The organism is Undibacterium sp. Ji49W, from assembly GCF_049340205.1.
In the GTDB taxonomy this organism is placed as follows: domain Bacteria; phylum Pseudomonadota; class Gammaproteobacteria; order Burkholderiales; family Burkholderiaceae_D; genus Undibacterium.
On the sequence record NZ_JBMPOW010000010.1, the window covers coordinates 196,217 to 245,338 of the forward strand.

Below are 49,122 nucleotides of genomic sequence, written 5' to 3' on the forward strand. Positions count from 1 at the left end.
GAAGGTGAAGGCGAAGGCGAAGGTGAAGGTGATGGCGGTGGAGGTGATGGCGGTGGGGGTGACGGCGGCGGTGATGGCGGTGGAGGTGATGGCGGTGGGGGTGACGGCGGCGGCGGCGGTGATGGCGGTGGAGGTGATGGCGGCGATGGCGGCTAGACCATGCCCTAAGACAAATTAACCAAATGTCGTTTTTTCGACGCATTGAAGAAAGCATAGTCAATTTTCAATGCGTCGGGATTCGTTTTTTTTCAAAATCAACCATGAGCAAGGAATGAGCGCCAACAAAAACACAGCAGAACAAGAGCACATTGACCGACATTCCACTTTAATTTCAACATTAAAAAATGACCCTGTCTGGAGAAATTTAAGCGAAGAGATACACCTCAAAGCGATCTTGCTTGGGAATAGCTTGACGTATGATTTTCGGGAAATGCTGACGCAAGCTGACAATGTAGAAAATGCCGGCATCCTTATGTGGAAACTCATCAAGCCATATAAGCCGGAAGTTTTGGTCGGACCTGGCTTGGGAGCAACCCCTCTGCTTTACGGTATCGCGGCGGCGGCATTGAAAGATGGTGAGAATCTTTCAATCATGATGGTGAGAGATAAACGTAAAGAACATAACCGCAGACGCTGGGTTGAAGGCGCAAAATTCAGGGAAAACGCACGTGCGATTATCATTGACGATTTTCTGGGTAAAGGCTCGGCGATTGCATTGGTTGAAGAAGCCCTGCGAGCAGATGGTCGGAAATTGCAAATTTGTGCCGTTGCCATCTTTTATGATCTTTGGGAGCCATTAGGATCAAGACAAATATCATTAGGTAGATACCCGGTTGTTTCGCTCTTCAAACGACATGACATAGGTCTTTCACGCGATTGTCATGATGCTGCCCCACCTTTAATGAAAGGTGAATATCCAGACTTCATAGATAAACCACAATGGTGGAGATTTAATCTTAATGGTCATACCGATCACCCACTGAAGTGCTCACCGGTGATAGCCGACAATGCAGTCTTTGTTGGTGATGATCATTCCAGAATTTGGCGATTTGATGGTGAAACAGGAGAGACCGATTGGCAATACCAAAGCCTGGGGACGCCATTGAAAGGAATAGTACAGCGCCTTCAATTTGCAGATAACAGCATTAGCTTTGGCTGCTATGACGGTACGGTCACGCGGCTTGACTGCAAAACTGGCGATGTGGTCTGGCGCTGGCGCCAGGACTCGCACGTACATGCCACCCCGGAAGTGGATCTGGCTAATCAAAGAATCTTCGTTAATACTGAACAAGAAAACTATGGCGCTGCATTTGGGCATTTAATTGCTCTTGATTGGCGTAACGGTCAACTGCTTTGGCAACACACACATAAATACTGGCCCCCGGCCAGCCCTGTTTATTCTGCCCTTCACAATCTAGTGATGGCGACATGCAATGATAAGACCTTGACATGCGTTGACGCAAACAATGGCGAAATCAAATGGCAAAAGAAAACCAGAGGCATGGTTAGAGGCAAGCCAGGGATAAACTCGACATCAGTATTTGTCGCCTCCGAAACCGGTTATTTGCAAAGCTACGACCTCGTAACAGGTGACGAAAAATGGTCACGCCGGCATGGTGCCCCAAACAGGCATCAATTTTTACATACCGATGAAGAATTTGTGTACGTTCTCGATGGCCAATACCACCTGAGCGCATTCAACACGACAAACGGTGAATTGTGCTGGATATCAAAACTGCGGGCCAAAGGCGTCACAGCCCCCGTACCGTTCGGTCAACATTTTATAGTTTTGTCAGAAAATGGAGCGATAGCAGTCATTGACTCCAGAAAAAAAATAAAATTATGGGAATCTTATGCCGGTGGACACTACCAACAACCGCCTGCAGTTGGATACATCAATGACCAGCCATTTATGGCGCTTGCCAGTAACGCATCTGGACTGAAGGCCTTCAAGATACATTCTTATTATGATCAATCACACGACTGAAACAGAATTGACGACAGCATCAGAGAACAATAAAGTCACTGACGGAAAAAATTTATGGATACTGGTAAGCCAGGTAAAATCTAATCGTGTCGTCTATTTCACTGACGATGTAAATTACCAGCCCTGCATGGAGGGAAACTGGTATTTCGTTACCCAGTATCGGGGTTCCCTTCCTGCGGGCATGACACTCGCCAACTGTTGGAGCTGGAGATTTAACGGTCACGTTTTCAAGCATGCAGGGGATAAAATTGCAAAACCCCTGCACGAACGTCTAATGGAGAGCAATCGAAACGCCCTGCTCGCTCTGCTAAAAGAAAAAATCAATCTAGTGCGAAAAAACTACGCTCCGCAAACAACAATGGGCAGTTTATTGCGTACACAAAAATTAACGGAAGCCAATGCATTTATCGACGACCCTAACGCTGAATCTGCACTTGAACTTTTAAAAGGCGTCGCATTGGCGCGCGATATCAGTATCCATCAAGCTGCAGAATTAATAAAAAGCAAGGCAAATGAGACCGAGCAAGTCTTGACAGTAACTGAACAAATTAGGGAAAAGTGGAGACATTCAATTAAAACGGCAAAGACAGAAGCAGAACTAATTTCAATCAGAGAAATTTTGATCTCTGATGTATATCCCGATTTATCCACACGCTTCAAGTTCCCGGCGACAACCTTCGCTCCCGAAGATTGGGATACCCCCCTGCAAAAAATTCACAAGGCGCATGAGATTGCACGACTAAAAACACAACTGGCAGAAGTTTTGAATAAAAAAAGGCGTTCTAATGGAGCCCAATTTCTTGCCAATGAAGTACTGGCTCGCCATAAGACAGATCTGGCGAAGAAATATTTAATGTCGAATCGCGAAAACGACAATGAAGATTTTTCTTTACTGGAAAATTATGCCAAAGTACATAATTTAACGGTTACAGACACTGCAAAAATGCTTGTGGTTCAGGCACAAAATTTTGAAAAAACACTGATTCAGACAGAAATGGTGAAGGATCGTATTGAAGCACGCATCAATAGCATAAAAACCATGAGAAATATACAAAAACTCTCCATCGAAATTACACTGCTAAAAAATGATTAACAGCCGGTTGCGTAGAGATTGTTTTTCGGATACTACCGCGAACCAGCAGCGTAAAAACGCTGATGTCATCAAACTGGAAATAAACTGAGTGAAAGCATCAAAAAATAACCTCTTGCACCACTATATGCTGATGAGAGAAGCGATTCGCACCAGCGAAGCTGAAGCCATCTTAAATTTCGATACATTCGAGTTATTTATCCGGAAAGCAAATAATAACTGGATACTTTATCCAAAATTTCTTGCCACAATCAATGGAACTCGCCAATACACCAGCAACATCAGTACAGACATCAACATGTTTGCTGGATGGCTGCCATATAAAAACAAACATTGGCCCATCGCATCTAACAAGCTAGAGTTCAAACGCTTTGCAAGCACAGTTAATCTACCAGTGCCTGAGTATGCGGTTACACAACAATCATCGTTAGAACATGTACTGATTAAACGCCTGAACTCTTCTTTTGGTGCGCAAATTCTTGGCCCATTTCATTCTGCCACTGAACGCCAACTGCATTTGGAAAATGGCGAATATTTTGAAAAATTCATAGAAGGTGATTTGCTAAAAATCTGGTACTGGAATGGGCAAGCCGTCTGCATGGAAAGAGATAGCATGCCCACAGTGGTAGGTGACGGCGTTGCAACAATTGGAGAATTAATTATTCGGCGTGGCAGCCAGGTAAAATGGTTATCCGTAGCTGAAAAGAACAAACTTTTAAAGAATAGCGAAACCTTGCTCACCTATTTCAAAGTTAACGCCAAAACTGTACTAAAAAAAGGTAAGACACAAATGGTCGAATTTCGCTACGGTTCAGACATAATGCACCCAAACGAAAGGAAAATTATTGATATCCAGTCGACGCCACCAAAAGAAATATTAACCGTCATTGAAGATACCGGCATACGTCTGCAGGCAGCAATCCCACAAGCCATACGAACCAACACTTTGTTTACGGTTGATGCGATCGTTGACAAGGACAATCAGGTATGGCTGCTTGAAATGAACTGCAACCCTGCAGTCCATCCTTATGTCTATCCAGTAATGGCAGGTAGCATAGTGATCTGACTATCCACAGGCCGACTTAAATGTAACAGATCAACGAACATGATTGAAGCCTTGGCCACCAGATCAGGCGGCATTGGAAATGACGAGCTTGATTTGTTGGCCCGCGGCCAGATCAAGCTTTAGCGTCGGGAAATTTTGTTGGTATCGCTCAAGCAAATATTGCGCGATGTGCTCATGAATTTTGATACCAGTAATAGTTTCATGGTGTTGCAAACCACAAGAGTGATTTATCTCGCTAAGGATATAAGAGCCATCTTCTTTTTCAAAAAAATCGATATAAGCAATATCACCACCAAATGAGATATTGGTCCATTGAGCCAACTCTATCAGTTTGCCTGGAACATCCAGATATCGTTTGGCATTGGGATTCATGCAAACTGTCGCCTTCCAGTCAGGTGCATGTTTGGTGTCGTAAGTCGTCGCTTCGACCAGCATCTTCCTCCCCAGGACGATAGTCCTTACTATTTTTTTAAACTTAATTTCGTTCTGCAGCAAGACTTCTTGCCCAGGAATGCTGGCGATCATTTCCAAATCGTGTTCAAGAGTTTCTTCGCTTATCCTGAAAACGAACCTCCCCATATCGCGAGAGTAAATCGGCTTGGCGACCAAGGGACCATATGCTTTTAAATAGCCTTGCAAGGCAGCGTTATTTCCCTTTTTAAATGCAACTGATAACTCAGGCACAGGGATTTTATTGGAACCAGCATAGATATTGCCCAACAATTTTTGGCCACTGATATTGATATAACGAGAATCATTGAGAACCTTGAATCCTCTGCGTTCAAAATTTCTCGCAATATTTACGGCACGCAAAGTGCCCGTTCGCATAAAAATGATATCTCGCTGTGGTGAAAGCGTATCGATAATTTTCGCATCAAAATCAATCCAGGATATAAGACGGCATTCCTCCCCCAATGCCTCAACTGCCTTCTTGATTTGATTGTGATAAAAGCCCTTGGTGAATTGCACGATCATGACGATCATTGTTTACTCCATCTGAATTTAGAATTGGTCTTTCAAGCAATCTCAATGCCATTCACTGGTCAAAGAGCAGGCGTTTTGAATGTCATTTCCATAGCGTCAATCATACCAGCACTGCTTGTTTTACTCAGCCTGAATCCAGGAAATTTTCGTCCGCCTCAAAAAGCATTTTCTTAAAAAAGAAAAAAGGAAAGAAGCAGAAATTGCACCACATATTGTGCATGACTGGTTTTAGTAAATTCCAGGAATTGCTACTTTTAAAACACGAAAAAATCGTTGAGAATATAAGCTTCTTACAATAACCTGAAGGGATAAATATGCAAAGCTTACGAACAGTCTTGGTCAGCTCACTAGCCATTTTCGCCTCAGCATGCGGTAACCTGCAAAGCCTGAAAGTGGCAGCGCCGCCAAGTGATTTGAGCGGCAAACCGATACGCGTCGTCGCGTCAGTGCCAGCCGTCAATGAAATCAACCCGCGTGCCAATCCCATAGGTAAGGATGGTATCTACATAGTACAAACCAAAGGCGGAAGTCTGGTTGCAGGCTTACTTTTTGGCCCTCTGGGTGTAGCGATGAACAGCGCCAATATTGAGTCAAAAAATGCTGAATTAGCCAAATCGGCACAGGCATCCGAACTTCTGCAATTAAAACCTGCCCAGGAATTGGCAGCAGTGTGGGCGAACAATCCTGTAGAAAGTAACAGCGCCGGTAAAGACGAAATGAGCGTCAGCCCATATATCATTCTATATAGCGATGACGAAAAAAAAGAAGTTTTCAGTCTGGCAGGTTTAAAACTGACGGCAGGCAATAAATTGCAAGCGTCCGGCAAGCCATGGACTGGGCATTATATTTACGCTTTGCCTAACAATATTCCGGCTGCATATTTGAGTGGCACCATTGCCCCAGAGGCTCTGGCCTCTTACCGAAGCGAACTCCAAAAAGCCTATCGAGAGTTGCATGAAGAAATGAAGCGCGACTTCAGTGGCAATCAACGCACATACCAACTTGCTAGCGTGCAGTCACCTGTTTTAAAAGCCAGCACAATAGGATTTGCCGGCTTCACCTCTGGCGACATCTTGCAGGAAGCGAATGGCAAGCTGATCGCCAAGGTCAATATAGAAAACTATGGCCCGGCGATGGACCGCAGCATACCTTATTTTGTCTGGATATTTCCAAACGCGAATCAGTATAGTTTTAACCTGGGACCTGAAGCACGTAAGTAAATGGTGTCAACAAGATGCAAGCATGTGCCAGCTTTCCCGGCAAATGCTTCCTGGTATCAAACCAGTCAAGTCTGCATTCTGTTTTTACTACCAGGGGAACGGCGGCTTAATTTCATATGACAGGCCCGCTAGCTGTAAAGCATCCTTCACCAAAGTTGCCTGTGATGCTTTGCCTGTAAAAACAACAAAGTTAGTGTGTGCCTGAAATAATTTTCGGGCTTTAAGAAAATTCACACCGGCCAATTCAGCGACTGTTTTGATATGTTGATCATTCTTGTAATAGCCTAATGTGACACTTACCTCGTACGTGGTTTCATCACGCAAAATTTCAGGCAAGTAAGTTGTCACAAGCGACCAATCACATTTAGTACAAAATAGTCCTTGAGTGCTGCCTTCACGCCGGACTTCGATCAGTCCACCGCATTTTTCGCAAACGAAAATCTCTGAAGAATTCATACCTCTGATTGGCAAAACTACCTAAGTCTCTTCACGCTATCTATTACCTCACGTCTCCGTTTGCCTGTCCCACGTTCCAGTCAAGGAGGAATACTTATTTTCCTCCGACGAAAAATTTGAACTGCTATGTGGGCGCGCATATGCGTCCAAACCGAATGGATAATTAATCATTTCATCTTCGGCCCGATCAAGCCGTTTACGCAGATCCCACATTACGAGTTTCGAAGTTATTTTCACAACCCAATCTGAATGCATTGAGAAGCATTTTGAGGAAATGATCTTGATTTCCCACGAAATTAGCTGAGCCAGATACCACATCGTTCTCAATTGCTACCAAACTGCGATTTCACCTGTTCTTTGCTCAACAACTCATTGACTTCGTCAGCAGTTTCAAAAAGAAATTCAGGATTAAATTCTGCTGTAAGTCCGTCAAATTTAATTGAAAGCTCTTGCCATAAAGATGAGAAAAAATCCTCTCTAATAATGACCTTTATTTCTGTTGCATCTCTACGAAATTGTCCAAGCTGTGAATTAAAAAGGCGCAATACCGTCAAACTTTCAAGCGTAGTCCATTGCTCACGCATAAAATTTAATGCATCCACTCTTAATTCAAAGTTTAAAGCACCTAAACTGAAAATCGCCCAGCCCTAACTATCACGAATAGGCAACACGGCTATTTCTTCATCCGTAAAAATTTTAGCGCCGCAATTCGAGCATATCTTATCGTCTTCAGAATATGTTCCGCAGGTATCGCAAATTATTTTCATATTTTTCAGAGAGAGGCAAGCAACAGAATCATCACTAAGAAGACCCACCAAAGCTCTTTTTCTGGGAAGGGGAAGCATACAGGGAAACCAAAGTACATAAACGTGGTTTACTCGTACTTTTTTTGTCGTGTAAGCAGCCGCCTATATTCTCAGCAGCAACAAATGCTAATTCTTTGAATTCCTCGTATGAAACGAGAATTTTTTGCCCCTAATATTTTTTCGAATACCTCTTATCTACTTTTAAACTCTGGCGACAATTACAGAGTTCTCAACATCACGATAAAGTTGGGCTCTTACATAGAGTCCAGCAATCAACTCCAATTCATCGACATCCATGTTATCTTCCGAACGCAATATTTCGGATGGAAGCTTTCCTTTAGTAAGAGCATCTTTGCGAAATAACTCCAAATTATTCCTAAGAATTTCTCCAGACATCAAACCTCCAATTCCCCCTTTGAAGGTAACAAGGTAATCGCCGCTGCTGTGTCGTCTAACTTTGAAGTCTGGGTGATTAGTTACAACCGTCAGCAATATATCTCTGCATTCCTCATCACTGAGACTCGCAGCACCTTGCCACACTACGCAACTTCCATTCTCAAACAAAGTGAAATGTTTTCCAGGTAAGTAGTCGCAAAGACGTTTCATTGTCCAATCAAATGTCGAGACGATGTTCGGTCGCCAACTCGGTACAGGAAAATTATTCATTATCGATTTCTCAAATCAATCTTCGGTCCATACTGCATGTCGAGCCAATGGTGCCCCACACTTCGGGCAGTTGCAACGAGAGAGCATTGCTGCCCTTTGGGTAGCGGCCAATTCATTAGAAGTTCCAAAATATAAAGTTGGCTCCGATGGGTTAGCAATTTTACCCTTCCAGTTACATTTTACACAATCAATTTGCTCAATCTGAACACGCTGCCATTCTTCTTTCAAATTAAACAATGGAACTGGCAACCAAGCCTTTAGCCCTTTTGGCCGGTACAAGCCGAGACAAAATTCATTCGAGTATTTCGAGACAAAAGAGACCAACTCTAGAATCAGATTCTTAGTATTTGGACTGAAAACCGCCACTCCTCGATAGGTCTCTTTTTCTATAATATCACCCCATTCATCCATGCTTGGAACAAAAACCAACTGCTCATCAATCATCAACTCACGAGATTCATCTTTCAAATTACTCATAGCAACCTCATCTACCCGGTGGGTTATGTGGCTTCAGGAGATTGGTACCGTGTTTCAACAAATACTCACTCTCTCCTGCACCCGGCAATGTTTGTTCGAGCAGAAGTGATTTTGGGACATACCCGCTGAAAATAGTGCCGCCTCGACTGAAATAAGCAGCTTGAGCTGGATCAGTCGTAACTGAAATGAGCGTTTTATCCAACCCAAATGATTGTTTTAGCTCTGTACCGAAAGCACCATGAGCTTGAACGTATTGATCTTCAGTTCCCCAAATGTTAACCCAATTTTGGTGCGTTTCCTTTGAAGATGAATAAGCACCTTTTAAACTACCAGTTTCCATATATGCTTGCTGGCCAGCATCACTAAGGACGTGCCCCGTTTCATCAAAGACACGGTTCTCCAAGACTCTATTTGTACCGCGGTACACAAGGACTTGTTCCGTATTTGTCGCCGTATACGACGCCAATTGCTCGGCATCACGCACCGCACTTATTTTACCAGCATTACTCCAGGCGCTGACTCCTCCTGCAACAACCATTGCAGCATCAGTCCCATACAGACCGAAGCGTTGGGCATCATTGCTCGCGGACCAAGTATGCAATTGCCATGGTTGGGAATCGCGGAAGGTTTGATAGGTGTCATTCGATACCAGTCCAAATTGGTTGCCAATAGCAAGGTATCCTTCGGCAGCCAGTTTGGTTGCCATGATAGGCAGGTTAACAAGGCCAGGACCTATATTCAATATACTCTTCGTGACTCCCTTACCCGCTTCCACCGGATCGTTCCAGGCTGCCTTGGACACGCGCACAATAGCTTCACCAACCGGATCACGCACGGGGGTGTTATCTACTGGAACCCATTCAGTTCCTGAATAATTACCCATCGCATCGTAGATTGGGCGCGACTCCATCGCCGGAGCGCTATTCCCTCCGCCAGTATGGTAGGTAATCGGCCCGATTGCTTCTGAATTCCGACCGCCCATTCTCATGTACAGGTCACCAGCTTCTTCCTGGCTCATGGTGCGGGACTGGCGCGCCTCTTCTGCCCTTGTTGCAAAAAGTGTTTGATATTGCGCATCTCTTGCCAGGTAATTGCTCTTTTGCTGATCTGTCATCCCAACCTGCTTGAGTACATCCAGACCGGGGCTCTCAATAACGCGATTGATAGACAGGTCATGGGCACTACTGAGGTTGTTGTAATTGGCATATTGGATCAGTTCATCTGCACTTGGTGTATAGCCATAATTGCGTTTGAACAAGGCGGTCAATGTGTCACCTGATTTGGTGACATCGCGGCCATCAAAGCTGCCAGCCTTGTAGGACGCTTTTTCTGAGCGCATCAGGTCATCTTTGGTCGTGGCAACATTACTTTCACTGCTGGCCACACTGATATCTGGCAAATTGCTCAGGACATCATCCACACTGGCACCGCTATAGGTGTCGATGTCTGTATCATTCACCGTAACAGAACTGGTATTGGTGTTGTCGCTGGTCGCATTGCCACCGGTACTGGTACTGGTGTTGGTACTAGACTCGTTATCAGTGTTTTGAACATCGGTCGTTATGGTTGTCCCTGACCCTTGATAATGGTCTTGTACCAGGCCGCCAGCGGCGTTGCCAAAGGCGTCGACTGCTGACTGGGCGATGTCGATTGGTTTTCCGTTGATGACGCTAGATACCACGCTTGCCGCTGTGCCAGCAACGGTGCCTGTCGCCAACTTGCCGACAACACTATCACCAAAGACGTCTTTGACGTTATCTGTAACTATTGAGCTTACCCCCGCTGACACGGCGGAGGTAATTACCGACTTGAAGTCAAATTTGTCTTGCAAGCCAGTTGCAACGGCCACGCCCTGGGTAATGACATTGCCCGCCGCTGCCCGGCCGACCGTGGCAGCCAGACCAGTTCCACCTGTGCCGGCCAATCCAGCACTGACACCGCCACCAACAGCCGCCAGTGCAATACCTTTGAGGTTATAACCATTTTGCTCACCAATCGCAATGCCGACGGTCTGGCTGGCAAAACTACCAGCGGCACCGGCGACAGCACCACCGACAATACCTAAAGATCCACTAGATAATGCTGTTGCACCTGCAGCCATGGTACTGGAGAAGCCAGAGGCCAAAGCACCACTCAATGCACCAGCAGTGTAGACGGTCACTACGACAGCCACGACAACCATGAGTATCTTGCCTATGCCACCACAACCACCGCCACCACCGCCCGGTTTACCTGGGATCATGGTCCAGAAGTCGGATTCTGCTATGCCTTGTACATCATCATTCATAGAGTGGAATACGGTACCGCCATCCCTGGTAGGTATCTTGAGGCTACCGATTTCCATCAAATTGGCATTACCTGAAATGCCATTGGCATCTGCAATCAAATACCACAGCTTGGCATCGCCATATGCAGCTAAAGCCAGGCTTTGCAATGTATCACCTTGTTTTACCGCGACTATCGCATTGCCGGACTCGTCAAAATTGCTGACGCGCGGGCCGTCACCTTTGGCTGCTTCGGCTGTGGCAGTGGTTTTTGACGGATCATTTGGGGTGGGCGCATTTGGAGTAGTCGCGTTGGTGGCATTTGGCCCGTTAGCAACATTTGCGGCGATTGCAGCATTTTCTGTGACCACCTGCTCAATGGCGGCATCATTGCTGGCACCAATTATCTGGCTCAGGCTTGCCGGATTTGTGGTGGTCGTTGGAACCGGGGGCACATTCTGACCACCTGTTGCTGGTGGAGCCGGATTTTGTGTCGCAGATCCATTTTGCAGTGACACATTGGCTGGCAAGAACCATGCATGCTCAAGACCTGGTACTTGTGACTGGTTTGCCTGGTTCGCCAAAATTTGCTGATTGATCAAATCTTGTGTGGCCTGAATACGCTCCACCAGTGTTTGTGGCGTGGTACTTGCGATGCCATCCCACGTAGAAAGCACATGGCCATCTGTGGTCAGGCGATTGAGAAGCTTGTCCTGGTCACGACTTTGCAATATGTGTCCATCGATATCGTTGACAAAGCTCCTGGCTGTCGTGACTCCTTTGGCATCTGTAATGTCCATTCTGACCAGATAGCCGTTGGCATCGTAGGTATAAATAGTGCGACTGACTTCAATACTGCCGTTGGGGTGGGTGACAGTGGTGCTGATGCTTTGCTGCTTATAGCCATCCAGTTTGCTTTCAACAATGTTGACCCGGGTGACATTTCCTTTGGAGTCTGTTGTGACATAGCTTAATGCGTGCCCTTCCGCATCGTAGCCATCTGTGTAGTCGGTCTGGTAGCGCATGCTGCCGTCGGCGGCATTGACGCGCTCGACCAGCAATCTGCCGTTAGCGTCATAGCGTCGAATGGTGGTTATATTGCTACTTGCCAGTTCGGGATGTTGAAGCAGGGCTTGACGATATTGGACTGGTGTCTGGTCACCAAGACCGCTTTCCACCAACCGGCCAGCTCCATCATAATAACGTTGGTCAGTGACGATGGCGAATGACTCTGGCAAGGTATTCCAGTTGCGGTCAAATGCTGCTGTCGACACGCGTTCCAGGCGATTTGCAGCGTCGTAGTGGAAATACTGGGTGATGAAACCTTCGTGCATGACAAAATTAGTCACGCCGTTATCAACCTGGGCCACCAGGACATTGCCCCAACTGGTGTCACTGATGCGATTCCCGTTTTTGTCGTAGTTAACTACATGGCCCTGTTCATTGTTAATATTACGATAGTCGTCAGCGTTGCCATTGAGTGCTCCATCTACCAGCGTTTGCCTTTGCATATTGTCATAGGCGTACCAGCTACTCTGCACATGCGCCTGTGCGGCCGATACATCTTGCGTGAAGGTTGTCAACTGGCCGTCAATAGTCAATTGCTGCAGGGTGACGAAATCACCGTGGGCTTGTTGTATTTCTTGCTGGTGAATGATGTTGCCGTTCTTGTCGTAGTCCATCAACACGGTCAAACCGTTGTTGGGACTGTCCACACGCGCCAGTTGGCCTTGTGCATCATAAGCCAGCCAGTTATCTTGATAAATTTTGCCTGCCTGGACAGTTTGCTCGCGCACGTGTTGGCCAGCAATGTTATAGGTGATGACTGTTATTTTATTGAGCGCATTGTCGCGGCTCTGGATACGCTGCCCGGCACCGTCATAACTGTAATCAATACTCTGGCCACGAGTGTTGCGCTCTGCAATAAGCTGACGTGCGGCATCGTAGGTATAGCTATAGTTAGCACCGCCTATATCCCGACGGCTAAGCAACAGACCAAAATTATCATAGGTCCAGGATGAAAAACTATTGTTGGCATCTACGTAGGCTATTTGTCTGCCATTGACATCATATGCTGCCTGCTGAACCTGGCCCATTGGCTTATAGGCGGTCAATAGATTGCCTCGTAAATCATAGGTAAACCGAGACGTATCGCCATTTCCGTCAGTTTTCGACAATACATTGCCAGCCTGATCATAGGTGGCACTGGTAATCAAATGCTGGACGTTGCCACTGAGTACATTGCTGGCATTTGCACTGTATTTGCCTACCAGGTCAGTACTTGTCTCAAGCACTTGACCAAGATGATCCATCTTAAACGTCGTCAGCTTGCCGTTAGCATCGCGCACGGCAGTTTTTTCACCAAAGGTATTCTGATAATAGCTGACGATGCCGCCATCGGCATGGAATTCTCTTTCCAGATCTCCTGCTTCATTCCAAGTCTGGCTATTAACATTGCCAAGCGCATCCCTGACTGCAATCTGGCGTCCAAGTCGGTCATAGTAGGTTTCTACTGTAGGACTGTTCTCGCTATGTCCGCCACTGAGATCTGGATCTTGCTGATAAATGAGCTGATTGCTGTCATTATATTGGTAGATGCTGTAGCTGTTAGGGCCGTTCAAGTTGCTACGTGTCAGTACGTTGTTCCAACGATCAAATGTTTGATGAATGACAGGACGAATGCCATTGCGATCTGGCATCACGATGGTCGTGGTGCGCCCCAGTAAATCAACCTGGGTGATGGTTTTTCGTACTGCCGATAACTGTTCGGCCTGCTGCGCATTTGCAACATTACGCAGCGGATTGCCGGTGACATTGACACCATTGACTGCACCACCAGCGCTGATGACTTCGGTTCTTACCCCCTGGAGGTTATAAACCATCACTTTGTCAATGCCGTCGCCACTATTGGTGCGCCACAAATTCCCGGCATTATCATATTCAAAATAGGTGTGGAGCACACCGTCAGTACCTTGCGCAATGACGTCGCCAAAAGCATTGTATTGGTTCTCGTTCCTGGTAACACCGGCTTGTGTCTGTGTCAGTATGTTCAGGCTTTGTCCATTGATACGTGCCGTGGTCGCCGGAGTAATCGTGGCAGTACGACGTCCGAGAGCATCATATTCGTATAGTGAGAACAAGGTATGGGAAATACCATCATTGCCAGTAACAGCCTGCCATTGTTTGCGCACATTATTCTGGGCATCAAATGAAGCATATCGATTGACGCCATTCGCATCGGCACTTTGTATAACATTTCCGTGGTTGTCATATTTTGCCAGATTTATTCTGTCATCCGGACTTGCATTTGCAGCGCCATAGGTATGATCATTTGCGAAACTCGCGCCATTGGCATAGTCAATCTTGACTGCCACGTTACCCATTGCGTCACGACGAAACTCGGTCAACGGGGTCACCGCCACACCATCCAGAGTTGAGCTGAAAGTGGGAGACGCGACCGCAATAACGCGATTCATCGCATCATAGTAGGTATAGGTATGGCGCCCAAGGGCATCGGTGGTCGCCGTTTTATTGCCCAGCCCATCATATTCAAAACTGGTCGTCACGTCACCACGGGTCCGCGTATGATTGGCGATATCATTGGTAGCATCACTGAATTGAACATTCAGGCGGGTCATGGACACCGCTCTATTCAAATTATCATAGGCATAGACCGTTGACCTGTCATTGACACTGGTCTGTGGCAACACCACCTGATCCGACGTCCAATTACCAGCGGCATTGGCAAACTCTGTTACCCGGGTAACATTACCTGATGCATCAAACTCTTGTTTGGTGACATAACCAAGGGCATTGACTGTGGCGGTCGTACGGCCATCCAGGTCGTAATAATAGAAATTGCTTGCCCAGGTATTCGTGAGGGCGTCAGCAAGCACAGAAGTCTGGGTTAATTGACCAAGTGCATTAAATTGATTGCGTGTCACCTTGGCAGCTACCACTCCCTGGCCGCCATTGCTTACCCAGGTTTGAGGTTCAGTGACTTGAACAATCCGTCCCAAGCGGTCAAACTGATTGACGATAGTACGGTCTTCGCTATGATTTTTCGCTGCAAGCGCAGTAGCAACCTGTGTATTGTCTGGTGCACTACTGCCATTGCCAGAGAAATTAACGGCACTTGCATATCGTGTAATGCTAGTAGCCTGACCAAAGCTGTTGCGCTCGTAAGATGACACATAGCCCATTGCATCAACATCAAAACGCAAACGCCCCATTGCATCATACGTCTTGTAACTGAAATTGCCGGCAACATCACGACCAGCAACTGCATTACCCAGCGTATCGTAAAACACCTGACTATATTGAGCCGACGCAACTTCTGTGCGGCTGGCCAAGCCATTCAGCCCATTCGCAGTGACATTTTCACTTGCGTCATACACTGTCGTTACGGGGAAGATTGTCTTGACCTGACGCCCTAATGCGTCGTATTCATAACTTGTAGTCCTTTCTTCAGGCCGCCCCGCAGCTTCCGTACGGGAAGTCAGATTTCCTAAAGCGTCGTACCTCATTTGGGTTATGACACTGGTCGTCACTGAGGCGGATGCCTGCAACTTGCCGTTAGCATCAACACCAGCAGTAGTCAAGATGACTACAGGTGATGTTTCCTGTGTGACCTGTCCAACGGCATTATGCTGGTAAGTCCAGGTTGCGCCATTTTTATTGGTGAAACTTATTTTATTACCGACACCATCATAACTATATTTTTCTTGATAACCCAAGGCGTCTGTGGCGAGCAATAACTCACCAGCTGCGTCATATTGGAAAGTATTGTGCTGGTCAGTCGTGGAGGGGATAAGAGCTGAAGATATTGCACTGACATCGCTATTGACTGCAGTTGAAATTGCATGGGCAAATACCGTCGTGCCGACAACGCGGCCCAAGCCATCATATGTGCTCTGCTTGACGTAACCGAGGCTATCAACGCTATAAATCAACCGTCCTGATGCATCAAACGCATGTTGAATATATTGATCTTTATTAGCGTCTGGTTGCAATAAGGCCTTGACAGATGCACTGGTAACTTCATCACCGAGGTTTTGCGTATTGATTGCATTGGCATAGCTGAGCATACCAATGGCATTACCATTTGCATCGTAACGAATTTCATTCACGGCACCAATACTGTCTACGGTGAATGTTTTTCGACCAGCGCCATCATAAGTCCAACGGGTTATCCGGTCATTGGTCGTATCGCTGTGAACCAGCCCGTCAATATCAGCAACACTCAAGACAGCCGCATTTGATACTGGCGGAGTAATCTGGCTGGCATATGCAATGTTTTCTACGACATTGCCGTTGCGATCATAAATTGATTTGGCAACTGTACCTGATGCATCCACCCGGTACACCATGCGATTTGCATGGTCATATGCTGCCAGGCTGACACGATCGGCAGCACTAGCAACAACGGTCTCGGCCCTGGCACTGGCTGAGACCGGCGTAGCGTAACTGATTTGTTTAACTACATTGCCGTTTTTGTCGTAAATATTATGACTGACGGCACCAACACCATTGACACTCCAGGTCAGACGATTGGCAGCATCATAAGTAAGACGCGTATGCTCGTCTCGCGCACTGTCTGCAACGGCAGCTATGGCAGCAGTTAATGTTTGTTCGTTCAGTGTTGCAGGAATGCTGATGGCATTGGCATAGCTGATTTTATCTATGACATTTCCATTGCCGTCGTATTTATACGCACTCACATTACCAGTACCACTGATGGTGTAGCTTAGGTGATTGAGTACATCATAAAAATTTCTGGTGTGCTGGTCGTGCGCTGTATCGGCTACAAGGTTCGGCACAGTGCCGGGTACCCATTGTGACAAGTCAAGACGATTGGCATAGCTAACGCTATCAACGACATTGCCGTTACCGTCATATGTGTATTTGGTGACGCTGCCGACACCATCCACACTGAAGCTTAATCTGCCGTCTTTATCATAGACCTGATTTTGTACTGCATCCGCGCCCACCACTGCGTGAATTCTCGCAGCAATCGTTGCAATAGAGATTGAACCATCTAAATTACTCAGGTCGATTGGCGTAACATAACTGGTGGTTTGTATAACCCGACCTTGTGCGTCATAGCTATTCTTTTGCACAGCGCCAGTACGGCCTACGGTATACACCAACCTGTTTTCCGTATCGTAGGCATAGCGAGTAATGTTACCGTTGGCATCCGTTGTACTTTGTACGTTGTTATTGCTGTCATACGAGTGTGTAGTGGTCAGTTTCAGACCGTCAACATCTCGCTGCTCTTCGATACGGCGACCAAGGCTGTCGTAGACATAGCGATTGATAACACCATTCGGGGTCGTGACAGTAATCAGTTTTCCACGCTGATCGTAGCTGTATTGGGTAATAGCGTTGATTCCAGCAGGATCAAATACCTGGCTGGTAACCTGACCTTTTAAATCATAGTTGGTCAAGGTCACAATACCGTTTGCATCAGTAGCACTGACTTGCTGGCCCTTTGCATCATATTGATAACTGGATGTGATTGCCAGGCCGTTTGCATCTACCGTGCGGGTCAGCAAGCGGTTGGCAGCATCATAGGTGTAACGAACCGTGTTACCGTTAGCATCCGTGGTTTGTATCAGGCGACTCGCTTTGTCATAGACATTGCTGCTTTGTGTGATTGACGATACAGTCGAAACCTGCATGCCATCTTTGTCGTAGACATAGCTGGTGACATTGCCATTCGCATCGGTGACGCTTGCCGTTTGCCCCAGGCGATTGCGTACGCTGGAAAATTGTATGCCTTCTGCCGTAGTTACGGTGACGCTGCGGTTCGTACTGCTGTAACTATAAGTGGTGACGTTTCCGGTCGCGTCTGTCTGTGTCAACACGCGACCAAACGCATCATAGCTGGTGCTACGTTTTGCATTCAATGTATCTGTAGTGACCAACTGACGGCCAAGGCGGTCGTAAGATTGTTCACGAATATTACCGCTTGCATCTACAGTTTTAGTTGCACGACCAAAGGCGTCATACTCAATGCTGTTTTGCAAGTTGAGCCCATTTGCATCCGCCACACTTACAACCAGCAAACCCCGATGATCATACTGCGCTGTTTGCTCAACGGTGTGTGTAGCATCTATCTGACTACGACTGCTTACACTTTCACCAAAAGCATCATAGGTGAAGCTGGTCACGGCACCCAGTTCATCGGTAACCGATGCTACGGTTCCATCGTTGGCATAGTTAATCGTTGATTTACTATCTGCCTGTGGGTTAGCAATTGCTGATATTGCCGAACTTAAGTCCGCGTCAAGCAAACCACCGTGCAATGTGCTTAGATTAGCAAGGCGGCTACCGTATTTGATGGTTGCAGTCAATCTGTTCAATCCATCGAATTGACGTTCCTGGACTTCACCAAGGGCATTAATAGTGTGTGTCAGATTACCGCTGCGGTCATAGTAAAACAATGTTGTATTACCATTAGGGTCGGTCACGCTGGTCCGGCGCCCTACACCATCATAGGTGTAGCTTGTGCCATATTGAGCCCAGATTGCTTCGATCTCTTGTTGACTCTGAGCAGCGGCCAAAAGCGAACTACCATAGCCTGACAAACTTGCTGTCAAGCGGCCAAACTGATCAAATCGTTGGTTACCGGCTCGCATATCGCTGGAATCGGCCGCTTCTGTGACCTTAACCAGATTGCCGGCCACATCATATTGAAAGAGTTTCTTGGTTCCTTCTGAATTGATCGCAGTAGTGACACGATTCAAAGCATCAAAAGCTTGTACGCTCACTTTGTCTTGTGCGTCAGATACAGGCCGGATGTCAGACACCAGCGTATCTGGGTGCACAGATCCTGTAACTTTCGTGGCGTAACGTGTGGATTTGAGCAAATTGCCATTTGCGTCGTATGTGAACTCGGTAAGATAAGATTCGGCGTCAATACTGGCAGCGACCTGTCCTTTGGCATCGTACAGTGTGTAGCTGTGTTGGTCAGCATTGCTTATTTGTGGCAACAAGCCACTCAGATCATTACCTGCATTTGCAGTTTGACCAACACGATTGGCGAAACGCACTTGCTCTACCCGACGCCCCATGCCATCGTACAGATACTGTGTTACATAGCCTTCTGCATCAATGTTCCCGAGCAATCGATTATCTTTATCGTAAAAACTGAGATTGATCCTGTCCAGGTTGTTGCTGGATACAACCACATCTTGTAGACTGGAAGTTTGCGTCAACAGTGAAGCGTCCACTCTATTTGCGCGTTGCGTCGTTGAGAGCAAGTTGCCGACAGCATCATATTGGTACTCAGTAAGCAATCCTGCAGCACTCACAGATTTAGATAGACGACCAGAAGCATCATAGAAATTGCGACTGATTAAATCATTCGGCGACTTGGTCAACAAAGACAAAAAGTCATGAATGACTGGTGGTGCAGCAGGTGGCAAATCCGCTGGGGCTACTCCCTGGTCGGCCCAAACATAAGAACTTTCCAGACCCGGAGCTTCACCTTTCGTGAACCATTGTGCCAGCCAAAGGTGTCCGTTAAATTTGACTGTCTCTCCCCCTACGTATGTGACACCTGACATCCATGGGCTATAACTGCCGGGAGCAGGTGACTGCCCCCATACTTGAGAGTCACCAGGCACATCCCCAAAGGTCGTCCAGCGGGCCTTCCAAGTTTGACCGGCATAATCAACGACATCGTTTTCTTGATACTGGGTACCCGCCAGCCAGGATGGATTGCTCCCTTCTGGCAGAACCGGACTCCAAACAGGCTGCAGACCTGGCACGTCACCTACAGTACTCCAATTAGCCTTCCAAAGCTGACCATCATAACTAACTATTTGATTCGCAGAATACTCAGCGCCTGCCAACCATGGAATATCTTTGCCAGCCTGCTTTACTTGAGCCCAGACATGATCAACACCAGGCTGGTCACCCATGGTAGACCAACGCGCAACAAAAACCTGTCCATCAAAAACAATCTGATCCCCAGCTTCATAGTATTGCGTGCCCGACCACGTACGTTGCGCCTCCGGAGGTTCGATTTCAAACCAGGCGATTGAGGTATCGTCTGGTTCATTTCCTTGAGTACTAAAACGTGCCTGATAAGCTTTCCCAGCGTACAGAACTTGATCGCCTGCGGAGTAAAGGGTATTGGCATTCCAATTGGGTTGCGGCGTTGCAGAGGTATCTGGCAATGCCGTCGGCGTAATACCAACATTCATTCCGGCCAACAAATCAGCCATTTGAGCGGTATTGAGTGCAATACTATGTGCTACCGTCTGTATGCGCTGACCCAGCGAATTATAAACATACTCAACAACTCTCCCGTCACCATCTACCTGTCCCTGGAGATTGCCAGCAGCATCGTACACGTAGAATTGCTTAGTTCCCGTGGGATCTATTGTCAGGATCAGTCTTCCCAGAGCATCATAGCGATATTCGGTTTTGGATTCACCACCAAGAATGGACGAGAGCAATTGTCCTTCTGCGTCATAGACCGCAGTATCCACTCGGCCATTTGCCTGAGTATGAGTAATGACTTTGTGAACATCATCGTAGTGATTAACTGTGATACGTCCGGCAGCGTCTGTACTAGATAAAACCCTGTGTAGGGCATCATAGGTAAAACTCGTTTGGTTACCGTCAGCATCAACTTTAAAGAGCAAATTTCCTAATGCGTCATAGCTATAAGTTGTAACGGACTCTTTCCCGTCAGAGACACCGTTGCCGTTTGCATCTACGAAATTGTAGACGACCGTGGACGATAATTGACCGCGACTATTGTATTGAAAATCGGACCGAACGGCCTTCTCGAGATTTTGCGCATTAACCCATTGCTCAACGGAAGACAAACTGACGCTTTGGTCGCTGGCAAGGCCATTTAAAGGGTACTTTTGGTCTGGATAACTGATGCTTGCAATACGTTGACCACTCGTATCATAACGATACTCTGTTACCCCACCCTCTGCGCTAATCACAAATCTAGGACGGAAGTTGGCGTCATACACCATGCGCGAAGTTTCTGGATTCGCAGCAGGCTGACCATTTGTTGCTGCGGTGCGGTAGGCAGTTGAAGTCAATATTTCGTGGTGCGCTCCGTATGTTCTCTCAATCCGGCCACCAAGGCTATCTGTTTGAACGAGCAAGTTGCCCTGTCCATCATACAAATATTGCGTGGAATTTCCAGACGCATCAATGAGCTGCGTCATGTTTCCAGCAGCATCATACCTATATTGCACCTGCTGCTGCACACCATTAATAGCGGGGCCAGTAACCTTTACAAACCGATTTTGCTCATCATAGGTATAGACATTGCTATTGCCCAATGGATCAGTGACGGTCGTTGTTTTATTCTGAATATCGTAGCTGAACTTGGTAACTCGCCCGAGCGCATCCGTTATGCTGGCAATATGACTAGTACCAGACAGAGTGACATAAGTGAAGCTTTGCTGACTACCGTCAGTTTGACTGACACTACCAATCAAATTTGTATTGCCCAAATAGGAGTAGTTTGTTACATATATATTTCCATCTTCAATGGAATTATCATTCGGACTAAGATCAAGTTTGACTTGGATCAGTCGATTTTGGTTGTCATAGCGATAATAGGTGGCGCTGGCAATACTGCCGTCTGCCAGTGACACGCGCTCTTGTGTGAGATTGTTACCAGTGTAGCTAAATTCAATTTTATCGCCATTTGAGCTGGTAATAGCACTTAGATAGTTACCGTTGTAGGAATAGCTAGTGACATTCCCGCTTGCATCTTGAGCAGCTATCAAGCGCGATGTATTTCCGTAACCTTCAAAAACTTCTTTATTTTGCGTAGCAGGATCAGTCCAGGTCCATGTAGACGTGGATGCATCATATTCTAGCGAATCAAACTTCCCTGATCCGGCAGTTGGAAGGTATTTATTGCTTGAGACATCATAGGTATAGGTTTGGACAGCATTGTCAGCTCCAACTTTTTGCACCGAACTACCAGCCTGATTGACGACGCCTACCTGATTCACAATCCGACGATAGCCATTAATCCACCAAGCATCTGCATTGTCGTCGGTGATACTGCCTTGGCTATTGTAGGTACGAACCAAACCCAAGTCCGTCCCATGACTGGCAACAAAAGCATCATTGTCCTGCAACACCAAATTTCCAGTTGCTATATTGACAAAATTCTGCTCGCCGGTTTTCCCCTGCGTAGCAGAACCAAGTATGCCCCGCTGCCCAAGACCAGATGAAGAAGTTAGGTTAAGACCTGTACTATTTCCACTGACGATCGCGACCATGCTCAGAAACCTTTCAAAATTATTGGTTGTGCGCCATGACATATTTGTCACTTGCCCTTCAAAACAATTGATCCCAACTTTTAAGAACTTGTTTAGTGTTTTTTTAATTAATTTAATTTCTTTTCAGAAAACACAACCTTAAGCTTGATCAGAACTGGAGTTGAGCCTTGCCGGAAGGCGTTTAATAAAGTCAATGCATGCATTTTTAGCAAAAAATGCTTATCCAGGAGTGGCCCACCATTCAGTAGCTACTTTTTTTGCTGAGGTCGTTTGTCAAAATTGATGGGAGCAAACAGAGAGGTGATGAACTTCACAAAAGTGATTGAAAACCAGCGCCTGCTTTAATTTCCCATAAGAAACATTGGTCTATGAAATTTGTTGCCATTTCCAACAACTAGGCTCCACAATACGACTTGAACCAAACAAGACTTGAACGCCAGTATTTCATATGACCCAAATTCAAAGCACAGACCACCTGGCAGCAATAATCCGAAGTCAGATTGACTCGATGCGCAAAACCAGTCGCCCGACACCAACCTCGGCAGGAAATTCAAAAAAAGAAATTTCGGGTAAGAAAAATGCCTCACTTAAACATAAAGATTTAGGTCAGACGATTGTTACAAGGGTATCGAGTATCCCAAGAGAAGACGCTCAAAGAAGGCACAAAGCTTTCAAGGTTTTTCTTGAGTCTGTGCTTCTGGATGAATTCGGTGAAGGCCTCGTAGCAGACCCTCGTTTTTTCCGAATGGTAGATGATATTCAGAGCCAGATGCAAGCGGACCCCGAATTAGCAGTACTTATCGATCAGGCAGTTGATTTGCTGCTGGCATCAACAAACAAGTAGATTAATGTTGCATACGCCGTCAACGTAGGCCAATTCGATCATTTTTTCAGCAAGCCAAATCACATTGACGCTGCCGTAAAAGCAATTGCCTTAAGTTAACTAAAGCTGACTTATGAATTTGCGAAATACGGCCTTTACTGACACCAAATAATCCTGCAATTTCTTCAAACGGCAATCCTTGCAGATAATGATACCGAATCACCTTGGCTTCCTGTTTGGGCAACAAGTTCACAATCTCCTGTATTTGATCCTGCAACTGTTTTAACTCCAATCCCTGATAGAACGGCATTTCAATCACATGGTCACGTTCATCTACCACCATTCCACTGTCTTCCAGCAACCATGAAAGTGCCATTCCCAAACCAACTTGTGCCAACCTGCGAAAAATTTTATCGCTACCGCTCCCAATATCGTCGGAATCTTTATCCTTAGCGTTATCTTTGTTTGCTTCCAGCCTTTGCGCCTTGAGGCGCTGCCCAACTGAAATCTGTTGCTGTCTTTCAGAAAAATCTTCAATTCCGGTTAATATGGCACCACGAATTCGCGCTCCGGCGAAACTGTTAAACTGAATTCCCAAATCAGGATCGTATCGACCAATTGCCTCTAACATACCAAGCAATGCGAATTGAAAATAGTCCTCAAATTCAATTTCACTATTGAATCTTTTGGAAAAAATAGTCGCTGCTACGGTTCGAGCATAAGGCAAGTATATTTCGACGATCCCCTCGCGGGCAGCCAGATCGTGATCATTCCTCCATTTTTTCCAAAGCATGCTTTCGACCTCATTGCTCTGAGGCCGGAATAATTGCTCGGATTGGTCGATATCATCTCCCATACTGATGAGTTGTCAGTGAAACGAGCCAACTAATGCTTTCAATACCAAACTCCAGCCGTCAATTAAAACGAACATCAGAATTTTTACCGGCAAAGCAATCGAAATCGGCGGCATCATCATCATCCCCAATGCCATTAAAATACTGGACACAATTAAGTCAATTAATAAAAATGGAAGGAAAATAACGAAGCCAATTTGAAATGCAGATCGTAGTTCTGAAAGCATAAATGCAGGGATCAATTGCAAACTTCCGACCTCCTCCACACTTTCAGGTAATTTTGCTTTTGAAAGTTCGATCATCAATGCCAAATCCTTTTCCCTGGTCTGCTTTATCATAAACTCTCGAATAGGGGTACTTGCCTTACTAAAAGCAATCTCAGCATTGATTTTCCCTGACATAAAGGGTTGAAATGCATCCTCATTTAAAGTTTGCAATGTTGAAGACATGGTAAAAAGAGTCAAAAATATAGCCAGACCTATCAGTGCAGAATTTGGCGGAGTTTCCTGCATACCGATAGCATGTCTAAGCATGGAAAGTACAATAATAATCCGCAGAAAAGCCGTCATTGACACTAGAATGGCAGGAATTACAGCCAAGATCGTTAATCCAAGTATGACCCTCAATGCTTGGCTCGTTTCGTTGGACGAAATAATATCCGGCTTTAATTTGCTGACTAAACTACCGTCATCCTGAGCCACGACTTTAGGTCGTAAAGCAGCATGTTGTGGCAAGGACTTTTCAGGTGCTTGCGGTACGTCTTCCTGCTCAAGGTGGAGCTTTTCTTCGTTACCAATACCACGATTAGATGCACTCGGCTGTGTTGATGGCCCTGGAGTCAGGCCCACGCCTTGATCAGCTATTTCTGCATGTGCCGATACCGAAAGAAAGAAGAGAAAAATAGCTTTCAATAAATATCTGGTCAGTGCCCAGTGTTCTGAGGGATGCGTTTTCACACTAAGCCTGTTCATTTTTTTGTTGCCTGTCAAATTCAGCACTGTCACAAATTACTGGGCTTACTTCTTTCCTGTCCAGTAAAGTCACCTTGCTGTCAGTACAGGCCAGCAAAAGCTCCTCTCCTCGCCAACTCACAACATGCAGGCTGGTTTTCGCTGTCAACATCAATTGCTTTTTCAATCTCAAATCAACGCTTTCACTCCGCTGTTCGAAATTCAATCGTCGCCCCCAAAGCACAATCGAACCACTTTTCAATTTAATGAGCAAATATGATGCGCCTATTGTCAAGGCAAAACACGTTATGACCCACACCACGGAAAAGTCATCTGACTTACCCTTGGCCGCATCTCTGATAACGGGTATGTTTGCAGATAACTGAGTGGGTGAAGAAGTCAGTGCTTGTTGCGCATTAGGAAGTGATTCTGCTGTTTTGACTTCTGGCTGGCTTGCAGCAACGCTCTCAACAAAAATAAGACAGCACATCATAAGCAAACATGCACTCTTTTGTATAAGTTTGGAGATACCAAACAACATGTCTAGCTTAAGCACAGAATTAAGACTTCAAAGAAATTGGAAGCTCAGCTATCTGAATGGCGAATTGCCCATCCAATGCCACAAGCTTTCCTCGTGCAATTACATGACCTTCAAGCAACAAATCTATCGTTTGATCAAGATCCGTATCAAGAGCAAGAACCTGGTGCTCTTTGAGATTCATCAGCTCCCCAACTGTTACCTCAACACCTCCTACATACACTTGCAGCTTTGCTTTCACTGCATGCAGTGGATTCATATTACTTAAGACAGGCAAGGATTTTTCACTTGCAGTTTCGCGCACGTCTAGCTCTGGTAATGTAATCATTTGAATTTCCACCGCACTATGCGTAGTTGATCTTACGTCGGTATTCGTATTGTCGGTTTCTGAACGTTGATGCATAAACGATTTAATTTCTTCAAGAATTTTTAGATGGATATCCGATGGCAACCACTTCAATTGCTTTCTTTTGTGATTTTGTCCCTAGAAAGGCAAGGCATAGCTCATCATCATTGGCAAATTTGACGTGCAGCGGCTCGTCCAACCCATGAGCCAAGGGTATAACGTCACCAAGCTGCATTTGCTGTAAATTTCCGATTTCAAGCTCACAACCACTCAATTCAACTTTAACATGCACTTTTTTATGCGCGATCGCCTCGGGAATAGAGTACAACCTGCCAGCAAATAAAGATTTACCAGTTTTTTTGGTATCACTTACATGCTGAGAGTCAATACCCAGTAAATCTTCAACTAACGCCTGGTTCAATACTAATGTGAACTTCACACCGTACAAATTAAATTCCAACTGCACGGCACCAGACCAGGGCTTAAAAAGGCTTGCCTCAGGATAGATCTCAGACATTTCAGAGATATCTAATACTGGGAATAAATCAGTCAATTTCGACCAATACTCTTCCCAGGCAGAGAGAGCCAAGTTTTTTCCAATCTTGCCTTTCAGCTTTGATGAACTACTATGCGTGTCATTCACGCAAAACATTTTCTCCTGCAGGCTTTCTAAATGTCGTGGCGGAATTTTGATCCAGAAAATACGTCCTTTGCTTGCGCAAACCTTTCTCCATGCACCAGATTTATCGGAAGAGGTATCTGCATTTTGTGCAAGATACGCTGATACATTACTTTTCTCTTGTTCCTGAATCAACCATTTCTCACTCCACGCAGAATTGATTGCAATAAACTTTGTAGCAATCAAATCCAATTCTGTAGCCGCCCACCAACGCAGCTTTTGCGCTTTACTGGCATCAAACAAAATTACTCGCTTTCCACCCTCTTCAATCACGCTCATTTGCCCTTCATGGAGAATAATTCCTGTAACATTTCATTCGCGGTAGTAATAATCTGGGATGATGCCTGATAGCCACGCTGCATGATGACAAGATCGCTAAATTCCTGCGACAGATCTACATTTGAAATTTCTACCATCCCTGACTTTACAGCACCAAAACCATTTTCACTTGCAACACCGGCATGCCAGGCAGATGCATCTGTCGCATCGAACTCATTACTACCTACGGCTTCAACAGCATCCAACGTATCAAAGCGTCCAAGAGCGAGTTTGCTTCCCTTACTAGTTTGACCGTTCGAATACGCCAATACCAGCACGCCGGCAGCATCAAAACTTGCACCGGTCAATGTACCTGCCGCAAAACCGTCTTGTGAGCTAAACGCAAGCGTCGACAGGTTAGATGACCCAAACGACGTTACATCAGTACTGAAATCGAGTACCAACGGAATACTGCTGAGTCCAGCGGGCGTAAAGTTGATGGCTACCTTTGAATTTGCGGCTTGTGGTTTACCATCTTGAAAAATAATTTGACCGGTTCCTACTGCCACACCATTTTCAGAAACATCGACCTTCCAGCTTCCTACAGTCGTGGCATTTGTATTGGTCATTTTCACGGTAAGACTGTGTTCACCACCAGCACTATCGATTACCTTAACTCCTGTAACTGTCTGATCTGTGGCAGTACTGGAGAGATTGCCAATAAACTTCAGTACATTACTTTGTTTTCCAGTACTTGTATGAACACCATTTACGCTGATTTCGCTCAGAATATTGTTCGCGTCAAGCCCCATTACTTTACTGCCGTCGAGTCGATTCACCAGTACACCGCTTGAATTAAATTCAAATTGCCCAGCCCGCGTGTAATGAATTTTTCCGTCAGCATCTTTCAACGTAAAAAGCCCTTGGCCATCAATTGCCAGATCAAGGGTATTTCCTGTCTGACGCAATTCACCTTGCCTGAAATTCAGCGTTGTTCCTCCGGTTACCAAGCCATGTCCAAGCTGCCCAAAGGTGCCTCTGGAAGTGCCGCTTTGATCTCCATTCGAATAAAACATATCGCCAAATTGCAAGCTTGAACTTTTAAATCCCGGCGTATTCATATTTGCAGTATTGTTTGCAATAACCTTGAGACCGCGTGAGTAACCTTGCAAACCACTCATACCAATATATATTGAATCGAGCATAGATGACCTTTTAAAATTTAAATAAAATTTGCTTCAAATTTGGCTTCAAACCTAATGTACAGCTACAATTTGATCCAGGCCTATATTGGAAACCTTGCTTCCCAGCGTAGTATTTACTGTTAACAATGGCGCGTCACCGCTCAAAGAAATAGCGACAACCTGACCAGAAAAAGTGCCCGACTCAGTAGCAATATCAACAGTGCGGCCTATCAAACCAACAGACTGCAAAGAGGCTTGATTTGTAATCAGGTGCTCTATATTTGTATTCAATTGCTGTGTTTGTTGCAGAGTCGTGAATTGGGCCATCTGCGCCATGAACTGTTGATTGTCCATAGGTTTCATCGGATCTTGATAATTCAGTTGGGTCAAAAGAATTTTTAAGAAATCCTGTATCCCTAAACTGTTGGCCTGCAAATTAGTGGTGGCTGATGTACTGCCGACTGAACTGATGGTCATCGCATCTCCTGGGTAACAATATATGAATTTAATAAATTTTGTATGCCCGCCATATATGGAGACACGGTATTTGAATGATCCTGCCGGAAAAACTGGCTTTTAGCATTCATTTTCTTTTCGTCAATCGCGGTATTCGAGTGTACATTTCTCGTTAATTGTTGTCCATTCCATATTAGCGAGACCAATTGAACATTGTGCTGATCAAACCAATTTTGAATCTGTCGGGTTAGTTTAGTAACGTCAATATCTAGATGAGCGTCAATACCTAGCCATAAACTCAGATTTTCTCCATCCCATTCAGCATGAAAACGAATGGGCTCATGCTCACTCACTGGATATTCTTTTTTCTCAACACTTTCTATTTCATGTAGTTCAGCATCAACTGATTCAACTTTCGAATAAGTCAGGACCGAATTCAACGTCCGCTCAATTTTCGACTGTGATAAAGCAGGGAACTCCGTAGTGTCATTTCTGGATATCGACGCATTCGATGTTTGAAATGAAGTCAGTCCAGTTTCTGATACCAACCACGATTGCAGGCTTACTTTGACCGCATCCAAAATTTGGAATCGCAACTGATCGACTTTGCCATTCGGGGCGCCGGCAAGTTTGATGTTTTCTTCAGGTGCCGGCATTACATTTTTTGCAGAAACCACATTTAAGTTCGAATCAGCGTTCAGATAGAACCCATTCAAACCAGAATGATCTACATTTCCTTCGCTTGCGCTACTTATTACAGGCTGCCGATTTACATCAAAGGCAGAATGCAATTCTGTTTGTACATTTTTTGCGGCAACATCTCGTACCGCTTCGAAATCAACACTTTTCTGAGGGGCATCGCTTAATTCAAGCTTATGAGCAGCAGTCATGGCAGTAGCATCTTTTTGTATATCCGTCTCCTTCAGGTGAGAACGGCCGCTTTGCAACTTGCTCATACTCTCCATGTCCGGTGCAATACCGGACATAGTTCGCTCAGAATCTGGAGGCGCGAATTTATCATCGTACTGGCTTCGTTCTATAAGTCCATGCCGCAACCAATTACCCGCTTGTAACTGCTCCATTGTCTTCAACCAGGTCAATCGTTTTGACAGATCCGTGTTCATGGATTTATCCTGATGAACATCATCCTTCAGAGCGGCATATCCTGAATTAAAATTCAAAAACGAAATGTTACTCATGTTAGCGTGCCCTTCATTTTGTCCCTCCAAATGCTCCGCGCACTCCAATCTCTATCAATTTCTGCTGTTTGTTGACGCAACTGCTCGGCGGCATATTCATCTAAACATTCATTTCGATGTGAATCCATCAGTTGAATTTTTTGCTGGAGCAAAACACACTCACCTCTGAGAGTGGCAACTTTATGCGACAATTGATTCAAATGCTTTTGTCCCGCCATGATATCCGTCTCAAGCATGACCAAGAACCCCAAAGCGGATTGATGAGTCAGCATATTAAAATTTGTCTGCCACGAGGTACGTGCCAAGTCAGACTGCTCCCTCTTTCGCAACTGCTTTAACTCAATGTCAACCCTGCACTGCTCCAGCTCACGCAGTGCATCCGCTAACTGGACCTCAATTAAATCCAGCTCCCATTGCGTCTTGTTTTGCACAGGTTCCAGTTGATAAAAAAAACCGCGTAAATCAACAGACGCACTCATACACGACCTTTGGTACCTGATAGCGTCAGAATTTCGGCAAGCTTTTGAATAGCCAATTCACGCTGAAAACCACCTTCATCCTGTCTTAACCACTTTAGCAACTTCCCTTCAATCAGCAATGCCTCATCTAATTCGGCATTGCTACCTTTTTGATACGCGCCGATATCGATCATCTGTCTGTTGCGTTCCAGGATAGCCAATCGTTTTACCATTTCAATGGCCAAGGTTTTTTGTCCGCTACTGACAATGTCTGGCATGACACGACTAACACTCTTCAGAATGTCAATAGCAGGGTATTGACCTTTGTGCGCCAATTGCCTCGACAAGACTATATGACCGTCCAGGATAGAGCGCAGGCTGTCGGAAATTGGTTCGTTTAAATCATCACCCTCGACCAGCACGGTCATTAAGGCTGTAATAGCCCCCCCACTATCAGCAGTGCCACATCGCTCACATAACTCCGGAAGCTCAGCAAAGACAGAGGGCGTATATCCACGTGCAGTCGGTGGTTCGCCTGCAGACAAGCCCACCTCTCTCCTAGCCATGGCAAACCGAGTGACAGAATCCATTGTCAATAATACTTGCTTTCCCTGGTCCCTGAAATATTCAGCGATCGCCAAAGCCGCATAGGCGGCACGCATGCGTGCCAGTGCCGGCTGGTCTGAAGTCGCAACAACAACGACTGAGCGCTTCATACCTTCATCACCAAGCTGCTTATCAATAAATTCGCGAACTTCTCTACCTCGCTCACCAATCAAGGCGATAACGTTGATATCCGCCTTGACATGTCGCGCCACCATACCAAGCAAAGTACTTTTACCAACACCACTGCCAGCAAAAATACCTACCCTTTGTCCCATTCCTAAGGTTAACAGCGTATCGATACTTCTTATCCCAGTCTCTAGTACCGTTTCAATTCGCGGACGTCTCATCGGATTCACTGGCGCAGCTTTTAGTGGTCTTTTTATATGCGCTTGAATCGCCGGCAACCGGTCCAGTGCAGTACCAAAACCATCAATTACGCGCCCCAACAAGTTCTCGCCAACACTAATTTCGGCATAAGCACCTTCGGCAACGACCTCACAACCTGCTGCAAGCCCTTGTACTGAACCATAGGGCATCAAGGTCAAATAGCCTGAACCAATTCCGACTACTTCCGCAATAATGATGTTCGTACTATTTTCACTCCCTTGATTTTCATTCCTTTTAGGTATGATCGAGCACAATTCCCCCACTGTTGCATTTAAACCTGTTACTTCTATTGACAGTCCACTGAACTGACGAACCCGCCCTATCCGTTTTATAAAAACGGATTTCTTTAAGTTGATATGGTATTCGCTTAAATGATCAGTTCTCATACCGCAACAGTAAGCGCACTTTTTTTGTCGAGTAACTGATTTGCTGCTGGATATTCTTTTTGTTCAATTACAGCTTGTTTTTTCCGGCTTTCTCTGGTGCTCAACAAATTTTTCTTTAAGAGCTCAATCTGAAAATCCAGTCTGGCATCAAGACTTTGTTCGCTTGAACGAATGATGATGCCCCCCACTTTTACATTTACATCAGAAACCCAACGAATCTGCATACCGATCTCATCTGACGATATGGCTTTCTTCGATACAACCTGATAATCATCAGGGTGCAGATGCACACTAAATTCTGTATCGGTCAAATGTTGTTTGACTAGTGTAGCCACCAATAAACGCAAGATTGGCTCTGAAGTGATGTTGTCTCCAATCACACTGCAAATGGCAGAAAAACAAAGTGCAACCATGTCATCCTCCATATCCATGAAAGAGGAACTCAGCTGACCCGGCAGCGCTTTCATTAAATTTTCAAGCTGCAAAACATCAGTTATCAATCGCGACTTTAATTCATTCGCTTCGCTTTGTGCAGTCACTTGTCCTTCTTTTTGACCAATGGCAAATCCTTGTTGCTGCCCCAACTTGAATGCTTCTTGAAATATTTGCTCTCTTTTTTTGTCCAGTTCTGCTTGTTGACTATGCGCTTGCTCGTGCAGAGCCAAAGCATATCCCTCACTTTTCCCCGCGAGATGTCCCTCTTCGAACCGATCAATTACTGATGGCTTAAGCTGTGAAACAGGTAAATTAAAACTGGTATTAACATGCATTCCATCGGATGAATGAAAATCGTTTTCAAGCTTAATTTTTACGGAGCCCTTCTTCTCCCCCGCACGTCCGGGTCTCTGCAAAGTATGAACGTGGTTATGCACCAAAACATCCCGTAATATTTGTGTGTTCTTCTTGTTATTTGGCTGCCCTTTCATGATTTTTTCTCCTCATGAATTCGGGTTAAATAGTTTTTTCCGATTACTAATTCTAAGACTATCTAACCATAAAACGAATGGATTTTTATCACCAGTAACTGTCATTACCGGTTCGGCAGCCGGCCTGCTGGCAATTTTCGCAATAATTTCTTTACAGAGCTCACATTGAATCATATTTAGACGATCACCCAAGGACAAGCAATGTGCTTCGCCGATGATCTCTCTGGAAGCTTTGATCTGACGCCGCACACTTACATCAAAATAATTTAACAATTCCTCAGTCCACGGCCAAGAATAGATAGACAAGAAATATGCAATCAAATCCGGTTCTTCTTTGGCCAATACATTGAATAATGTATGAGCATTTTCCAACTCAAGAAAACGAATCTGTTTGTCAAAATCCTGATTCAGCAGATTATCTCCTCTGCCTTGGGAAACCGGTAATTTACGCTCGGGTTCCTCTAATGCAGCTAAAATTTCTGCATCTTTCGGAACGCCTAACTCGGATAATTCATCCAATAACCCTGTCAAAACAACATGATCCAGTCTATCAAGTTGCCCCAATATCCACTTTTTATCAGAGGCAGTCATAGCATGAAGTAACAAAGCAGCCCGCCTAGTGCTTTCTGTAATTGGTTTCCCTTGCATATTTTTTTCAATCACGATCTTGTGCTTCCCGCGACTGGTTCAATTCTGGAATCAACAGGCTTTAGCTTATCCGCACTTCCCATCCACTCCTGGATTTGCTTTAATGCCTGCTCACGCTGCTTTGCATTCAAAGTGATGGCAGATGACTTTTTTTTCGACAGGACAATTAACCCTATCAATACAATAATTGCCATAACAAGCATACAGAATATGGTGGCTATAATCTTGGAGCTATCAGGCTCAAGATGTCTCTGTACATCTTCATTTGCTTGCGTATCCAGCTTTGTTGACAAATCTACTGATTTGGCATTCAGTACATCCTTTTCTGGCCCTGCATATGCGCTCAGGCTTTGCACAACGACCGTATCTCCTCTTTCAGGGACAACACCAACCGCAGCTGCGACCAGAGTTTTGACTTTTTCGATTTCAGCTTCATCCAAAGGCTTACGAACCACTGCAACCACGTTCAGTCTTTGTATAGACCCAGGTTGACCAACCACCTGTTCGACTTTACGACCAACCTGATACTCCGTATCTCTTTGGGAACTGCCTCCTTTAGCATTATTTTGCGATGGCAGTGCATCTGCCTGAGGTGCCGAATCCTTTATAGTTTCCTTTTCTCGAATAATGACGCCAGTTACAGGTTGACCTGCAATTGCGGGAGCAGACAATACATTTTCAGTCGTGACCCGAACTTGATCCATATTCAACACGACATCGACACTAGCCATAGACTGACCCACACCAAAGCTGTGCTCAAGTACCTCATTGGCTTTATGGGAAAGCAGATTCTCAGTTTCTTTCTTCAAATCCAAATTACCAGTAGCTGCTTCAATATCACCAGGATTTGCACCACTTCTGGTCAAAGCAACACCTTGATAATCCACTAAAGTTACGTCTTGGGCTTGAATACCAGGAACTGCTGCAGCAACTAATTTTTGAATTCCCGTTATTTGCTCTTGCCTGAGTTTTTTGCCTGGTTTTAAATTAATTGTGATAGCAGCTTTAGCCCTATTGTTATTGCGTTTGAAAAGACTTTCTTCAGGCAAAGCAAGATGTACTCGAACATCCTTGACTTCATCCAAGGCAGAAATCGTTCTGGTGATTTCACCTTGCAGTGCGCGCTGAAAATTAATCTTTTGAGCGAACTCTGTCATCCCGAAATCACTCGTATTGAACAATTCAAAACCTACTGCGCCATTTAAAGGTATATCCTTTCCCATCAACTTTAGCCGTGTTGTGTGAACGACTTCTTTGTCAACCAGTATTGCATTTCCACTTTCACTGATTTTGTACGGGATTTTCAATCGATCCAATTCCGCAACCATCGCGGCACTGTCCTGTGGTTTTAAGTCCGCAAACAAGACTTGGTAGTCCGTTCGCAACAACCAGACCGTGCACCAGACAGTGACAATCAAAATCACCAACAGTCCACCGATGAAACCGATACGCGCAGAGTTGCCAAGCGTATTCCAAAAATTTTTAATCACAACCCACCTCAGCAACTATAAGCAAAAAAAGCAAAGAGTAAATTTACCCCCTGTAACAAAGCCTCTTGATTGACAGAAAAAACAGCTACCTATATTTGCATTTTCATGATGTCCTGATAAGACTCCAATAGCCTATTTCTCACTTGCAACAATAATTGAAATGAGAGTCGACTCTCTTCCATGCGTATCATCACCTGATGCAAATTTTGAACATCGCCTGTTGCAAGCGCCTGCAAATCCATTTGCGATGTCTGTAACTGCTCATTGACTTGCTGTAAACCTTGACTCACCATATTGCTAAAGCTGGGTGTTGGTGTGACTGTACCAGTAGAAAGAATTCCTGAAGAATCAGGAGCAATGGGCGCTGTGATTGGCACAATACTTGATATCTCCATTACTAATTCCCCCCACCAATTTCCAAAGCTTTTAAAGCCATGTTTCTTGCTGTGTTCATAGCCGCTACGTTTGCCTCGTACGCGCGCATTGCACTCATTAATGTCATCATTTCTGTCGCCGAATCTACTGCTGGATAAGAGACAAAACCTTTCGCATCCGCATATGGATGGCCAGGCTCCAGTACCAGTCTGGCGGGTTTATCGATAGACTCAATCGAGAAATTTCTGCCTGCATTACCTAGTGCGAATACACCCGCGTTATCCATTAGCTCACTGAAATCCGTGTTCGGAAGCGCGCTTCTGGCAACTACACGCATAGGTTGATAGCCCTTACCATCGGCTTCCCTTACTGTATTCGCATTTGCCAGGTTCATGGCTGATACATCTACTCGAGCACGCTCATAAGACATGCCGACTGCGCTAATTCCAAATGATTGTCGATAATCCATTTTATTTCCTCAGCTTATTTTTTTCCATCACTGACCGCGCTGGAAAGGATTGCATAATGTCGGTTAAGTGCTTTAATCAAGGTCTGGTAATGAACGGTGTTATGAGCCATAGCTGCCACTTCGGCATCCAATTCAACTTTTGCAGGCTGACCTTGTGAATCAAACACCTGCTCCAGTTCAAGCTTGCCACCAGAAATTTTTTGCCCTTCCAAATTTCCCGATGTCGTAGAAATTTGTTCCATTTGTTCCATGTAGCTCGCAAAATTAAGCTTCAAGGGTATGTAGCCTTGCGTATTCACATTCGCAATATTGTTCGCAATCGCCTGATGTCTAAGCGAAGCTGCATCAAGCGCTAACCCAACCACGGCGGATGTCAAAGATTCGAGATTTTGAGTCATGAAATATATCGGCTCTTCAAAAGTTAAAATTATTGAATAATTAATTCAGCATGCAATGCACCAGCCGCCTTCACAGCCCTAAGGATAGAGATAATATCTCGCGTATTCGTCTTTATCCTCACTAGCGAACGTACTAAATCAGACACGGTATTACCTTCAGCGATAAATCCTGGGTCATTTCTTTCCTCAACATCCAATTTCGAATTACTCACTATAGCTGTTCGAATCGCACTGTTGGTTTGGCCAATGACAAAAGGCTGAGACACAGTATTTTGGCTTGCTACAGATATTTTGATGTCCCCATGAGAGATTGACACTCTAGAAATCTGCACATCACCTCCTGCAACTACTACACCCGTGCGTTCGTTGATAACCACTTTTGCACGTCTGTCAGGTTCCACTAAAATATTTTCAATTTCTGAAATAAAATCAACCAATTGCTCTTTTTTTTCATCTGACACCTGAATCTGAATACCAGACGCATCACTGGCAATGGCAATGGCACCAAATTTAGAATTAATGGCTTTTGCTACACGACTGGCAGTGGTGTAATCTGGATCTGTCAATAAAAAAGTCAGCCTTTGGTCTTTGCTTAACATTTGAGAACTGACCTCAACCTCAACGATTGCCCCATTTGGAATTGCGCCAACGGTAGGGTGATTTTTCTGTACCACATTGCCATTCGCATCGTAGCGATATCCACCAACTGACAGACTCCCTTGTGCCAATGCATAAACCCGCCCATTGGGTGCTTTCAAAGGCGTAGTCAACAAGTTGCCGCCAACCAGACTACGCGCGTCTCCTGCAGAGGTAATAGTCACATCTATCGTCTCACCCTCACGTGCAAAACTAGGTAACATGGCACTAACCAAAACAACTGCCACATTGCGGCTTTGAACCTGTTCAACCGGAATACTCAAATTAAATTGAGAATAAACATTAGCCAATACTTGCTTGGTAGTTCGATTGGAAGAAGAATCTCCTGTTCCCGCTAAACCGGTCACAATTCCGTAGCCTACCAAAGCATTTTCACGCCATCCCTGCAGTTTCCCGATATCTTTGACACGAACATCTTTGATGTCTTGTCCAACAGGTGCTTTATCCCGGCCAAGTGCATACGCATCAAAAGAAAAAATCGTCAAGGAAGAAATTACTCCTGACAATAGAAGAAGAAATTTTATTGTTTGCATTAGAAACCCAATCCATCCAGTAAACGCCGCCACCAGCTTCGCCTCTGTCTGTCAGTAATATCTCCTTCACCCATATAAACAATTTTTGCGTCAGATAGGCGAGTGGAAATAACGACATTCTGATCTGAAATATCTTGTGGACGAACTCTTCCCTCCAAACTCACTTTTTGGACTTCATCATTGACCATCAATGCTTGCTCGCCAGAAACTCCCAAATCGCCATTGGTGTAGACCTCACGAACTGCAACACTTAAAGTCGCCAACAGTTTACTAGTTCGTTGCGTTCGCCCTCCACCATCAAACTCACCGCCTATATTTACACCAAGTTGTTTTAATGAAGTTCCATTCTTTGTCAAGTCAGCATTGATGCTATCTTTGCGACGACTACCGGTATCGGCACTGGTCGAGGCAGTTGAATTTTCGAAGACTTGAACTGTCAATACATCACCAACTTTGTAAGCCTTATTGTCAGAAGTTAACGCACGGTAATTAGACTCTTTATACAGACTGTCAGCTTGTGCAAACTGAGAAAAACCATTAATCAAAAAAAACAAAAAGGCTTTGAAATATCTTATTTTATTAAACTTTATATCTTGATTCATTAACGCAACTCCACTTTTCCAGGACCAATAATTCTCACTTGAATTTGATTTTCTGTACCGGAGGGACGTACCTTGATCAGTTGCCCCATAAATCCGTCCTCCATAATCTCCACCCTGCTTTCAATACTAACGAGTCCTTCATGTGCAATCAAAAGTCCGAAATCTCCCCGGATTGCATCTGGCACTGCTTCTATATTTTCACTACTCAATGCTGCGCCTTTAGTTAACTTCGATTTTGCACGTATAGGCTTGCTCGCAAATTTAACTTGCGCTATGTCAAGACCTGAATCGGAAAACAGATCTACAGTCTTAACGTCTACATCTTTTTCGACAATGGGTTCACCTTTTACAATTGATCGATTGCTTACCCATATTTTTTTTGTTCCGTTCAACTCAAATCTCACAGGGACATTTTTTATGAAATGGTCGGCTATCCAAAGCTCTAAGAGCACAGTCAATTTTTTTTGCACGGCTAATCGCTCGGACAGTCTCGAAATTTTCATTCTTAATGTGCCCGCAGGTAATCGCTCTGCTTTAACGTCTGCAACCTCTGCAATTTCCAAGTGTTCATTTTGGATTGCCATCCAATTTAACAACACTGTTCTTGCGAAAGCTACGATGTCACTTCCTTCAACAACCTGTGCTTCCAAAGAAATATCAACAATTTGTGACCCCGACCAAACTATAACTCTGTCAGCGTCTCCCGCATGAGTCCTAACCCATCGTTCTAGCACATTCCTGGATAAGCTCATATTCATCGTTGAATATGGAATACTACCCACAGATAAAAAAGATAATGCGGCGAAATCTCTTTGCTCAGTTGCATCTACATTTACTATATCTGCCAAACTTATATTCCTGGATTTTAATAGTACAGAGGAGCGCAATTCCATATGCAAAGGCCTTGCCCACCCCAGAGAATTAATTCCCCATCCCAAAAAAAGAATAAAAATTTTTACCAAAAAAATACAATTAAAAATCGACTTTTTTGACATGCCACGTCGCTCTTTATTTGCGAAGATTATTTACAAGGCCAAGCATCTCATCAGATGCCTGGACAATTTTCACATTAGCTTCATATGCGCGCTGAGCGATCATAAGACTGATCATTTCCTCCAGCATTTTGACATTTGATGCTTCAACATAACCCTGCATCACGGTACCGATTCCATTTTCACCGATAACACCGGCAACGGCTTCGCCGGAGTATTCACTAGATTTGTACAAATTGTCACCCAGCGCATTTAATTGCCCCGGACTAGCAAAATGCACGAGTTCCAATTGCCCCACATCACTGAAAGCACTTTGTGTAGCACCACGTACCTGCACCTTGCCATCAGCTGAAATACTTAAAGTTTGTGTGCCCTCCGGTATGGTGATACCAGGTTTTATCACCTGTCCACCTTGCAGTGCCAATTGCCCGTCTTTGTTTATTTTCAATGTGCCGCCACGACTGTAAGCAATCGAATTATCGGGCATTACGACTTCCAAAAAACCATCGCCTTGAATCGCAATGTCAAATGCTGATTCTGTTTTTTTCAATTCTCCAGAGTCAAATAGCTTGCTCATACTGGCTATAGAAACACCCGCACCAAATTTACCTCCTTGCATTAACGCTCCCAATGCCTCACCAGTGTTAACTTGGGACGACAATCTGGCATCCGGCACCATCATGTCTGAAAACGTAACGCGCGATTTCTTAAAACCATTTGTGTTCGCATTCGCCAAATTATTGGCGATAGTGTCAACGTTGGTCTGCTGTGCTTGCATACCTGTAGCGCCAATATAAAGTGCATCAAACATTCGTTTTCCTTGCTTCCCAAAGGGGAAAAATTTTCATGAACCTTTATGACCTCTGTTAGTTCAAATAACCATGAACTAGCTGACTTCACCTAATTTTCTAACCGCTGTACCTATCATCTCGTCGTAGCCTTGCGCAATTCTCTGCATGGATTCAAAATGGCGCATCGTTTGCATTACTTGCACCATTTCTTGCATGGAATTGACATTGGAATTTTCCAATTGCCCTTGTTGAATCTGCGATTTTTTACTTTCAACGCCGAAGCTTCCTTCTGAGGCTACCAGCATTCCATCACCAATTTTTATCAAATCGGCGGCTCGCTCAAATTCCATTAATTTGAATTGTCCATTTGAAGTTCCAGAAATTTTCCCGCTGTCCAAAGCATCAGTTTCCTCGGAAAATTTTCCAGATAAATCCACGTTAGGTTTGGAAGTTCGGATCAGAATTTCACCACTTTTACCCATGACTGGAAACCCTTGCCCATTGACCAATCTACCTTGTGGGTCGACTCTGAAATTTCCCAACCGTGTGTATGCAGGTCCCTGTGGCGTTGCAATTTCAAAATAACCATTACCACTAATTGCAAAATCAAAACTTTGTCCAGTGACTTTAAATGTTCCTTGATGGTTATCAGTACTCACCTCTAATGGACTAACTTGAGCATCATGATTTAAGTCACTTTGAATCATTTCGCCGAACGTGTGCTCTATCACCACCTCTCTCTTATAAGCAGTTGTCAGGGCATTAGCCATATTGAGGCTGATACGCTCCATACGCGCCGCATCGTTCTGCATACCTTGCAATGCGACTCCAAGTATTCCATTCATTGCAGTTTCACTTTCTCTGTCAGTTGCTGGTTTAATTAAGCCTACCGATTAGTTCAGTTTTATAATTGCACTACACCAAAAGATTTTAGTTCTATGTTTTGTGGAATTTCTGACATTGACAGAACACGCAAATGAGGTACTACGCGTTCACTTAAAGCGCGAATATGCCGACGCAATTCCGGCGAACACAATAATACTGGCAACATATTGTTTTTCATCATATGGTCTGCTTGCTGTACCAGTTTTCTCATAAATTGCTCGGCCAATTTTGGCTCAAGCACGAAGGATCTATTCGATTGAATACCGTCTTGTCGCACAGATTGCAAATTCTGTAAAAACTGGCTTTCTATTGAAGGTTCTAGCGTCATTACGTGCAATACACTGGCCTCACCAATTAACCCCTGACATATTGCATTTCCCAGTCTTTGCCTTACCATCTCGGTCAAATAATTCACATCCTTGCTATTTCGCCCGGCATCGGCCAATGTCTCCAGAATTGCTTCAATATGACGAATAGAAACTTTTTCCCGTAAGAGATTTTGCAGAACGCGCTGTACATCACTCCCAGATAATACGACCGGGATCAATTCATCGACTAGGCTGGATTGATTTTCCCGAACACGGCTTAATAACCTGTCTGTTTCAATCCTAGTCAGTAATGCCGGAGACTCTCGCCTCAACACTTCTGTTAAATGTGTCAAAAATACCGTTTGCCCATCTACCAGGGTGTACTTGTTGGCAGTAGCTGTTTCACGTTGACTTTCTTCAATCCAAAGCGCAGGAAGTCCATATGTTGGATCTTTGGTGATTTCCCCTGGTATGGTTTTTACGTCCCCGGTTGGATGTATGGCCAGGTATTGATTGATCCTTGCCTCGCCTTTTGCAACAATGACGCCATCGACACATATTTCATAGCGATCTGCCAGCAACTTTTTACCATCTTTAAATCTTACCTTGGGTAATACCAAGCCTAACTCCATCGCATGCTGCTTTCGAAATACTGCGATGCGGTCCATAAACAGGCTACCTGATTGATTGATTAAGGGTATCCAGTTTCCCCCAACGTAGACTTCAATTGGCTCAACCTGTAATAATTTGTAGGGATCCTCATTTTCTGAAGTGCCCTTTGAATCGGATAAAAAAGCCTCTTCATTGCCTTGTTCTTTGGCACTAAGATCAAGCTCATCCACTTTTCTACGATAAGAAAAATAGGTGATGCAAAAAAACATTAATAGCAAACCTATTGTAGGAACAGAAGGTATCCCAGGCAGAATTAAAAGTCCAAACAAGGCAAAACACACTAAAAGCAGCGTTTTAGGAAACGATAAAATTTGTTGAAAAACCTCTTCGCTAAGATTTCCGTCAGAAGCTGATCGCGTCACAATGATCCCTGTCCCCAAAGCGATTACCAACGCGGGCACTTGCGTGACGATACCATCCCCAATTGTGAGCAAGGTGTAAGTACGCAAGGCTTGAGACCACGGAATACCGTGCTGCAAAATACCAATGAGCAGCCCGCCTACAATATTAATAAGTAGTATGACGATACCCGCAATGGCATCACCTTTTACAAATTTACTGGCACCGTCCATTGCGCCATAAAAACCAGCTTCCTTCTCCAAATTTTTTCTTTTCTTCTGCGCCTCTTCCTGATTGATGAATCCCATATTCAAGTCAGCATCAATACTCATTTGCTGACCTGGCATACTATCCAGAGTGAATCTAGCTGCAACCTCAGATACCCTTTGCGCGCCACTTGTAATCACCACATATTGGACAACAATGAGAATTAAAAACACGATCAAACCAATTACATAATTGCCGCCAACTACATATGCGCCGATTGCAGCAATAACCTTACCGGCATCACCATTAGATAAAATTAGTCGCGTTGCTGCAACATTAAGAGATAAACGAAATAAAGTTGCAATCAATAACAAAGAAGGGAAAGTGGAAAATTCCACTGGCCGCGCCATATAAAATGTCAGCAACAAGATTAAGAAAGCAAAACTAAAATTTGAAAGTATAAGGAAATCCAGGACACCGCTTGGAACAGGCGCAAACAGTACAACGAGTACCGCCATAACAAAGACAACAAGCGCAAGATCACTATGTTTCCCGAAAAATGTCGTGATAGCGCTCAAACCACTCTCCCTTGCGATGCATTTTCCTTACTTTTTCTTAAGGAAAAAACCCAAATCATTATCCGTGCCACATCGGCATAAAGATGCGTCGGAACATTTCTTTCGAAATCAACTTCACCGAAAAGTTTACGGGCTAAAATTTTGTTCTGCACGATAGGTATGTTGTTACGTATTGCAATTTTTTTCATAGATTCTGCCAAAGCTCCCGCCCCTTTTGCAATCAAAAGCGGGGATTCCATTTGCCCATGTTCATACTTGAGCGCAACAGCAATATGTGTAGGATTGGTTATTAAGACGTCTGCATTTTTTGTCTTACTTACCGCCATGCTACGCTTTCGCATCTCGCGTCTTAACTCTCTTAACCTACCTCGAATTCTTGGATCACCATCCCTGCTTTTCGCCTCGTCTTTCACATCTCGCTTACTCATTCGCATTTTTTTTGCGAATTCCCTACGCACATAAGCAAGATCGATAAAAGATAATATTCCTAACACTAAAGCTATTTTGAAACCTAATGAAACAATGTCAAATTGCACGATTTTTATCGACTCTAGCGGGAAAAATATTTTCACCCGGAACAATTTTGGTATCACTTCTTTCAAGCTGAAATAAGATATCAAAGACAGCAAGACCAGTTTGACAATTACCCTGAAAAGATGGAAAAGAGACCTGATTGAAAAAAGTTTTTTAAACCCACTTACAGGATTCAATCTATCAAAATCTGGTTTTAGTGGTTCAACTGAAAGGACCACCCCAATTTGGGCAAAATTACTAATAAAGGCAGCCAAAAGTAACGCAAAAAAAAATGGTAAAAGCAAAGCCATTCCATAAAACAACATGGATTCCAATGCCCACCAAAAATTATTTGCTTTTGCTTCGCCATTTCCAATTTGATTCAACAGCGTCAAATCAAATTTGAAAAGTTCTTTAATACCGTCTATGCCTCGCCAATAAAAAAACAATACCGCTACAAAAAAAACGGTTGCTGAAACTATCTCAGTACTTTTGGCGACCTGTCCTTTCTCTTTTGCTTTCTGCAACTTGAACGGCGTCGCCTTCTCGGAACGATCAAAGTCTTGTTCTGCCATCAGCCAGCCCTAAATCCGGTCAGCAATGCTGAAGTCACTTCAACAGAAGAGAACATGTCGCCCCAGGTTTTGAATATCAGCTCTTGGATATGAATGATCAAACCACTCATTGCCAGCAAACCAAATGATAACGCTGACAATCCCGTGATAATTTTGACTGGCACTCCCATGACAAACATATTCATTTGTGGAAGATTCCTGGCAACGACCCCGAGTACCAACTCAATAAGCAATACCGTAAATACGACTGGAGCAGCCAAAGCGAACCCAAGACTAAAGAGTCCACTTACTTGCTTTAAAACCGGAACAGCAAGCTTCTCAATAGACCAAGCATGCCCCAATGGGAAATAATCGAGACTAAGTGCAAGCGCTCTTAGCAAAACATGATGCCCATTCAACAAAAAGAAATAAATTACGGCTAATTGATTGAAGGCAGAGGTCAGTATGGGTAACTGTGTTCGAGTAAGCGGATCAAATATGCGTGCCATTCCAAATCCAATCTGGATATCCAATATTTGCCCAGCAATTGAAATTGTTGCAAAAGAAATGAATATACCCAAAGCAAAAGTTGCGCCAAGAGCCATCTCCCTAACTGCGGCTAAAACAATAAAATCAAATCCCTCTCCCATAGCAGGCTGTGATACCTCTTTACCTTGATCAATGCCCAAAGACATTACTACACTTATAGTTAAGATAAGTGTTACACGGAATATTGATGGCAGAGTATGCGAATAGAGAATTGGCGAGAGAACAAAAACTGCCGCCAAGCGAATTGACAAAAAGAATATGTTCAACGCATTGATACTGGCAATCCAATCAAAAATATAATTAGAATACATTGCCATAACTACATCATCTGAGGGATATTAGTCCACAACTTGATTGCAAACTGAGTTAATGTTCTCAACATCCAAGGGCCCGCAAAAACAATCACTGCCATAGCAGCCAAAAGCTTTGGCACAAACGTCAACGACATTTCCTGTATTTGGGTAACGACTTGAAATATGCTAACAAGCAAACCAACCAACATAGTTAGACATAAAACTGGCAAACAAATCAAAAGCCCGGTCCAAAATAACTCCGTCATTAATGTTAAAGCGTAATCAGGGCGCATAAATTGCCATAAAATTAATTATCACCAAATACTTCAGGAAAGTTAAAGCATTTTTTGATAATACCAGTATCGATAAAGAAACGACATTTTACATTGTCTAACAAAAATGTTTCTTGAATTATTTGTACATGTTGTTGATCTCAAATATCTATTTCTATTATCAATAAACCATGGTTTATTCACAAAAAACATGTCCCTTCCTAAAGGTTTAAAATTCAACTACCGAGAGAAACTGAAGCCACAAAACAAAAGAGCGCGCTATACGAAGGAATTCAAGATTGAAGCGGCAGGTTGGCGCTAAGTGGGCAAAACATTGCCGCAGTCGCTCACAGCCGAGATCAAACGTTACACAATTGGGGCAAAGCGGACGGGCAACGCAAACTTGCAGTAGCGTCAGCCAAACCCGTCAGTGCCGAGCAAATGGAAATTAGCAGGCTACGTGCCGGACTGGCGCGGGTCAAGATGGAGCGAGATAACCTAAAAAAGCTACGGTGGGCTCAACCAGACAGCGTTACAGGCATATGGCATGCAGTCGCCCATGAGCCGTCGTGGTAATTGTTGGGATAACTCCCCAACAGAGCGTCTGTGGAGTTCACTCAAGATAGCAGGTATTCATGTCCGGCGGTTTGAAACACGTCCTGCTGCCATGGACGAGATTATGGCTTGGTTGACGTTCTATAATCACGATCGATTACATTCAACCTTGAATTACATAATCTGCCCGGTTAAGAAATACGCTTGTCCGGGAGTATGCTCACCCCCGGCCTGGTCGTAGCTGGTGATGCTGATCAGACTTTGGGTGCTGCCTGTGACGTTACCGGTGCTGTTGCCATACAGACCAACCGGGTCACTGATAGACGCAATCAGACGGTCCTGGTGGTCGCACTGGTAACGGATATGGTTGTCGCAAACCCGCCCATCACTTTGACGCAACGCGGCACCGAGATGCTTCTGGAGTAGCTGTGCTACTTGGGCGAAATCCAGGTTTGATGTTTCGCTCGATCCACATGGGTGACTGGTGCGATTCACGCAACCACACATTGACGCAAAAGGCATGCCGGCATTTTCCAACGAACGTGTGATGGTGTTGTAAATCTTATCGCGGTGTGTTGCGAGTATGTTGTTCGGCTACTTGACTACCAGGGGCTAATGGGTGACCCCGGTTTCTAAAAATTATTGCTTACTCTGATTAAAATATAGTCATTTCAGCATTCAGCTGAAACAAAATCTCCGCTGTTTTTTGCACAAAATGCAGAACTGGCGGAGAGATTTGGTTTAACTGGACGCTGAGCAGGGCAATAGCATTCGATATGATGGTAATTTGGTTGTCGTTATGATTTTAGTGAGGCTGGCGATGCAAATTCGTGTGACCGGAATGTGGTAATCCCGACTCAATCTTGCAAAAATCGTGTGATGGGAATTTGGTCAGGTGTACGGTGGGAGCGGCGTGCGTTACAATAAGTCTCACATAACTTAACCTTAACAACAATCATTATGGTGAACGAAGATATTCTTGCTTTTTACATGGGCTACGCATTTAGCCATGCGATCCATACTCAGCATCTGCTTGAACACAATGCATTGATGGTTCCTTTTGTTGTCTATTGGCAGCATATGCAATCAGATTCAGTGCCTTATTCAGCAACCACCCAAGTGGAAGCACTTGAAAAAGCACACAGTGCAAGAGCACAAAGAGAGGCGGAAGTTACGGGATGGTCATCTGGACGAGAAGGTACAATCCAGCAAAACGATGGAAGCAAGCTGGATGTTGTCCTTATTGAAGGCTGGGTTCCTGGTCTCACCCCCCCGTTGGAAATGTTTGTTTATTGCAGGAAAACCCCTTTCCGACTTATTCAAGGATTATTCTGGAAACCTCACCACAACGCTCGAAAAAATACTCAGGCCTTCATGGCAAAATTCAAGGATGGAATCCTTGGTCATCCGTTCGGAAAACAGTGCCTGCAATATGTCGAACGGGCCGAACCAGTCAATTTCGTGTCCCAATAAAACATCTCATACAACATTGCTTTTTTTATGAAATTGGGTTTCCAATTCCGGCATAATTTCGAGCAGACTATCAATTTCCTTCATATTCTTAGGGTAGACTGTTGAATAACTATCGTCTCGATATTTGCCAGCGAAATCAAAATCTCCAGTCAAAGCCCGTACAATACAAACCATCATTCCTTTTTTTCTTTCAAATTCGTCATAAGGAATCATGTCACTGCGAGTGACATACTTCGGTGGGAAATTCCGTAAAAAACTTTCTTCAGAATCAAGATGATAAAGTTTTTCTATAAGAGAAATACCATCTGCCATCATTGCTCGCAAAATTGGTAGGGACTCAGTGACATCTATCATTTTTTCTCTCGCTTCTTCAGATGGTTGGGCCACATTTATCTGAAGATTTTTATCACCCATTATCCAACATAGCCTGCGCAAGCCCTCTGGCATATGCGTCAGCATTTGAGGAACGGTTTGAAATCGCACAATAGAGGTTGGTTGGTCGTACCCACTGAGTTTCTTGAATAAGGCCATTGACTTCTTGTGATAGATATGAACTGATGGCTGCAACGGGGTATTGTTCAGCGCAAAACTAAATCCCGGATTGATTCCTAATGTTAAATACTTTAAAGATTTATTTTTGAATTGACCCGACGACAAAAATTCCCAACCGGGATATTCCGATGCAACATCACTGCAAATCTTGTATACCTTGTTTTTTAAAGTGCTCACTTTTACTCACCTACGAATAATGATAACTGGTGTTGCGGGCAATGCCCCCGCCATACCGGCGTCAACTGCGTTTCCTCCCACCCCCGCTGCCCCACCAGATTGCACAAGCGGATATACGGTTGCTTGATTGGTTGACAATGTCGCCCCGCCAGTTTTGACCTCAATGATAGCCTGCCCTTGACTATTTAATTGAAATGATGTGATGGGATTGCCACTCGCATCAAGCAACAAATTGCCAGCTAAATCTTCTGCAACAAAACCAGCTGGGATTTGAACCATTGCGCCGGGTGTTCCATTAAGACTAACATCACCGACAGCTCTGACAGTACCGTCTGTCAAACTTACTCTTTGATTTACCTCAAGTCCCTGATTGGTAAAATTTCTTGTTGCATCGGATTCGGCCTGCGCGCCAACTAACCGATTGTTAGCAAGCGTACCTGCCCCTGCACTATTTGTCGCAATAGTGTTTAAATTTACTTGCGCGCCAGTATTGGCTCCTTCAACCTCAACGGCCGCTGTTCTACCCGTAGCATTCGGAAGACCAGTAGCAATATTCTGTCCATTCGCGTTCACATAACTACCGCTCGTATAACTGTTCACATAACTACCGCCCGTATTCCTAACGGCATATGTGTTTTCCGCAGTTGATTCAACATATGTGATTCTTGAAGCAGCGAATTGCTCAGTTGTTTGAACAAAGCCTGCCCTACCAACGCCATACAATCCAGAGGAAAGTAAAGTCAGGCCAGCATTACCTAAAGCGCGCATCCCGTATAAGGCAGCGTAAAAATATTCATTATTGTTATAGCTAGCAACCGCATTATTATAATCAGTACGACCTATCGCGCCATTAAAAAAATCCGCAATACTAGCGCCAGCATTGTTAATAACTTGTCTGGCGTCCATGCCAGCTTGCGTTGAATAGGTTTGCCCAACTCTTGACATGACACCCAAGCTGGAATCAGTATGTATCAATCCGTCTACAAAATCTTCTACGCCGGATGTCATGGCACCGACCACAGATGTGGTAGTGCTATCACTTCTGGTTGTGGTATGTTCCCATGTTATGTATCCGTCTCTGCTGGCTACTTCGGTGATAGTCGTTGTTTCTGTATTTATCCCAGAACTTCCTCCCCCCGAACCGCCGCCTGAACCAGTAGCAGTGCCTGTACCAGGACCAGGGCCGCCGCCTTCATCAACCCCGTCATCCCCGCCACCGTCGCCCCCGACATTGACAACTCTGGAGACTGTCGTGTTACCCAACGAGAATGGCGGACGGCCCACGCTCTGCCAACCGCCAGCCATCATTGAGGAGTTAGCGAACATGAAGTCCTCCGTCATCCAGTCAGCATTACTGCCATCTGATTGGATAGGATCTCCTGTTTGATAACTGCCATCAGGTAGGATGAAGTTATACGGATATCTAGGATCCCATCCTTGCGCTTTTAATGCGTTAGTGACGATATCCCAATTTTGACCATCCCAGCCATTCTGAATGAGGTCGTTCAAATTGATCGTATATCCAGTTGGTTTATCGCCATAGGCAACCGTGTACGTACCATCGTCTGTGCGTCCAACAACACTGGCCACCAGATTCTGTGGATTAGCGCCTGCATTGATCAGATCTTGTTGACTGGAGGCACCTGTCGCCAACCCCGCATTCTGTGCGTACATTTGTCCATTGAACACTCCATAAGCCGACCCTGTATTGGTCATTCCCGTCCACGTCGGATTCACAATGGTCGTCGGATTATTCGCCAGCGATGTCGCCTGCGTTTTCTGTTGCGCCACCGTTGCCGTGCCTAAATTCAGATTGTTCTGATACGTGCCGGTTGTCGTTGTCGCCGTGCCCGTGGTAGAACTGGCAGTCGTTGTCCCCAGCTTGACCTGCTGCACAAACG

General features: G+C 44.8%; 40 protein-coding genes and 2 pseudogenes. 9 read left to right on the forward strand and 33 right to left on the reverse strand.

Features of this window, described 5'->3' with window-relative positions:
- Nucleotides 1-271: 271 nt before the first annotated feature.
- The 3 genes from ACO0LK_RS14550 to ACO0LK_RS14560 all read left to right on the forward strand — a co-directional run bounded on the left by ACO0LK_RS14550 (nucleotide 272) and on the right by ACO0LK_RS14560 (nucleotide 4,143).
- A complete protein-coding gene (locus ACO0LK_RS14550; protein WP_422976175.1) occupies nucleotides 272-1,987 on the forward strand; it encodes a PQQ-binding-like beta-propeller repeat protein in 1,716 nt (571 codons plus the stop codon).
- Nucleotides 1,968-3,080, forward strand: a complete 1,113-nt coding sequence (locus tag ACO0LK_RS14555; protein ID WP_422976177.1) for a hypothetical protein — start codon at nucleotides 1,968-1,970, stop codon at nucleotides 3,078-3,080. Before ACO0LK_RS14550 ends, ACO0LK_RS14555 begins: the two co-directional genes overlap by 20 nt.
- 88 nt (nucleotides 3,081-3,168) lie before the next feature.
- Nucleotides 3,169-4,143: a hypothetical protein gene (locus ACO0LK_RS14560; protein ID WP_422976179.1), complete on the forward strand. Its 975-nt coding sequence runs from the start codon at nucleotides 3,169-3,171 to the stop codon at nucleotides 4,141-4,143.
- Between the two features lie 63 nt (nucleotides 4,144-4,206).
- Here the strand turns inward: ACO0LK_RS14560 and ACO0LK_RS14565 are convergent, their stop codons facing one another.
- Nucleotides 4,207-5,127 (reverse strand): ATP-grasp domain-containing protein, encoded by a 921-nt coding sequence (locus ACO0LK_RS14565; protein ID WP_422976181.1) that lies wholly within the window; start codon nucleotides 5,125-5,127, stop codon nucleotides 4,207-4,209.
- A 314-nt stretch (nucleotides 5,128-5,441) separates the two neighbouring features.
- Between ACO0LK_RS14565 and ACO0LK_RS14570 the strand changes: the two genes are divergently transcribed.
- Nucleotides 5,442-6,347 (forward strand): hypothetical protein, encoded by a 906-nt coding sequence (locus ACO0LK_RS14570; RefSeq protein ID WP_422976183.1) that lies wholly within the window; start codon nucleotides 5,442-5,444, stop codon nucleotides 6,345-6,347.
- Between the two features lie 87 nt (nucleotides 6,348-6,434).
- Here the strand turns inward: ACO0LK_RS14570 and ACO0LK_RS14575 are convergent, their stop codons facing one another.
- The 5 genes from ACO0LK_RS14575 to ACO0LK_RS14595 form a co-directional block, all read right to left on the reverse strand.
- On the reverse strand, nucleotides 6,435-6,803 hold the full coding sequence (locus ACO0LK_RS14575; protein ID WP_422976185.1) for a hypothetical protein: 369 nt from the start codon (nucleotides 6,801-6,803) through the stop codon (nucleotides 6,435-6,437).
- A gap of 323 nt (nucleotides 6,804-7,126) precedes the next feature.
- Nucleotides 7,127-7,405 (reverse strand): hypothetical protein, encoded by a 279-nt coding sequence (locus tag ACO0LK_RS14580; RefSeq protein ID WP_422976187.1) that lies wholly within the window; start codon nucleotides 7,403-7,405, stop codon nucleotides 7,127-7,129.
- Between the two features lie 405 nt (nucleotides 7,406-7,810).
- Nucleotides 7,811-8,275 carry a hypothetical protein gene (locus ACO0LK_RS14585; protein ID WP_422976188.1) on the reverse strand — a complete coding sequence of 155 codons (465 nt, stop codon included), beginning with the start codon at nucleotides 8,273-8,275 and terminating at the stop codon, nucleotides 7,811-7,813.
- A gap of 15 nt (nucleotides 8,276-8,290) precedes the next feature.
- Nucleotides 8,291-8,752, reverse strand: coding sequence for a hypothetical protein (locus tag ACO0LK_RS14590; RefSeq protein WP_422976190.1), 462 nt, complete (start codon nucleotides 8,750-8,752; stop codon nucleotides 8,291-8,293).
- 7 nt (nucleotides 8,753-8,759) lie between these two features.
- Complete coding sequence (locus ACO0LK_RS14595) at nucleotides 8,760-22,289, reverse strand: carbohydrate-binding protein (RefSeq protein ID WP_422976191.1); 13,530 nt, start codon at nucleotides 22,287-22,289, stop codon at nucleotides 8,760-8,762.
- 448 nt (nucleotides 22,290-22,737) lie between these two features.
- Between ACO0LK_RS14595 and ACO0LK_RS14600 the strand changes: the two genes are divergently transcribed.
- On the forward strand, nucleotides 22,738-23,133 hold the full coding sequence (locus ACO0LK_RS14600; protein ID WP_422976193.1) for a hypothetical protein: 396 nt from the start codon (nucleotides 22,738-22,740) through the stop codon (nucleotides 23,131-23,133).
- 46 nt (nucleotides 23,134-23,179) lie between these two features.
- On the opposite strand, the gene ACO0LK_RS14605 is transcribed toward ACO0LK_RS14600, so the two are convergent.
- The 25 genes from ACO0LK_RS14605 to fliQ form a co-directional block, all read right to left on the reverse strand.
- On the reverse strand, nucleotides 23,180-23,968 hold the full coding sequence (locus tag ACO0LK_RS14605) for a sigma-70 family RNA polymerase sigma factor (RefSeq protein WP_422976194.1): 789 nt from the start codon (nucleotides 23,966-23,968) through the stop codon (nucleotides 23,180-23,182).
- A gap of 12 nt (nucleotides 23,969-23,980) precedes the next feature.
- Nucleotides 23,981-24,922, reverse strand: a complete 942-nt coding sequence (gene fliP, locus ACO0LK_RS14610; protein WP_422976195.1) for a flagellar type III secretion system pore protein FliP — start codon at nucleotides 24,920-24,922, stop codon at nucleotides 23,981-23,983.
- Nucleotide 24,923: 1 nt separating this feature from the next.
- Nucleotides 24,924-25,457 carry a flagellar biosynthetic protein FliO gene (locus ACO0LK_RS14615; protein WP_422976197.1) on the reverse strand — a complete coding sequence of 178 codons (534 nt, stop codon included), beginning with the start codon at nucleotides 25,455-25,457 and terminating at the stop codon, nucleotides 24,924-24,926.
- Nucleotides 25,458-25,476: 19 nt separating this feature from the next.
- Nucleotides 25,477-25,914, reverse strand: coding sequence for a FliM/FliN family flagellar motor switch protein (locus ACO0LK_RS14620; protein ID WP_422976199.1), 438 nt, complete (start codon nucleotides 25,912-25,914; stop codon nucleotides 25,477-25,479).
- Nucleotides 25,874-26,758, reverse strand: coding sequence for a FliM/FliN family flagellar motor switch protein (locus ACO0LK_RS14625; RefSeq protein ID WP_422976201.1), 885 nt, complete (start codon nucleotides 26,756-26,758; stop codon nucleotides 25,874-25,876). The genes ACO0LK_RS14620 and ACO0LK_RS14625 overlap by 41 nt, the downstream gene beginning before the upstream one ends.
- A complete protein-coding gene (locus ACO0LK_RS14630; protein ID WP_422976203.1) occupies nucleotides 26,755-27,942 on the reverse strand; it encodes a flagellar hook protein FlgE in 1,188 nt (395 codons plus the stop codon). The genes ACO0LK_RS14625 and ACO0LK_RS14630 overlap by 4 nt, the downstream gene beginning before the upstream one ends.
- Before the next feature lie 51 nt (nucleotides 27,943-27,993).
- Nucleotides 27,994-28,398: a flagellar hook capping FlgD N-terminal domain-containing protein gene (locus tag ACO0LK_RS14635; protein WP_422976205.1), complete on the reverse strand. Its 405-nt coding sequence runs from the start codon at nucleotides 28,396-28,398 to the stop codon at nucleotides 27,994-27,996.
- Nucleotides 28,395-29,576: a hypothetical protein gene (locus ACO0LK_RS14640; RefSeq protein ID WP_422976207.1), complete on the reverse strand. Its 1,182-nt coding sequence runs from the start codon at nucleotides 29,574-29,576 to the stop codon at nucleotides 28,395-28,397. The genes ACO0LK_RS14635 and ACO0LK_RS14640 overlap by 4 nt, the downstream gene beginning before the upstream one ends.
- The gene (locus ACO0LK_RS14645) at nucleotides 29,573-30,055 is read right to left on the reverse strand and encodes a hypothetical protein (protein WP_422976209.1); all 483 of its coding nucleotides are present in this window, start codon (nucleotides 30,053-30,055) and stop codon (nucleotides 29,573-29,575) included. The genes ACO0LK_RS14640 and ACO0LK_RS14645 overlap by 4 nt, the downstream gene beginning before the upstream one ends.
- Complete coding sequence (locus ACO0LK_RS14650; protein ID WP_422976211.1) at nucleotides 30,052-31,413, reverse strand: FliI/YscN family ATPase; 1,362 nt, start codon at nucleotides 31,411-31,413, stop codon at nucleotides 30,052-30,054. Before ACO0LK_RS14650 ends, ACO0LK_RS14645 begins: the two co-directional genes overlap by 4 nt.
- The gene (locus tag ACO0LK_RS14655; protein WP_422976213.1) at nucleotides 31,410-32,339 is read right to left on the reverse strand and encodes a FliH/SctL family protein; all 930 of its coding nucleotides are present in this window, start codon (nucleotides 32,337-32,339) and stop codon (nucleotides 31,410-31,412) included. The genes ACO0LK_RS14650 and ACO0LK_RS14655 overlap by 4 nt, the downstream gene beginning before the upstream one ends.
- Nucleotides 32,340-32,351: 12 nt before the next feature.
- A complete protein-coding gene (locus ACO0LK_RS14660) occupies nucleotides 32,352-33,002 on the reverse strand; it encodes a hypothetical protein (RefSeq protein ID WP_422976214.1) in 651 nt (216 codons plus the stop codon).
- Nucleotides 32,999-34,477, reverse strand: coding sequence for a flagellar basal-body MS-ring/collar protein FliF (gene fliF, locus ACO0LK_RS14665; RefSeq protein WP_422976216.1), 1,479 nt, complete (start codon nucleotides 34,475-34,477; stop codon nucleotides 32,999-33,001). Before fliF ends, ACO0LK_RS14660 begins: the two co-directional genes overlap by 4 nt.
- Before the next feature lie 89 nt (nucleotides 34,478-34,566).
- The gene (fliE, locus tag ACO0LK_RS14670; protein WP_422976218.1) at nucleotides 34,567-34,872 is read right to left on the reverse strand and encodes a flagellar hook-basal body complex protein FliE; all 306 of its coding nucleotides are present in this window, start codon (nucleotides 34,870-34,872) and stop codon (nucleotides 34,567-34,569) included.
- Nucleotides 34,873-34,874: 2 nt separating this feature from the next.
- The gene (gene flgC / locus ACO0LK_RS14675; protein ID WP_422976220.1) at nucleotides 34,875-35,321 is read right to left on the reverse strand and encodes a flagellar basal body rod protein FlgC; all 447 of its coding nucleotides are present in this window, start codon (nucleotides 35,319-35,321) and stop codon (nucleotides 34,875-34,877) included.
- 14 nt (nucleotides 35,322-35,335) lie between these two features.
- Nucleotides 35,336-35,719 carry a flagellar basal body rod protein FlgB gene (gene flgB, locus ACO0LK_RS14680; RefSeq protein WP_422976222.1) on the reverse strand — a complete coding sequence of 128 codons (384 nt, stop codon included), beginning with the start codon at nucleotides 35,717-35,719 and terminating at the stop codon, nucleotides 35,336-35,338.
- 29 nt (nucleotides 35,720-35,748) lie between these two features.
- Nucleotides 35,749-36,909: a flagellar basal body P-ring protein FlgI gene (locus ACO0LK_RS14685; RefSeq protein ID WP_422976224.1), complete on the reverse strand. Its 1,161-nt coding sequence runs from the start codon at nucleotides 36,907-36,909 to the stop codon at nucleotides 35,749-35,751.
- On the reverse strand, nucleotides 36,909-37,511 hold the full coding sequence (locus ACO0LK_RS14690; RefSeq protein WP_422976226.1) for a flagellar basal body L-ring protein FlgH: 603 nt from the start codon (nucleotides 37,509-37,511) through the stop codon (nucleotides 36,909-36,911). The genes ACO0LK_RS14685 and ACO0LK_RS14690 overlap by 1 nt, the downstream gene beginning before the upstream one ends.
- Nucleotides 37,511-38,506 carry a flagellar basal body P-ring formation chaperone FlgA gene (gene flgA / locus ACO0LK_RS14695; protein WP_422976228.1) on the reverse strand — a complete coding sequence of 332 codons (996 nt, stop codon included), beginning with the start codon at nucleotides 38,504-38,506 and terminating at the stop codon, nucleotides 37,511-37,513. Before flgA ends, ACO0LK_RS14690 begins: the two co-directional genes overlap by 1 nt.
- A 13-nt stretch (nucleotides 38,507-38,519) precedes the next feature.
- Nucleotides 38,520-39,314 carry a flagellar basal-body rod protein FlgG gene (gene flgG / locus ACO0LK_RS14700; protein ID WP_422976230.1) on the reverse strand — a complete coding sequence of 265 codons (795 nt, stop codon included), beginning with the start codon at nucleotides 39,312-39,314 and terminating at the stop codon, nucleotides 38,520-38,522.
- A 75-nt stretch (nucleotides 39,315-39,389) separates the two neighbouring features.
- Entirely contained in the window at nucleotides 39,390-40,139 is a 750-nt protein-coding gene (locus tag ACO0LK_RS14705; RefSeq protein WP_422976232.1) for a flagellar hook-basal body protein, read from the reverse strand.
- Nucleotides 40,140-40,198: 59 nt separating this feature from the next.
- Nucleotides 40,199-42,223 (reverse strand): flagellar biosynthesis protein FlhA, encoded by a 2,025-nt coding sequence (locus ACO0LK_RS14710; RefSeq protein ID WP_422976261.1) that lies wholly within the window; start codon nucleotides 42,221-42,223, stop codon nucleotides 40,199-40,201.
- Nucleotides 42,224-42,279: 56 nt separating this feature from the next.
- Nucleotides 42,280-43,371, reverse strand: a complete 1,092-nt coding sequence (locus ACO0LK_RS14715; RefSeq protein WP_422976234.1) for an EscU/YscU/HrcU family type III secretion system export apparatus switch protein — start codon at nucleotides 43,369-43,371, stop codon at nucleotides 42,280-42,282.
- Nucleotides 43,371-44,216: a flagellar biosynthetic protein FliR gene (locus tag ACO0LK_RS14720; protein ID WP_422976236.1), complete on the reverse strand. Its 846-nt coding sequence runs from the start codon at nucleotides 44,214-44,216 to the stop codon at nucleotides 43,371-43,373. Before ACO0LK_RS14720 ends, ACO0LK_RS14715 begins: the two co-directional genes overlap by 1 nt.
- Nucleotides 44,217-44,218: 2 nt before the next feature.
- Complete coding sequence (gene fliQ, locus ACO0LK_RS14725; protein ID WP_422976238.1) at nucleotides 44,219-44,485, reverse strand: flagellar biosynthesis protein FliQ; 267 nt, start codon at nucleotides 44,483-44,485, stop codon at nucleotides 44,219-44,221.
- A 190-nt stretch (nucleotides 44,486-44,675) separates the two neighbouring features.
- On the opposite strand from fliQ, the pseudogene ACO0LK_RS14730 reads away from it, so the two are divergent.
- From ACO0LK_RS14730 to ACO0LK_RS14745, 4 genes and pseudogenes are all read left to right on the forward strand, one after another.
- Nucleotides 44,676-44,971, forward strand: a pseudogene (locus tag ACO0LK_RS14730) (transposase); the annotation flags it as partial.
- A gap of 10 nt (nucleotides 44,972-44,981) precedes the next feature.
- Nucleotides 44,982-45,260, forward strand: a pseudogene (locus ACO0LK_RS14735) (integrase core domain-containing protein); the annotation flags it as partial.
- Entirely contained in the window at nucleotides 45,236-45,445 is a 210-nt protein-coding gene (locus ACO0LK_RS14740) for a hypothetical protein (protein WP_422976240.1), read from the forward strand. The pseudogene ACO0LK_RS14735 and the gene ACO0LK_RS14740, both read left to right, overlap by 25 nt.
- 534 nt (nucleotides 45,446-45,979) lie before the next feature.
- A complete protein-coding gene (locus ACO0LK_RS14745) occupies nucleotides 45,980-46,492 on the forward strand; it encodes a hypothetical protein (protein WP_422976242.1) in 513 nt (170 codons plus the stop codon).
- Nucleotides 46,493-46,498: 6 nt separating this feature from the next.
- Here ACO0LK_RS14745 and ACO0LK_RS14750 read toward each other — a convergent pair whose 3' ends face one another.
- Nucleotides 46,499-47,221: a hypothetical protein gene (locus tag ACO0LK_RS14750; RefSeq protein ID WP_422976244.1), complete on the reverse strand. Its 723-nt coding sequence runs from the start codon at nucleotides 47,219-47,221 to the stop codon at nucleotides 46,499-46,501.
- Between the two features lie 6 nt (nucleotides 47,222-47,227).
- Nucleotides 47,228-49,122: hypothetical protein (locus tag ACO0LK_RS14755; RefSeq protein ID WP_422976246.1), on the reverse strand; the 1,895-nt coding region annotated here is incomplete at its 5' end.

What these genes read in the sequence shown, in the direction of transcription:
- ACO0LK_RS14550 (WP_422976175.1), top strand. Translation starts at nt 272, where the DNA reads ATGAGCGCCAACAAAAACACAGCAGAACAAGAGCACATTGACCGACAT.
- ACO0LK_RS14555 (WP_422976177.1), top strand. Translation starts at nt 1,968, where the DNA reads ATGATCAATCACACGACTGAAACAGAATTGACGACAGCATCAGAGAAC.
- ACO0LK_RS14565 (WP_422976181.1), bottom strand. Translation starts at nt 5,127, where the DNA reads ATGATCGTCATGATCGTGCAATTCACCAAGGGCTTTTATCACAATCAA.
- ACO0LK_RS14570 (WP_422976183.1), top strand. Translation starts at nt 5,442, where the DNA reads ATGCAAAGCTTACGAACAGTCTTGGTCAGCTCACTAGCCATTTTCGCC.
- ACO0LK_RS14575 (WP_422976185.1), bottom strand. Translation starts at nt 6,803, where the DNA reads ATGAATTCTTCAGAGATTTTCGTTTGCGAAAAATGCGGTGGACTGATC.
- ACO0LK_RS14585 (WP_422976188.1), bottom strand. Translation starts at nt 8,275, where the DNA reads ATGAATAATTTTCCTGTACCGAGTTGGCGACCGAACATCGTCTCGACA.
- ACO0LK_RS14590 (WP_422976190.1), bottom strand. Translation starts at nt 8,752, where the DNA reads ATGAGTAATTTGAAAGATGAATCTCGTGAGTTGATGATTGATGAGCAG.
- ACO0LK_RS14595 (WP_422976191.1), bottom strand. Translation starts at nt 22,289, where the DNA reads ATGGTCGCGATCGTCAGTGGAAATAGTACAGGTCTTAACCTAACTTCT.
- ACO0LK_RS14600 (WP_422976193.1), top strand. Translation starts at nt 22,738, where the DNA reads ATGACCCAAATTCAAAGCACAGACCACCTGGCAGCAATAATCCGAAGT.
- ACO0LK_RS14605 (WP_422976194.1), bottom strand. Translation starts at nt 23,968, where the DNA reads ATGGGAGATGATATCGACCAATCCGAGCAATTATTCCGGCCTCAGAGC.
- ACO0LK_RS14615 (WP_422976197.1), bottom strand. Translation starts at nt 25,457, where the DNA reads ATGTTGTTTGGTATCTCCAAACTTATACAAAAGAGTGCATGTTTGCTT.
- ACO0LK_RS14625 (WP_422976201.1), bottom strand. Translation starts at nt 26,758, where the DNA reads ATGAGCGTGATTGAAGAGGGTGGAAAGCGAGTAATTTTGTTTGATGCC.
- ACO0LK_RS14630 (WP_422976203.1), bottom strand. Translation starts at nt 27,942, where the DNA reads ATGCTCGATTCAATATATATTGGTATGAGTGGTTTGCAAGGTTACTCA.
- ACO0LK_RS14635 (WP_422976205.1), bottom strand. Translation starts at nt 28,398, where the DNA reads ATGACCATCAGTTCAGTCGGCAGTACATCAGCCACCACTAATTTGCAG.
- ACO0LK_RS14640 (WP_422976207.1), bottom strand. Translation starts at nt 29,576, where the DNA reads ATGAGTAACATTTCGTTTTTGAATTTTAATTCAGGATATGCCGCTCTG.
- ACO0LK_RS14645 (WP_422976209.1), bottom strand. Translation starts at nt 30,055, where the DNA reads ATGAGTGCGTCTGTTGATTTACGCGGTTTTTTTTATCAACTGGAACCT.
- ACO0LK_RS14650 (WP_422976211.1), bottom strand. Translation starts at nt 31,413, where the DNA reads ATGAGAACTGATCATTTAAGCGAATACCATATCAACTTAAAGAAATCC.
- ACO0LK_RS14655 (WP_422976213.1), bottom strand. Translation starts at nt 32,339, where the DNA reads ATGAAAGGGCAGCCAAATAACAAGAAGAACACACAAATATTACGGGAT.
- fliE (WP_422976218.1), bottom strand. Translation starts at nt 34,872, where the DNA reads ATGGAGATATCAAGTATTGTGCCAATCACAGCGCCCATTGCTCCTGAT.
- flgC (WP_422976220.1), bottom strand. Translation starts at nt 35,321, where the DNA reads ATGGATTATCGACAATCATTTGGAATTAGCGCAGTCGGCATGTCTTAT.
- flgB (WP_422976222.1), bottom strand. Translation starts at nt 35,719, where the DNA reads ATGACTCAAAATCTCGAATCTTTGACATCCGCCGTGGTTGGGTTAGCG.
- ACO0LK_RS14685 (WP_422976224.1), bottom strand. Translation starts at nt 36,909, where the DNA reads ATGCAAACAATAAAATTTCTTCTTCTATTGTCAGGAGTAATTTCTTCC.
- ACO0LK_RS14690 (WP_422976226.1), bottom strand. Translation starts at nt 37,511, where the DNA reads ATGAATCAAGATATAAAGTTTAATAAAATAAGATATTTCAAAGCCTTT.
- flgA (WP_422976228.1), bottom strand. Translation starts at nt 38,506, where the DNA reads ATGTCAAAAAAGTCGATTTTTAATTGTATTTTTTTGGTAAAAATTTTT.
- flgG (WP_422976230.1), bottom strand. Translation starts at nt 39,314, where the DNA reads ATGTTTGATGCACTTTATATTGGCGCTACAGGTATGCAAGCACAGCAG.
- ACO0LK_RS14705 (WP_422976232.1), bottom strand. Translation starts at nt 40,139, where the DNA reads ATGAATGGAATACTTGGAGTCGCATTGCAAGGTATGCAGAACGATGCG.
- ACO0LK_RS14710 (WP_422976261.1), bottom strand. Translation starts at nt 42,223, where the DNA reads ATGGCGGTACTCGTTGTACTGTTTGCGCCTGTTCCAAGCGGTGTCCTG.
- ACO0LK_RS14715 (WP_422976234.1), bottom strand. Translation starts at nt 43,371, where the DNA reads ATGGCAGAACAAGACTTTGATCGTTCCGAGAAGGCGACGCCGTTCAAG.
- ACO0LK_RS14720 (WP_422976236.1), bottom strand. Translation starts at nt 44,216, where the DNA reads ATGGCAATGTATTCTAATTATATTTTTGATTGGATTGCCAGTATCAAT.
- fliQ (WP_422976238.1), bottom strand. Translation starts at nt 44,485, where the DNA reads ATGCGCCCTGATTACGCTTTAACATTAATGACGGAGTTATTTTGGACC.
- ACO0LK_RS14740 (WP_422976240.1), top strand. Translation starts at nt 45,236, where the DNA reads ATGCTCACCCCCGGCCTGGTCGTAGCTGGTGATGCTGATCAGACTTTG.
- ACO0LK_RS14745 (WP_422976242.1), top strand. Translation starts at nt 45,980, where the DNA reads ATGGTGAACGAAGATATTCTTGCTTTTTACATGGGCTACGCATTTAGC.